This window comes from Acinetobacter higginsii (assembly GCF_000369525.1).
GTDB lineage: Bacteria > Pseudomonadota > Gammaproteobacteria > Pseudomonadales > Moraxellaceae > Acinetobacter > Acinetobacter higginsii.
Genome location: NZ_KB850070.1, coordinates 230,686 through 288,356 on the forward strand (window position 1 = coordinate 230,686; position 57,671 = coordinate 288,356).

The following is a 57,671-nucleotide window of genomic DNA, read 5'->3' on the forward strand; positions in this document are numbered from 1 at the left end:
CGTTTGACCTGTACGTGAGATGTCTGCTAATTCAAGTAAGTCTTTGATCTGGCTTTCTTCAGCACCATCAAATACAGGTGTTGCTAATGGAACACCAGCACGTAAGTTACCTGAAAGCGCCAAGATTTCGGCATCAGTTAAGCTATCAAGCTCTTCTTGCTCACCACCGACCTTGTTATAAATCTTGTCTAAGAAGTCACGTAGTTCTAACACTGTACGTTGTTCTTTCAACATTTTTTCAAGTTTATCGCCAAGACCTTTGGCCGCCATACCTAAGTGAGTCTCAAGAATCTGACCCACGTTCATACGTGACGGTACACCCAATGGGTTCAATACGATATCGACTGGTACACCATTCGCATCGTGTGGCATGTCTTCAACAGGCAAGATGTTTGACACAACACCTTTGTTACCGTGACGACCCGCCATTTTATCACCAGGCTGGATACGACGTTTAACCGCAAGGTAAACCTTAACAACTTTCAATACGCCAGTGGTTAATTCATCACCTGTAGAAAGTTTACGCTTCTTCTCTGCAAACTTCTCATCAATTTCATAGCTCTTCTCTTTCAAGAACACTTGAATTTGAGTTAGACGCTCTGCAATTGCCTCATCAGTCGGTTGGATTTCAAGTAAATCAACAAGCTCTAAACCAGACAATACGTCTTCAGCAAGTTTATCACCGCGTTTAGTTGAACCGCCACCGTTAGACTCTTGACCTTTCAACAAACGAACAATACGTTCACGTGCTGCTTCTTCGAAGATTTTGTACTCTTCTTTCAAGTCTTTACGGTATGCATCAAGCTGAGCTTTCTCAATTGCTTGAGCACGTTCATCTTTTTCCAAACCATCACGTGTGAAGACTTGAACGTCAATCACAGTACCTTTAGTGCCAGATGGAACACGTAAAGAAGAGTCTTTAACATCAGCAGCTTTTTCACCAAAGATTGCGCGAAGTAGTTTTTCTTCAGGTGTTAACTGAGTTTCACCTTTAGGCGTTACCTTACCAACAAGGATGTCACCAGCAGTTACTTCAGCACCGATATAAACAATACCAGACTCATCCAACTTAGACAGTGCAGCCTCACCAACGTTAGGAATATCGGCAGTAATTTCTTCTGCACCTAACTTAGTATCACGCGCTACACATGACAATTCTTGAATGTGAATCGAGGTTAAACGGTCTTCTTGAAGTACACGCTCAGAAAGTAAGATCGAGTCTTCGTAGTTATAACCGTTCCATGTCATGAACGCGACGCGCATGTTTTGACCAAGCGCAAGTTCACCCATATCAGTCGATGGACCATCAGCCAAGATATCGCCACGAGCAACTTTGTCACCCAAGTTTACGATAACGTTTTGGTTGATACATGTATTTTGGTTTGAACGTGTGTATTTGATCAGGTTGTAGATATCTACACCCGCTTCACCCGCGATCATTTCATCTTCGTTTACACGAATCACGATACGAGATGCATCTACATATTCAATCGCACCACCACGGTCAGCAATCACACACACGCCAGAGTCACGTGCTACGTTTGCTTCCATACCCGTACCAACAAGCGGCTTGTCAGCACGTAAGGTAGGAACAGCCTGACGTTGCATGTTCGAACCCATCAATGCACGGTTCGCATCATCGTGTTCAAGGAATGGAATCAATGATGCTGCAACAGAAACAACCTGCTGTGCAGAAACGTCCATATGTGTTACGCGCTCAGGCGACATACGTACGAATTCACCTTGATGACGTACAGAAACCATTTCTTCAGTCAGGTGACCATCTTTATCAACAGCAGAATCGGCCTGTGCAATGACAGTCCCTACTTCTTCAATTGCAGATAAATATTCAACATCATCAGTTACACGGCCATCAACAACTTTACGGTAAGGTGTTTCCAAGAAACCGAAATCGTTTGCTTTTGCATAAACAGAAAGCGAGTTGATCAAACCAATGTTTGGACCTTCAGGCGTTTCAATTGGACAAACACGACCATAGTGAGTTTGATGTACGTCACGTACTTCAAAGCCCGCACGTTCACGTGTCAAACCACCAGGACCAAGCGCAGATACACGACGTTTATGTGTAATCTCAGACAATGGGTTGTTTTGATCCATGAACTGAGACAACTGGCTTGAACCAAAGAATTCTTTGATTGCAGCAGCAACTGGTTTTGCATTGATCAAATCTTGCGGAGACAAGTTATCTGTTTCTGCTTGGCTTAAACGCTCTTTAACAGCACGTTCAACACGGACTAAACCAACACGGAATTGGTTTTCTGTCATTTCACCAACAGAACGTACACGACGGTTACCCAAGTGATCGATATCATCGACTTCACCTTTACCGTTACGGATTTCAACCAATGTACGCAGTACATCAATAATATCTTCGTGCGATAAAATACCTTCAACTTCACGCGACTTCTGATCTGTACCCACTTCGTAAGGACGACCCAAACGACGGTTGAACTTCATACGACCCACTGGAGAAAGGTCATAACGCTCAGAAGAGAAGAACAAGTTGTTGAATAAGTTTTCAGCAGCTTCTTTTGTTGGTGGCTCGCCTGGACGCATTACTTTATAGATTTCAACAAGCGCTTCTTCACGGCCTGTTGTCGTATCTGCACGTAATGTATCTGCAACGAAAGAACCACGGTCGATGTCATTGGTGAACAGGATGTTAAATTGTTTAACACCACCTTCAGCCAATTTCACCAAGATTTCATGGCTAAGCACTGTATTCGCAGCAATCACATCGCCATTTTTCAATGGAATGTCTTCAGCTGTAATACGCTCATATAAATATTCATCAGGTACAGAAAGCTTCGCTAAGTTAGCAGCTTCCATTTGACGTACGTGACGTGCATTAATACGCTTACCTTGTTCAACGATCGCTTTACCATCATTGTCCAAGATATCAAATTGCGCCATTTCACCACGTAAGCGATCTGGAACAAGGTCAATCTGATAGCTACCCATATCAAGATATACAGGCACTTTTTCGTAGAACAAATTCAAGATCTGTTCATTGCTGTAATTTAAGGCACGTAAAACCACCGTTGCCAATAATTTACGACGACGGTCAATACGTACAAAGACTAAATCTTTAGCATCAAATTCAAAGTCTAACCATGAACCACGGTAAGGAATAATACGTGCTGAATACAACACTTTACCGCTTGAGTGGGTTTTACCCTTATCATGGTCAAAGAATACGCCTGGTGAACGGTGTAATTGAGATACGATTACACGCTCTGTACCGTTGATAACGAAAGTACCGTTATCGGTCATGAGTGGCATTTCACCCATGTAAACTTCTTGTTCACGAACGTCTTTAATTGATTTCGTTTCACGATCTTTAATGATCAAACGAATTTTTACGCGCATTGGTGCTGCATAAGTTGAACCACGTAAAATACATTCACGTACGTCAAACTCAGGCTTACCAAGACTATACTCAACAAATTCTAAAGCAGCATTGCCAGAATAACTTTCAATAGGAAAAACTGAACGAAATGCGGCTTGGAGACCGATATCTTCGCGATTTTTTGGAGTTTTACCGCCTTGTAAGAATGTACGGTACGAATCGACCTGAATCGAAAGTAAGTACGGTGCTTCCATTACGTGGGGCAATTTACCAAAATTCTTACGGATCCGTTTCTTTTCGGTATATGAGTATGCCATCTGGAGTCCTCGGAAAGTAAACTAAACCCGCCTGCAGAACGGGTCTAGAAGGAATTACGCAGGCCGATATGGCCACCACTGTTTACAAATGCTGCAATTTTTAGTGGTATTAAAACGCTTAACAATATTTTTATAAGCAAAAAAATATTGGTAAGCGTTTGATTTCATGTATTTTGTTCAAATAATACGCACGCTAAACGTAAAACTAACAAAAAGCGAGCCGATTATTGTAACGCAAAAAGGCTGATGACCCAAGAGCCATCAGCCATTTTTTGGAGCCGATTTTCAAAAAATCGACTCCCTACAGCATTACTTAAGTGTAACTGTAGCACCAGCTTCTTCAAGCTTCTTCTTAAGTTCTTCGCCTTCTTCTTTAGAAACGCCTTCTTTAAGAACTGCAGGAGCGCCTTCAACAAGATCTTTAGCTTCTTTAAGACCAAGACCAGTAGCTTCACGAACTGCTTTAATTACAGCAACTTTGTTAGCACCGAAAGAAGTCAACTCAACGTTGAATTCAGTTTGTTCTTCAGCAGCAGCAGCAGCGCCTGGAGCAGCAGCTACAGCAACAGCAGCAGCAGATACGTTAAATTTCTCTTCGAAAGCAGAGATTAATTCAACAAGTTCAAGAACAGTTTTTTCAGCAACTGCGTTTAAGATTTCTTCGTTTGTTAAAGCCATGAGAATAACTCCAAATGGATATTGAATGGTGTGAAAGTAGGATTAAGCCGCTTCTGACTCGTTTTTCTCTTTGAGTGCCGTAATAAGGCGACCCAATTTCGAAATAGGAGCTTGAAGGACAGAGGCAAGCATAGTAAGCGCTTTTTCTTGGTTCGGAAGATTTGCAATTACACTAACTTCAGCACCTTGATAAACTTTGCCATCAAATGCAGCAGCTTTAAGTTCAAAAGCTTTGTTAGTTTTCGCAAATTCTTCGAACAAGCGTGCAGCTGCACCCATGTCATCTTCAGAAGTTGAGAAACCGAGAATGGTTGGGCCAACAAGGTCGTCATTCAAGATATCAAATTGAGTACCTTCAAATGAACGCTTAGCTAATGTATTACGCACGATACGTGTAGTAACACCTAGCTTACGAGCTTCAACACGAAGTTGTGTTAATTGCTCTACGCTTGAACCTTGATAGTTAGCCACAACAACAGAAAACGCTTTAGAAGCAACTTCGCTTACTTCTGCAACGATCTGTTTTTTGTCTTCAATAAGAAGAGCCATTGTAAAACCTCCTAACGGTGATTTATGCACCCATAGAGATGCACTCCCAATTCGTAAGCCTTTTCAGACTTACACGCGGAGGAGGAATAAATCACACCACCGCGTCTACTCAGACTGGATGATTAAGAAAAATATTCGAAAATATTTCTCGCCTGAGGTCTTTGACGCTGATAAATATTCATTTATCAATTCAAAGTTTGCCTAAAAACCCCTTCTCCCTCAGGGAGAAGGTAAGGATGAGGGTATAAAACCTCTCCCAACCCTCTCCTATAAAGAGAGGGAGCTTTTCAGGGCTTTAAAATTCTTACTAATTACTTAGAAACGTTGCTTACGTCAACGATCAAACCAGGACCCATAGTTGAGCTCAAAGTGATCTTTTTAACGTATACGCCTTTAGAAGTTGCAGGCTTTAATTTTTTCAAGTCTGCAATTAAAGTTTCAACGTTTTGACGCACAGCTTCTTCGCTAAAGCCAAGTTGACCGATAGCAGCGTGGATGATACCCGCTTTGTCTACACGGTAACGTGCTTGACCAGATTTAGCATTCTTAACCGCGTTAGCAACGTCAGGCGTTACTGTACCCACTTTAGGGTTTGGCATTAAGCCACGTGGACCAAGAATCGTACCCAACTTACCAACAACGCGCATTGCATCAGGAGCAGCAATAACGACGTCGAAATCAAGGTTTCCACCTTGAATGCTTTCAGCAAGGTCATCAAAACCAACGACATCAGCACCAGCAGCTTTCGCAGCTTCAGCAGCAGCACCTTGAGCAAATACTGCAACACGTACAGTTTTACCAGTACCCGCAGGTAAAGTTGTAGCACCACGAACAACCTGATCAGATTTACGTGGATCTACACCAAGGTTTACAGCGATATCTAAAGATTCTTTGAACTTCGCAGCTGGAAGGCTGTTAAGAACTTGTACTGCTTCTTCCAAAGTGTAAACTTTGTTTGCTTCTACAGCAGCAGCAATGGCTTTTTGACGTTTAGTTAACTTTGCCATGTCTTATAGCTCCACTTCCAAGCCCATAGAACGTGCAGAACCAGCAATGGTACGCACACGAGCGTCTAAATCAGCACCAGTTAAATCTGGTTCTTTAGTAGTCGCGATTTCTTCTAACTGAGCACGAGTCAACTTACCAACTTTAGTTTTGTTAGGTACAGAAGAACCCTTTTGAATACCAGCAGCTTTCTTAAGAAGAATAGATGCAGGTGGAGTTTTCATGATGAAAGTGAACGACTTATCGTTGTACACAGTAATCACGACAGGAATTGGCAAACCAACTTCAAGTTTTTGTGTAGCAGCATTGAATTCTTTACAGAATGCCATGATGTTTACACCACGTTGACCTAAAGCAGGACCAATTGGTGGAGATGGATTCGCTTTACCAGCTGGAACTTGCAGCTTGATATAGCCGTCAATCTTCTTAGCCATTGAAAATTACCTCTGGGTACAGACGCCGTTAGGCTCCCCAAAAAATTAAACAACACCGAAGTGTTAGAACAACAATGCCCGATCAGATCGGGCGCTTCTCAACCGACGCAGATTAAATCGTTTTTTCGACTTGACGAAACTCGAGTTCAACCTGAGTTGGTCGATTAAATACATTAATCGTCAACGTTAAACGTGACTTTTCGTATTGAACTTCCTCCACGACCCCTTTAAAGTCAGTGAACGGACCGTCAACAACGAGCAATTCTTCACCAGGTTCAAACATCGTCTTAGGACGAGGTGCTTCACCTGTATTACGCACACGAGCAAGGATCGCATCAGCTTCACGTTGTGAAATCGGCGCTGGTTTCTCTGGTGTACCACCAATAAAACCAAGAACTTTTGGACACTCTTTAACAATGTGCCAAGTATCATCATTCATTTCCATTTCGACCAATACATAGCCAGGAAAGAATTTACGCTCAGACTTACGCTTCTTACCATCCTTCATTTCCACTACTTCTTCAGTAGGGACAAGGACTTCACCAAAGCTTTCAGCAACAGTACTACGCTGAATTCGATCATTAAGCGAACGCATCACTTGTTTTTCAAAGCCTGAATAGGCATGAATAATATACCAACGTTTCATCGCGTTCTTACCCAATAATTAACTTAATAAACCAACCTAACCCGTAGTCGAAACACCATAAAACCAATGATGCAACAAGTACAACTAAGAGAACTTGCCACGATGTCGTGATCGTCTCTTGTTTTGTTGGCCAGGTCACTCGACGCAGTTCAATTCGCGCATCTTGCAATAAACGCACAAAGCCTTTGCCTTGATGGGTGGCGTATAATAAACCTAAAGCGACTACGACACAAGCCAAAATCACCCCAACACGCACCCAAATATCATTTGCTGGTGCCCAATAGGCAGGTAAATGCTGATTTACCAATGCTGAACCGACTAATAAAGCTATAGCAATCAACCACAAGACAACATCTAACGGTGAGCCAGAACTTACAACTTCTGCAACATTATTTCTTTGAGGGATTGGCGCGTCGCTTAATGCGTCACGCGATTTATCATTCGACATTTTTTTACTCGTCGTAGAATTCGCGACTTATTATATGACAACTCAGCCAGAATTAAGCTTTTTTATTTAAAAAAAGTGGCAGGCCAGGAGGGACTCGAACCCCCAACATTCGGTTTTGGAGACCGACGCTCTACCAATTGAACTACTGACCTAACGTGCAAATCGAAAGCCGGAGCTTTCGATTTGAGTGTAACACATGGTATTGGGCTTATGCAGTTACTTTAGCAACAACACCCGCGCCTACAGTACGACCACCTTCACGGATCGCAAAACGTAGACCTGGGTCCATTGCGATCGGGTGGATTAACTCTACTGACATCTCAACGTTGTCACCAGGCATTACCATTTCTACGCCATCTTGTAATTTGATCGCGCCAGTTACATCAGTTGTACGGAAGTAGAACTGTGGACGGTAACCATTAAGGAATGGAGTATGACGACCACCTTCTTCTTTAGAAAGTACGTATACTTCTGCATCGAATTTAGTGTGCGGCTTGATTGTACCTGGCTTAGCAAGTACTTGACCACGTTGTACGTCTTCACGCTTAGTACCACGAAGAAGAACACCACAGTTCTCGCCTGCACGACCTTCGTCAAGCAATTTACGGAACATTTCTACGCCAGTTACAGTAGTCTTAACCGTATCTTTGATACCTACGATTTCAACTTCTTCACCAACTTTTACGATACCAGCTTCTACACGACCAGTTACAACTGTACCACGGCCTGAGATAGAGAATACGTCTTCAATTGGCATCAAGAATGCTTTATCGATCGCACGTTCTGGCTCTGGGATGTAAGAGTCAAGTGCAGCAACTAAGTCGATTACAGCTTTCTCGCCATAAGGACCATCGTTACCGTTTAATGCTTGAAGCGCTGAACCACGGATGATTGGAGTGTCATCACCTGGGAAGTCATAAGTAGAAAGAAGTTCACGAACTTCCATTTCTACTAATTCAAGTAATTCTTCATCATCAACAAGGTCACACTTGTTCAAGAATACGATGATGTAAGGTACACCAACCTGACGTGAAAGAAGGATGTGTTCACGAGTTTGTGGCATTGGACCATCAGTCGCAGCACATACAAGGATCGCGCCGTCCATCTGAGCAGCACCAGTAATCATGTTTTTAACATAATCGGCGTGGCCCGGGCAGTCTACGTGAGCGTAGTGACGGATTGGAGAATCGTATTCTACGTGTGAAGTATTAATTGTAATACCACGTGCTTTTTCTTCAGGAGCTGAGTCGATTTGTGAGTAATCTTTCGCTTCACCGCCGTAAGTTTTTGCACAGATAGTTGCAATCGCAGCAGTTAAAGTTGTTTTACCATGGTCAACGTGACCAATTGTACCCACGTTTACGTGTGGTTTATTACGTTCAAACTTAGCCTTAGCCATTTTGATTTTCCTCGTTTACGTCGACACCAGTTTAGAGAAAAACAACCCTGAAAAACCTTCTTTATCGACATTCGCCTAAAAAACTAGACACCTAATACTTGAAAAGCAGACTATAATAGCCTGCTTCTTTAAAAACTTGTGGAATAACCACTAAACTGTATATCTGGAGCTCTTATCGAGATTTGAACTCGAGACCTCTCCCTTACCAAGGGAGTGCTCTACCACTGAGCTATAAGAGCGACATCTTCGATGGAGCGGGAGACGAGGATCGAACTCGCGACATGCAGCTTGGAAGGCTGCCACTCTACCAACTGAGTTACTCCCGCATGTTGGTACTGACCACTTCAATCGAAGTTAGATGGTGGTGAGAGAAGGATTCGAACCTTCGAAACTTTCGTAGCAGAGTTACAGTCTGCCCCCTTTGGCCGCTCGGGAATCTCACCATATCACACTTACACAGTGCTGTTCTTTCACTTTATACTACCACACTTTTAAGATGGTGCCGGCACACGGATTCGAACTGTGGACCTACTGATTACAAGTCAGTTGCTCTACCAACTGAGCTATGCCGGCTCTTTCTTAGTGTTTCGTACGTTTCGTATCGGAACGGTGTGCAGTTTAGCAAAACTCTGAATCGATGCAAGTGCTTTTTTCAAAAAAATCGCTAAAAACTCATAAAATCAATCCGTTTGACGATAATTCAACCGCTTTGATCACTGCGCGAGCTTTTATTTGGGTTTCATTCCATTCAGATTCAGGATTTGAGTCCGCAACCAGCCCTGCTCCTGCTTGCACATAGACCTTTTTATCACGAATGACACAAGTACGAATCGCAATCGACATGTCCATTTCACCATGCCAGCCTAAATATCCAACAGCGCCGCCAAATACACCACGTTTCACAGGCTCAACTTCGTCAATGATTTCCATGGCACGAATTTTTGGCGCACCTGAAAGTGTCCCCGCTGGAAATGTTGCTTTAAACACATCCAAAGCATCTACATCATCACGGACTTCACCCTGTACATTAGAGACAATATGCATAACATGTGAATAACGTTCGATCACCATACGATCCGTGACTTGCACTTTCCCAATTTTAGAAACACGTCCCACATCATTACGACCCAGGTCAATCAACATCAGATGTTCTGCAATTTCTTTTTCATCCGCCAATAGATCTTGCTCCAAAGCAAGATCCTCTTCTTTGGTTTTACCTCGCGGGCGTGTGCCCGCCAAAGGGCGTACGGTTGCGATGCCATTTTCTAAGCGAGAAAGAATTTCCGGTGACGAACCCACAATATGGAACGGCTTTTGATCCGTTAAGGTTTGTCCTTGTACCAAGAATAAATACGGCGATGGATTTAAATGGCGTAATGCACGATACACCTGCAAGGCTTCACCATCAAAATCAGACACCATACGTTGTCCAGGCACTACCTGCATCACATCTCCAGCACGAATATATTCTTTGACCTTTTCAACCGTCTCAAGGAATTTTGCTTTGCCTGTGATCGATTCAAAATGCGGTGCAGTATGTGGTTTTGCCTGCAAGCTGACGGGTATTGCGAGTAACTGCTCAAGCTGATCCAGCTTTTGCTGAGCTTGAGCATAAGCATCAGGCTGATTCACATCGGCATGATGAATTAAAAATAGGGTATCTTTTAAATTATCAAACACAATCACGGTTTGGGAGAGCATCAACCAAAGGTCGGGTAGTGTTACAGGATCAGCAGCAGGTACGTTTTTCAGTTTTGGTTCAATATAACGTACAGCGTCATAGCCTAAATAGCCCACCAATCCTCCAGTAAAGCTTGGTAGATCAGGTAATTCAACTTGAGTCGGAACTTTAAACTGGCTTTGAAACTCACGTATATAGTCAAAGGGATCAACACAAGCTTGCTGTTTAACCGTACCATCTGCCTGTTGAATGGTGAGTACACCTGCATTGCATGAAAAAACAGTCGACTCACCTAGGCCGATCATCGAATATCGCGCCCAGTTTTCCCCACCTTCGACAGACTCAAATAGATAAGCTTGTTTTTGTTGTTTAAAACGTGCAAAAACAGAAAGTGGCGTTTCAGTATCCGCTAAACGTTGGCGGTAAACAGGAATGGTGTTATAGCCGGCTGCTTTTAATTGTTCAAATTGTACGAATGTGGTCATGAATCTTCTCTATGGTTTTAATTTCTGTGCGTTGTTTCTTTAGTGCTATCTCAAGCCCGCCATCGAAAAACCATAACCATCTTCACCTATCTCCTTATTCAATCTGCTTAAACCAATTCCACCAAACGATCGACCACTTGTTGTGGCTGGCAGTCATAGATACTCTCTCCATGATTATAGCCATAGCTGACCACAATACAATCAATACCTGCACGTCTTGCCGCTTCAACATCATTACTTGAATCACCAATCATCAATGTCGCTGACGTTGTCGTATTCTGAGCTTGCACGCAATGCAACAATGGCAAGGGATGTGGTTTACGTTCAGCTAAACTATCACCACCAACAACCATTTTAAAATAAGGACTCAATTGCAGAATATCCAAAATGCCTTTCGCTAAATGTTCAGGCTTATTGGTGACACATGCCATGGCAATATCATGATTTTGACAATAGTCTAAAAAAGGCAGAACCCCTTCATAGACTTGAGTATTTACACAGAGTTCCTGAGCATAGACGTCAACAAATGTACTGAGGAGTTGTTCTTGCTGTTGCGCACTAACGTGTCCAAACAAATGCTCCAACACAGCCTCACACAGTTTAGCTGCACCCTTTCCGACCCAAACACGAACTTGCGCTTCAGTCACTGTCGCGAAGCCCAGTTTTTCTAAACTCAAATTCATCGCTCGATATAGATCAGCGGCGGAATCTACCAGTGTCCCATCCAGATCAAATAAAACTAAATTACGGCTTTGTAACTGAGCAACAGACATATATTTCGACCCAAGAAATGAAAAAGGCATACCAACGTGGGCATGCCTTGATTGTAGAAGCTTCGCCCGATTATTTAAAGAACAGCCAAGCAATCACTGCTAAAATGATCAGTACAACAATCGAAATCAAACCTACCGAAGCATTTTTTTGTTGCTCTTTTTCCTGAGCAACGCGTGAAACAGGCTCATCGATTACAACAGGCTGTGGCTCAGGAACCGCCTGAACACTCACACCTTCTGGAATTGGAGCAGGTTTTGGAATACCAACCTGTTGTGGCATACCATCACGACTGATCGGTGTTTCAACTGCTCGCTCAGCAATGCTTGGCATACCTTGATCATGTGATGCAGCCGTTACAGGCTCAATCTCAATTTCAGGTAATTCAATTTCAGCTGTCGCTGGCGCAAGTACAGAGAATACAAAGCTGGCAAATTGCACGATATCGCCATCATGTAATTCGGTTTCCTGCTCAACACGCACATCGTTGATAAATGTACCATTTGACGAATTGAGATCTTGTACCCAAAGCTGCTTATCTTTTAACACTAAAGCTGCATGACGACGCGAGATATCCGCTGATTGCAACAAAATATCGGCATCTTGGTGTCGCCCCACCAACATGTCACGTTCGACATTCAGTTCTTGCCCCGTAAATTCACCTGTAATGGCTTGCAATTTCCAAGTCATAGATGCATATCCTTATATAATTTCTTGCAATCATAACATTGTGACATAAGCGCTTCTGTGCATCTACTGTGAAGACGCTGGACGGATTGTCGTAGTGGTCACTGTGTTTTTACTACGCTCTGTTTCCTTGACTGGAAGTTGCACCGTTTTCTGCTGTACTGAAGGTTCTTCAATCGCAACTGGTGTTGTCACTACCACTGTTTTTTTAGCTTGAGTCGCGGTTGGAACTTTTTGATAAGGTGAATTCACTATTGCGGGTTGCGGATTATAAATATCCGTAACATTTTCTGGCAACTTAGCAAAATTACCATTCTTATCCATTGCTAATTGCAAACTATACAATTGATTATAGCGCTGTTGAGATAAACGTCTCACATCATCCGAATCTCCAACAATGGTTGGATGGATAAAGACCAGCAGGTTACGTTTTTCTTTACTCTTTGAATCCGCGCGAAATAAACGCCCGACATAAGGAATATCACTGAGGATCGGTAAACCTTGGCGTCCCATCGTTGCATTATCAACGACCAAGCCACCCAATACCACTGTCTGCCCATGATCTGCCAATACGGAGGTCTTAATTGCCCGCTTGTTGGTAATTAAATCCGCGGCCTGACCTTTCCCTTCCACATTGGAAACTTCCTGTTCGACTTCCAAACGGACTGAACCACCCTCGCCAATATGCGGAACAACTTTCAGGGTTACACCAACATCTTTACGCTCAACCGTTGTATATGGGTTCACAGTACTATTGCCAGTCGTTGCCACAGAGCCCGTGACAAAAGGAACGTTTTGCCCCACAACAATATAAGCTTCTTCATTATCCATCGTTACGATGGATGGTGTAGAAAGAAGATTCGATTGGGTATTTTCTTTTAATGCTTGAATCAGTGCACCATAGAGTTGACGAGAACCATTGCTGCCTTCTTTATACTTGCCTAAACCAATTGCAGCACCAGTACCCAGAGCAGCACCAGCACCAGCTGCGCCACCCGTTAAATAACCAGCCGCAATTTTAGATAAACTTGATCCAACATTGGAAAAGTTGATTAGCCCAACACCACTATTTAAATCACCCATTGCCCATTGCACACCCAATTGGTCTGCATCAGTTCCAACCACTTCAATAATCGCAGCCTCAATTAACACCTGCTGACGACGTGTATCCAATTGCTGAATCGCTGCATCAATTTCACGCATCAACTGAGGATCAGCTTTCACCACCAACGCGTTTTGTGTTGGATCGGCAATAATACTGACACCGCCCTGATTAAAACTGGTGATACCTGAGTTCTGACTATTATTCGAATTGCTATTTAAATTAATTGAAGGTGTCGAAACAGAAGAACCTGTTGATGAACTTGAGTTCTGATTGTTCGAGATCAGGTTATTAATCGAGTTAGATCGGTTATTACTATTTGACGAGGACGATGATGATGACGCAGATTGCCCTGTTACCAGACCCTGTAAAATCTCAGCCAAGTTCTTGGCGCTGGCATATTTCAAACGAAAGACCTTAAGCCCCCCCAAACGATCTGCTGACGGTACATCCAACATTTCAATCATCTGACGTAAGCGTTTACGTGAATCTGGATCACCCTTAATCAAAATCCGATTGGTGCGATTATCCGCAATAATACGTACACGTGAACCAATAAAGTCCTTCGATGCACCTGTTGCACTCATTGTCTCCAACAAGCCAATGATTTCTTCAGCTTGGCTTGATTGTAAGCTAATCGCCTCAATATCATTTTGCCCTGTACCATCCAAATTACGCACAATATTTTCGAGCTGATAAATATTGGTTGCACGATCAGAAACAATTAAAGCATTGGTGCCAGCAACTGCCGCCAAATGTGCGAATTGTGGCATTAACGGGCGTAATGCAGGAATCAAATCATTCGGATTGGTATTTTGCAACCAAATCACACGCGTTACAATCTGATCACCCCCTGCGCGACTACGTGCGTCATAAGGAATCCCAGAGTTTTTCGCATTGCTATCTGGTACAAGCTTAACCGTATTCCCAGATGGAAGTGCCACAACACCATTAACGTTGAGTACACCTAAAAATAGGTCATATACTTCATCTTTATTGAGAGGCTTATTGGAAATAACCGTCACATTACCGCGCACACGAGGATCAACAGCAAAGTTCTTCCCAGTAATATCTGCAACTTCATTAATAAATGCGGTTAAGTCTGCATCACGTAGATTAATCTTCCATGTTTGTGCTTGCACATTGGTACTGATTGTCGCAACCAAAGGTGCTGCGGCAAGTAATGCCCAAAGTGGACGTTGATGATTTAAAAAAGCCATAACCTGCACTTATTCCTAACTGATGTGTGACGTGTGATCACTAAAAACTTTGTTGTATGGTCATCACTTGATCACCACGTTTTATTTCTATTTTGGCATGCCCTTCACGACGTACTTGCTCTAATAATTGTACTTCGTTGAGTCCCTGCCCGACGCTTTGACCATTGATCGATAGAATACGATCACCAGAACGCAAACCCAAGGTATTTTTTAAATTCGATGGCGTCTTATCCGATATTTCATAACCATCTGTGCCACCCCCGCTCACTCCCATATTTTTCAGATATTGATCGCGATTGTCCTGCATTTGTTGAATTGCCTGACCTAAAGCGGATTGTGGTGTGTTCTGTGTCGGTGCAACAGTTGGAGGCTGAACATTATTGGCACTATTAAGTACGGGTGCAATGGGTTGATATAAACCTTTATCCAATCCCTTAAATTTAACTTCTCGGGTAGCACCATTGCCTTGTTTCAAGATCACATGATCCCAATACACTTCTGCCAGTTGATATGACGTTGATCCCACCGTTTCACCAACACGATAACGTTCAGCAGTATCATTCAATTTAATCACAGCAGAAGACAAGTAATTGGGTTGACCTAACAATACACCTTGCAATTCCAAATTAACATTATCATCTGCCGAGGTCGCTGCCGGCTCATTAAATAGCGCAAAGGAGCTAATATTAGGGACTTGAGCTTGTTGTGAGCCTAGATCAACCCGATCAAATTGCATCGGTTGTGGCGGCGCAACTACCCACCAAAATAAAGAAGCCAGTTTCCAACATAACCACAAGATGAGTAGTGCTAAAATCAGACCACTGAGCTTGTCCAGCTTTTGCCAACGCAGTTGTTGCATTTTTTGAGTGATTGCTTTCATTAGAAACCACCTTGCAGCAGTGGCTGACGCGAACTGATCACATAAGTATCTAGCCCAGCCTTACCTTGGTAAGATGGAATATTCAACAGCATCCTTTGTGTTAGCTGCACATCCAACATCAAATTTGTATCTAGGCTTAAATTTGCCATTTTCTGCTGACGTTGATCGCGGACATCAATTTTTAACTGCCCATTTTCATCTTTCAGATCAGCCACTAAAGATGGCATATTCATACGGTCCTGACGCTGACCAAAAGTATAGCTCAACGCGCCACCACCCCAATTCAATTGACCTTCTGTCGCACTAAAGCCTTTTTCTTTTTGATAATTCAATTGTACGTCTTTCAGTTGAATTGAATTTTCAGGCCACTGCCAGTTGGCAAAATATTTTAATGTTTCAGGTGAAATTTTACCCTGCAGGTCTTTGATCATCATTTTTTGACCTAAACCATAGGCAAAAATTCCATTGAACTGGGTATTACCACTATGAATATCGAGATCTGCGCCAACGCGTAGTAACAGCAAATCGAGGGGACGGGTTTTCCAATGCACCGATCCACGCAATTGACCGCGCTGCCAATCTGCTTGCCCCTGCCAGATATTGCCACTAACATTGTGTAATAATTGATTATCTTTTGAAAATTTCGCAATTAACCATGTTGCTGGAATTTGTAAAATAATAAAAATTAAAAATGCAAAAATGGCGAAAAGCCACCATCTCCATTGCTTGGTTTTTTTCTTCATTCCACCCTTACCAACATGCAAATATCATCCTTTTTGAGACAATCGCCCCCTGAATGACATTATGCATACTTTTTCAACATCGCCAATTCTCTCATATAAAAAAACCAAGCTTTTTAAGCCTGGCTTTTAATAAAGGATAAAGTCATCGTATGACAGAACGATGACTTTTAAACTTGTTTAGATTAAGAAATCTTCAAGTTTTGCGCCTTTCTCTAACTCAGCAACTAACCAGCGTGGCTGTTTACCACGACCAGTCCAAGTTTCTTCAGCATTGCTTTTATTACGGTAGCGTGGCTCTACTGCTTTACGCGTTGTTTTCTTACGCTTTTGCTCGCCCACTTCCAATAATTCTTCAACACTGAAGCCAATCGCATCTGCAATTGCAATAATTTGATTATATGCATCTTCAATTGCTTGATCTTTTTTACTCGCAATTAAAGCTTCAGCTTCAGCTTGTAAACGTTTTAAATCTTCTACAGATAACTCGCTAATATCTGGTTTCATTAGAACCACTCCGACTTAATAGGGGAAATATATCACTCAAAAAATAAAATGAATTTCAAATTCGATTCAATATTAATTTATAAATGATTAAATAATCAATATAAGATTACCCCACTTAATCATATATCAAGCACTAAATCGCATTTTATTTACAATAAACCCCAAAAAAGCAGCCGTGTTATATAAAAACATATTTTATAAAAGTGAATAGCAGACTAGTAGCAATACGATTTATATTAATTTACTCTTAATTTTATCTAAAAAATTCTAATTTTATTGGGCTTATCAAGGTTCAAATACACCAATTTTTCAGAAGCAGCGTACTTGAACCTTATTATATGAATTTACTATATAATCAAACAAAAATAGACATAATCGTCTTTATAATAATTAATGAGATATTAAAGAGTGATCCACGCTTTGCTCGAGTTGAATTATCTTTTGCCTAATCGTATCTGGGATATTTAATTTTTTTGAAGTTAGCTTATCAACACAGACCATAACCGCCTCACCAGTCGCGACCACTTGATTCTGTGTTGCACTCCATAACACATAATGCATACGAAAAGCGCTATTTCTTAACTCTTCAATCCTCGCACCAATATGTAGCACATCAGGGTAGAATACCGGGCTTAAATATTTACATTGGCTTGATGCAACGACTGTCAATATATCCTGATCAAAGATATTCAACGCCATTAAATAAGCAATGCGTGCACTCTCGATATAACGATAATACTGCACATTATTTACATGACCAAAAGCATCCATATCTCCCCAAGCAACCGTTTGCTTAAGCACAACCGGATAGACAGACAGTTCCTTCATATTTTCACTCATATCTTAAAATTAAGAAAATTCACATCATTTTCAAATATTAAATTTAACTGCCTGATTAAATCAGGATTATCACCCAAAGTAGATTTAATCCTTAAATAGCTCATTAAAATATTATCTGGATATAAAGTTAATAATTGCTCTGCTTCTGCCTGTCGTTGTGTTGCCACATAAATATGCCATTTTGCAAAGCTAAGCATCGGCACACTGGTATAACGCTGTTCAAGCTGCATAATGCGCTGCTCGACATAGGCATAATCTGGAGTCTGCTTCAATAATTGTTGCTGGAACCACAGATAAAATACTTCTGGATCAAACTGATCTTGCAATAAATGCAAAGCCAGATCTTCATGCTGCAAACTCATTTCTGGCATACGTGCCAATAATTTCAACCAGAGGACTTTACTACTGTATGGACGAGTTTGAATCTCATCCTGTAAAACCAGATAACGTTGCTGTAATGCAGCAAGATCATCCACAGAAGCCTGATCAAATCGTATAAGTAACTGCTGTAACCATAAGTCACGATGTTCTGCATCTAACAAACCGTATTGGGTTGTTTGCAAGAATAACCACGGCTCTTGTAAGGCAAGCTTCCCCCATAATGCAGTAATACGTTGCTGATAAGCTGTTTCAATCTCATTCAACCACGGAGAAAGCTGATGTTGAGCAAGAAACTCTAGATGGGTCAGCGCTTTCTGTGTTTCCTGCCGCTCAAGATAAATATCTATGCGTTGTAATTCAGCTAGCTCAAATGCCATCGGTGCAGATTTTTCCAAACTCTGCAAGGCAGTTTCATAATCACCATTCTTATAATCAAATTGCGCATCAATAATATGATTAAGCAATCCTGACTGAGTATAAACCCGCTCAATAAACACTTGCTGATCTTTCGCCGCTTCCAACAACCAAACAATGCCAAGCTGCTCATAAGGATGCAAATCTTTAAAGTGAAGGATCGTTTCTTTTTTTCGCTGCTCGCGGGCAAGATAACGTTTACCGAATAACCAAGTTAATTGTGCCAATAAACTGATCAGAATAAATAGTCCAATGAGTCCTAAAACACCCGTTTGAAATTGCCAATCTCGCCAATAGATATAGACATAGCCATTTCCATAGCCATAACTCAATACAGAAAACAGTGCGAATAGCACCAAACTTGCAAGCACATAAATCAACAGTAAACGTTTCATAATGCCTTATCCCAACAAACCCAGTGTGGTTAATTTCGGTGTTGGTACTACAGGTAGATTTGAAATTTTCTCTAAGCGTAATTTCATTTGTTGGCTATTTTGATCTGGAAATTCAGCAAGTAATTGCATCACTTCCAGAATAGATTTTCGATATTCTGTTCGTTGCCCTTGTTTTAAGGCTTGAGAAGCGAGTAACAAACGTAATTGTGCTTCTTTCAAGCTAATATTACGATTCATCAAGTCAGGTGAGTTGCGCTGTACTTTTTCTAATTTGAACCACTGCCACCACGATGCCGTTTCATTTTTGGTCATAGACACTTTCGGATTTCGGAGTTCGTGTTGAATCTTTTGATCTAGTTGCTGCAACAAATTATCCAGTTGTTGTTGCTGCTGTGTCTGACTCAATACATATTGTTGAATGGCTTGTTTATCCTGCTCAATCGACTTAACCAAGCTATGTTGTAACGCAGGAGATACTGCATATTGCACAACATGCTGTTGCACTTGATTGAGTTGATCCAACGCATAGATAAACTGTTGTTGATCCAATGCAAATTGAACCAATTGCATTTGCTGCTTAATCAAAATAACTGGTGCAATCCCTGTCACCGTAGTCGGGATGGAGACACTATCTGTAGGCTCTACCGAGCTGGTATTTTGCAACTGGCGTTGTACTGCAACAAATTGATCATTCAATAAAGCATAACGCTGCTCGGTTTGATCTAATTGCTGTTGTAACTGCGGTACAGTTTGAGAATATTGCGCAACATCGTAACTGAGTTTAGCTAACCACAATAAACTCAATCCTAATATTAGATAACCAATTTTTCTCATACATGTCCTTGCCAATCACTCATGCGTTGAATGATCTCTGATGCAGATAAATTTTCAAGCTGAATAATGTTAAATCCTTGAGCCGTCTGGTCCCGTACCTGTCTCAGAATCTGAGCCAGACGTGAGCCTAAAACCAAATAAACCCACGCTGCCGCACATGCATGCTGAGCACATAGCTGCTGCCAATAATTCCAGCTTGCTTCACTACTAATCAATACCGCAACAGGCTGATTTAAACTTATTGTTTTTACAATTTCAGGAAATTTGGTAAAACTTTGTTCTGGGCATTGGCGGCGATAGAGCACAAAATTCAGAATCTCAACACCTTGTTGCTGCAATTGCTGCATCATAAACTGCCGCCCTCCCAAACCACGCCAAAATGCAATTTTGTTTAAATGCATCTGCTGTTTTAGGAGGGGAAGCTCCAGCATTCCCTCGGAAGTTTCTACCTCAGGAACAACACTTGCTATTTTAAATTGGGCTAAAGCCTTTGCTGTAGCTTGCCCCACTGCGACCCATTGGATATGTTTAAGCTGATCAAGGTGTAATCCCGCTTGCTGCAAATAGCGCACCCCAATCTCAACAGCAGTCGGACTAACCACCACAATCACTTGAGTCTCAGCCAAGGCGAAGTAAAGTTGTTGCAAAGCTTCAGAAAAAGGCTCTGCAACCAATTCAAGCAAAGGTAATGCTTCAACCTGATAACCCGCCTCGCTCAATGCTTGAGTTAAAACAGAAGCACGGTCATCAGGACGTGTATTAATAAACAGCATTAATACAACGCTTTGAGCAATTCACCCGCACCCTGCGCTAGCAATCGCTGAGCGAGCTGTTCCCCCAGTTGCTCAGCATCGACTGTTGCACCAACCAATTGCTCTTTCAGCAAAGTCTTGCCGTCGACACTACCAACACGCCCTTCAATGTGTAATTGATCATTGGCCAAGATTGCATAACCTGCAATCGGCACTTGGCAACCGCCTTCAAGATAGGCATTAAAGGCACGTTCTGCACGCACACAAATCGAGGTTTCTTCATGCTGCAAGGGTTGGATCAATTTTAATAATTCCACATCATCCGTGCGACACTCTAAACCAAGTGCACCTTGACCCACCGCAGGCAAACTTACAACTGGTGTTAAGCAATGACGAATTCGATCCGCGAGACCTAAACGTTTTAAACCAGCGCTGGCCAAGATGATCGCATCATACAAACCATCATCCAGCTTAGCTAAACGTGTCCCCACATTTCCACGTAAATCGATAATCTCTAAATCAGGGCGGAGCTGTAAAATTTGACACTTACGGCGTAGGCTCGATGTACCTACCTTCGCACCTTGTGGCAACTCCTCAAAATGTGAGTATTGGTTTGAGACAAATGCATCTAAAGGATCTTCACGTTCACAGATCACCGCCAAGCTTAAACCTTCTGGTAAATGCATCGGTACATCTTTCATTGAATGTACAGCCAAATCCGCACGACCATCCAGCAATGCCGCTTCCAGCTCTTTTACGAATAAACCTTTACCACCAATTTTAGCTAACGGTGTATCTAAAATCTTGTCGCCTTGGGTGACAAACTTAACCAATTCAACCGTTAAATCCGGATAAAGCGCATTTAAACGAGAACGAATATGTTCCGCCTGCCAAAGTGCAAGAGGGCTTTGTCGAGTCGCAATTTTTAAGGTTTTCATAAATTCAAGTTAAGTATTGATCAAAGCAATTGTTCCAAACTTAACTTGATCACCTGAAATTGCAAGTAAAAATTCATAAAGTGATCAATCATTCAGCTGAAAAGTGGGGTTTTATAATTGATGCATACACTCTCTTAAACTCGGCAAGTGGCGACGGCTGACCGACAATCGCTCCTCCAACTCACGCAAACGCACCTGATATTGCCCAGCGGCCACCAACTCCAGCCCTTCGAGATAGTCGAGCGAAACTAAGGCATTACGATGAATGCGGATAAAGCGGTCTGCAAATTCTAATTCCAAGTCTTTCAATGTTTCATCAATCAGCACACTGCCATTTTTATGGCGAACAGTGACATATTTCTGATCTGCTAAAAAATAATAAACATTTTCCAATGGAATCAGTTCTACCCCGCGATAGGTTTTCGCAGCAATTTGATGGCGTTGTGTTTTGGTATCGTACATATCGTCTTGTTGTTTTAAACCAGTCATTTGTGCTTGTGTAAGGTGAGTTAAATGATTAAACACCTGTTGTAAATCTTGTTGTGCAACAGGTTTAAGTAAATATCCTTGTGCTTGAAATTTAAATGCTTCCAATGCATGTTGATCATATGCCGTACAAAAAATAATCGCAGGTCTAGGATTGAGCTGATTGAGTTGTTCAGCACATTCCAAACCATTCATTCCTGGCATTTGAATATCTAATAAAACGACATCAGGTGAGTCGTTTTCAATATGATTTAACACATCCTGACCATGATGCGCCGTCGCAATGACTTCGTGCCCCATCTGGGTCACTAAACGTGACAAACGCTCTACTGCGAGAGGCTCATCATCAGCAATCAGAACTCTCATCCTCTCCTCCTTGTCACCGTTAACTTCATCCATATTTTTTATGGTTAACTTGACTTATTATTTTACTCGATAGTGGTAGCTCACCACCGTCGTATATAACGACGTTCCCCCATAAATCTGAAACTTAACCGTTTGCCCATAATAAGCTTTCAGGCGCTGCTTCACATTGTCTATCGCAATACCATTTCCCTTTCTCGATTTTATTGTATCGTGAGAATAAGGGTTAGTAATGACTATACTGACTTGATTTTGCAATATTTCAACCAATACGCTAACGGTCGAAGGTTGCAAAACTTTCTCCACCCCATGAAAAATACTATTCTCAAGCAAAGGTTGCAACGTTAATAACGGAATCGTCACTCGTTTTAATTCAATGGGTGTCGCCTGTATGTTCCATTCTACATTCAAACGGGCACCTAAACGCATCTTTTCTATACTTAAATATTGCTGACATAAGTCAATTTCCTCAGCCAAGCTCACCAACTTCAGTTCTTGAAAACTCGCTCGAAATAAACGCGACAAATTAATCAACATATTTTCAGCTTTTTCAGGGTCAATCGCAATTAAGCTCACCACACTATTCATACTATTAAATAAGAAATGAGGGTGAATGCGTGCCTGCATCGCCTGAATTCGTGCATTCAATTCACTATATTGCTGATTCATCCATTGCTCACGCATATACAAGTAACGCAAACAGAAAGCGCCTAACAAAACCCCATAGCTTAAATGTAAACTGCTCCCATGAAATAAGATCTCCTCTGAAAATGAACCTGAACGTGCAGCCCAATATTGAATAATATTGATCGCACAGGTGGTCAACAGTACAATCAGTTGCAACAGTACAAAGCCCATTATCAAGGCGACTTTCTGACTAAACTTAGCAAAAAAATCCTTAAAATAATCAACTAGTGTTGCGAAAGACAAAATCACCCAATTAATAAAAACCATATATTGCAGTACACGGAAGCCCTCTAAGGCTTGCCATGAGCGAGCTTCAGCCAAAGCCAACACCATCGCCAAGACATTACTTGCAACAATTAATTCTAATAAGTATTGCCATTGCCCAATTTTCGTAAAAAAATAGGAGCCTGATGGATTCCCCTGACGAGTTTGCGATAACTTCTTACGTCGAGTTTCGGCAACTGTGTTTGGATTTGCTATACTCTTTTTTATTTTGCTGAGCCGCCATGACCACATATTCTCAATCCTCTTCTGCAGCAAGCCCAAATCAAACCTCTGGAATGTGGGGTGGTCGCTTCTCTGAAGCAACTGATGCTTTTGTTGCAGAATTTACCGCATCTGTGCAATTTGACCAACGTTTTTATAAACAAGATATTGCAGGTTCAATCGCACATGCAACCATGCTTGCCAAAGTTGGCGTCCTCACTGAAGCTGAACGTGATGACATTATCCAAGGCTTAAGCACTATTCAAGCTGAAATCGAAGCTGGCAACTTTGAATGGCGTATTGATTTAGAAGATGTACATATGAACATTGAGTCTCGTTTGACTCAACGTATCGGCATTACAGGTAAAAAATTACATACAGGCCGTAGCCGTAATGACCAAGTTGCAACTGACATCCGCTTATATTTGCGTGATGAAATTGATGACATCTTAGGTTTATTACTGCGTTTACAAAAAGGCTTACTCAGTCTGGCAAGTAAAAATACCAACACGATTATGCCAGGTTTCACTCATCTACAAACGGCTCAACCAGTGACCTTTGGTCATCACCTATTAGCATGGTTTGAGATGCTAGTCCGTGATACAGAGCGTCTACAAGACTGTCGTAAACGTGTGAATCGTATGCCACTTGGTTCAGCAGCGTTAGCTGGAACAACCTATCCGATTGATCGTGCTTACACAGCTGAACTTCTTGGCTTTGAAGCAGTTTCAGAAAACTCATTAGATGCAGTTTCTGATCGTGACTTTGCCATTGAATTTAATGCAGCCGCATCTTTGATCATGATGCATTTATCACGTATGTCTGAAGAACTTATTTTATGGACTTCGGCACAATTCAAGTTCGTGAATATTCCTGATCGCTTCTGCACAGGCTCATCCATCATGCCACAGAAGAAAAACCCAGATGTACCTGAACTAGTACGTGGTAAGTCAGGTCGTGTTTTTGGTGACTTAATTAGCCTATTAACTTTAATGAAAGGCCAACCATTGGCTTATAACAAAGACAACCAAGAAGACAAAGAACCATTGTTTGATGCAATTGATACCGTGCGTGGTTCATTGATGGCATTTGCCGATATGGTTCCAGCCTTAGTGCCAAATATCGAAATTATGCGTGAAGCCGCTTTACGTGGTTTCTCAACTGCAACCGATCTTGCAGACTACCTCGTTAAAAAAGGTGTTGCTTTCCGTGATGCCCATGAAATTGTTGGTAAAGCCGTGGCTTTAGGCGTTGCAGAAGAAAAAGATTTATCTGAATTGACACTGGAACAACTGCAACAGTTCTCTGATTTGATCACAGCAGATGTATTTGACAAAGCATTGACGCTAGAAGCTTCTGTGAATGCACGTGATCACATTGGTGGAACGTCTCCAAAACAAGTTGAAGCTGCGATTGCCCGTGCGCACACTCGCCTAGAACAGTTATACGCTTAAGGATTTATGATGACTAGACAAGTACTTTGCCGCAAATACAAACAAGAGCTTGAAGGTTTAGACTTTGCGCCATTTCCAGGCGCCAAAGGCCAAGAGTTCTTTGAAACAGTTTCAAAACAGGCATGGCAAGAATGGTTAAAACATCAAACCACGCTGATTAATGAAAAACGTTTGAATGTATTTGAACCCGATGCCAAAAAGTTCCTCGAAGAACAACGTGAGAAGTTCTTTAATAACGATGAAAGCGTAGAAAAAGCGGAAGGTTGGACTGAACAAAAATAAGTCGTTTTGTCTCATCCTACTGTAAAAAGAGAGCTGTATTTCAGCTCTCTTTTACATGATATTTACATAAGTAATAAAGCCTTACAGAGTATACACACTTGTCTACATGACTCTTTCGGGTAGCGTGTTTATAGTTATATTCAGAAGGACAAAGAGATACATTGATATCTCACGTAACGCATGATATTTCTCTCCCAGACTTTCCCCCGAAGTCTGGGATTTTTTTATTACACCTCTCTCAAAATTAAAAAACCGCTCTAGTTAGAGCGGTCAGTGATTATTTTACTTTTACCATTATTTTTGATGCACTTTCTGTTCAATTTCTTCAATACTGGTATGACGTACATCAGTACCTTTCGCCATATAAATGACTTGTTCTGAAATATTACGTGCGTGATCACCGATGCGCTCTAATGATCGCAGTACCCACATCACATTAATGACACGTGAAATATGACGCGGATCTTCAATCATATAGGTCATTAAGGTACGAGTTGCAGATTGATATTCACGGTCAATATCGACATCCGCCATCACCACTTTCAAGGCTTGTTCTACATCTAAACGCGCAAAAGCATCCAATGCATCATGAATCATGACACGTACTTGGTTTCCAATATGACGTGTTTCCATATAACCACGAGGAGACTCACCTTCTTCACACAGGTTTTGCGCAATGCGTGCAATTTTTGCAGCTTCATCACCAATACGCTCTAAATCGGTATTAGCTTTACTCATTGCAATCACCATACGCAAATCAATTGCTGCAGGGTGACGACGTGCGAGAATTAAGGTTAAGCCTTCATCAATATCACGTTCAAATTGGTTCACTGCATTGTCTTTAAACTGCACATCAATGGCTAAGTTCGCATCTGTGTCTAATAAAGCATGAATTGAGTTAGCAACTTGTTGCTCCACTAATCCACCCATGGTCATAAACTTGGTGTGAACATCTTGCAAGTCTTCATTAAATTGTGAAGAAATATGATGACTTAACACAGGATTGCTTGGGCTCACAGTATGCCTCCACTAGACACATGGAAAAAATGATTGGTGATTAAAACATAGAAATGATGAAACTTTTATGACAATAGCACGGATTCGGCCCCAGTTGATTGGTGTGAATTGATACAACAAAAATAAAAAATCTGTTAGTCTAAATGCCTAGCTTGACGGAGCGCAGTTAACAAACTGCTGAGATTATCTTAATTACGCAATTTAAAGATAAGTACCGTTGAACCTGATCAGGTTAACACCTGCGTAGGAATCAAGCCCAACAAAAACTTCGCCTGCATTTATCTCATTCACGAGGTGAATCCGCCATGGTTTTTGGTCGTGCTTGATTCGTTAATGCCATACATAAGGATCATGCCATGAACCAATTAACGAATCTTTCCCCTGCTGATATTTCTGCTCAACATGAGCAAGCTGCAAAAGATTTAACCCGAATATTACCTGCATCTCGAAAAGTCTATGTTGAAGGTTCTCGCCCTGATATCCAAGTTCCCTTCCGCGAAATTAGCTTAACCGAAACGCCGACTGGCTTAGGTGGTGAACACAATCCACCCGTCATGGTCTATGACACTTCAGGCGTATATACCGATCCAAATGTACAAATCGACCTGAACAAAGGCTTACCTTTAGTGCGTCAAACATGGATTGAAGAACGCCAAGATACCGATGTACTTTCTGGTCTTAGCTCTGAGTTTGGTCAAGCACGTTTAAAAGATATTCGTACAGCTGAAATCCGTTTTGCCCACATTCAAAACCCACGTCGCGCACAATCAGGCAAAAATGTCACGCAAATGCACTATGCAAAGCAAGGTGTTATTACCCCTGAAATGGAATATATCGCCATTCGTGAGAACCAGCGCCAACGTGAAAATGTGGATATGCGTCAGCATCCAGGGCAAAACTTTGGTGCACAAAACTTAAGAGAGATTACACCTGAGTTTGTCCGTCAGGAAATTGCTGCAGGTCGTGCCATTATTCCAGCCAATATTAATCACCCAGAATGCGAACCGATGATCATTGGTCGTAACTTTTTGGTGAAGATTAATGCCAATATTGGGAACTCTGCACTTGGTTCATCTATTGATGAAGAAGTCGCGAAGATGACGTGGGCAACCCGCTGGGGTGCCGACACCATCATGGATTTATCGACAGGTAAAAATATTCATGAAACCCGTGAGTGGATTATCCGTAACTCACCTGTTCCAATCGGAACTGTACCGATCTATCAAGCACTCGAAAAAGTCGATGGTGTAGCTGAAGACCTAACCTGGGAAATCTTTAAAGACACCTTGATTGAACAAGCCGAACAAGGCGTTGACTACTTCACCATTCACGCAGGCGTATTACTGCGGTATGTACCCATGACTGCAAATCGTCTCACGGGCATAGTGTCTCGTGGTGGTTCGATTATGGCGCAATGGTGCTTAGCCCATCATGAAGAAAACTTCTTGTACACGCATTTTGATGAAATCTGCGAAATCATGAAGGCCTATGATGTGTCCTTCAGTTTAGGTGATGGTCTACGTCCAGGCTGTATTCAGGATGCCAATGATGAAGCACAGTTTAGTGAACTAAAAACACTGGGTGAATTGACCCATCGTGCTTGGGAACATGATGTACAAGTCATGATCGAAGGGCCTGGTCATGTGCCAATGCATATGATTAAAGAAAATATGGATCTTCAACTCGAAGTCTGTAAAGAAGCGCCTTTCTACACCCTTGGCCCACTCACCACGGATATCGCACCGGGTTATGACCATATTACCTCGGCGATTGGTGCTGCGATGATTGGTTGGTACGGTACGGCGATGCTGTGCTATGTCACACCAAAAGAACACTTAGGTTTACCGAACAAGAAAGATGTCAAAGACGGTATTATCACCTACAAAATTGCAGCACATGCGGCTGACTTGGCCAAAGGCCATCCAGGCGCACAAGTCCGCGATAATGCCTTATCTAAAGCACGCTTTGAATTCCGTTGGGATGACCAATTCAATTTAAGCTTAGATCCAGACACAGCACGCAGCATGCATGATGAAACGCTTCCCAAAGAAGCGCATAAATCTGCACACTTCTGTTCGATGTGTGGACCAAAATTCTGTTCGATGAAAATCACCCAGAATGTGCGAGATTACGCGCAAAATCAACACAATGCCAAGCAGTCAAATGATGCCGAAACAGAAGTTGAAGCAGGTCTCAATGCGATGAAAACCGCTTATCAGGAACATGGTCAAAAATTGTACCACAAGGTGTAAATCAACTAAAAAAAGATTTTCCTGCGAATCATTCTCGGTTAGGATGAGATATGTACAATCTCATCCTGATTGAAGATGACTATTCTTGACCACGCCAGCTATTCAGCAACCGACGTTACGATAGAATCTCGAGAGCCTTTGTTTCGAGGATTCATTCAAGTTGAGAAAGTGAGTTTAAAACATCGGTTATTTCACCGAGAAGATTTTTCACCTTTAATTCAACGTGAATTGGTTCATCGTCCAGAAGCCGCTGGCGTTTTACTATATAATGACCAACAACAACGCTTTGCACTGATTGAACAATTTCGTGTCGGTGCATTGAGTGATCCAGTGTCGCCATGGCAACTCGAAGTCATCGCGGGGGTACTTGATGGAGATGAATCGCCTGAAAGCTGTATCCGCCGTGAAAGCCTAGAGGAATCTGGCTGTGAGATCACCACATTAAAACATTTATTTAGCTTCTACCCTTCTGCTGGCGCATGTTCTGAATTTTTTCATTTATATGTAGCAGAAGTTGATTTGCCAAAGGACGGGGGCATTTTTGGGATGCCAGATGAAGGGGAAAATATTCAACTTCATCTATTTGATTATTCCGCATTAGAAGCATTATTAAATAACGGGCGGTTGAGAAACGCACCTGTAATCATGGCATTGCAGTGGCTGTCTCAACATATACAACTACAACAAAGATAAAAATCTGAAGGGGCTAACGACGGTGACTTTCCAAGTCTCATCATTATCGCAACAAGATTTTGTGATGATACAGATTACTGATACACATTTATTAGAGTATCCACATTTAGAATTTGTCGGGATGCAGCCCGAACAAAGTTTTCATGCTGTAATCGACTTGATGCGCCAGCAACATCCTCATATTGACCTCATTGTGCACACCGGTGATTTGGCACAATCGCCAACACCATTGACATATAAACGCTATGTACAACATATGCAAAGCGTGGGAATTCCCTTTTTCCATACGCCGGGCAACCATGACGATGTGGCGCATTTTCCATTTCATGAAACAGATCCAACTCAGCCAACGGTGATTGAGCTGGGTCAATGGTGCATTATTTTATTAAATAGCGCACAACCAAAACGTATTGATGGAAAAATTGCTGACGCACAATTGCAGCAACTTACCCAATTACTTGCAAAACACCATGATCGTCATGTGCTGATTGCTTGTCATCATCATCCTTTTGCGATGCAATCGGCATGGATTGACCAACATAAGCTCAAAAACTCCTCAGACCTGTTGGAAACAATCCAACCATTCTCCAATGTCAAAGCCATTGTCTGTGGTCATGTGCATCAAGATTCGATCAATACATGGCAAGGTGTTGAATTTTTATCTACCCCTTCAACTTGTATCCAATTCAAACCAAGAAGCGATAAATTTGCACTCGATGAAGAGCATCCTGGTTACCGCTATATCTGCCTTAAAGCGAACGGTGAACTGGAAACTCAGGTCTATCGTTTACCGACATCGCAACGAATGAGTAGTTCTGAAGTTTTAGGATATGATTAAACTTTTGATTACAAATTACATTGTCAATTTCAGACAAAATCTGGACGGGAATGACTACCATCTTGCTCAAAAACTCTATATGATGTCGACCCTTGATGGGAAAAACCATCTCAGGTTTCTATAAAAACACTTGCATATCACCATATTTTTTGCGTATAGATAGTACGTGTAAGATGAGGAATGCCCTATATGGCGAATGACAACCAAAATCAAGTCTTGGACGAACAAACAGACGTGATCGACGATCAAAAATTGGCTGTGAAACGTACACGTAAAACCAAACCTAAAGCTTCAGAAGGTGGTACGACTGCAAGCTTATTTGGAATTGCGCCTTATCAGCCAAAGAAAAATGAAGAATATATGTCTGAAGGACAACTTGAGCATTTCCGCCAAATTTTAAATGCATGGAAAGCAGAGTTAATGTCTGAAGTTGATCGTACTTTAAATACGATGCAAGACGAATCTAGTGCACTTCCTGACGTCAATGACCGCGCGACGCAAGAAGAAGAATTTGCGATTGAATTACGCACACGTGATCGTGAACGCAAACTCATTCGCAAAATCGAACAATCGATTGAAGCGATTCAAAACGAAGACTACGGTTTCTGTGAAACTTGTGGTATCGAGATTGGCTTACGTCGTTTAGAAGCTCGCCCAACTGCGACTTTATGTATCGATTGCAAAACTTTGGCTGAAATCAAAGAAAAGCAAAATAACGGTTAATTTTGAAAACCGTGTTGAGCCATGAAGTTAAGCAAAGTAATGCTTTGCTTGATCTCCGCTCATATGTGGGTCGGTTTGCGCCATCGCCAACCGGCCCATTGCATTTTGGCTCCCTGCTCACCGCAGTTGCCAGTTATTGCGACGCAAAAGCCAATCAAGGCCAATGGCTGGTTCGGATTGAAGATACCGATATCCCTCGCATTTATCCCAATAGTGAAGCACACATTCTCTCTTGCATTGATGCCTTTCAATTTGAACCCGATGCAGAAATTATTTTTCAAAAAGATCGTTTCGAGATCTATGAGCAGGTGCTTGAGCAACTCAAGCAATTCAATGCGATTTATGCCTGCCAATGTACCCGTAAAATGCTGGGTTCCAATCATATCTATGCTGGAACCTGCCGAGATTTAAATTTAGCGTTTGCTGATCAAGCGATTCGCTTAAAGGTTACGGATCAACAGATTTGTTTTCAAGACCGCTTACAAGGCCAGCAGTGTTCTAACTTACAGCATGATCTGGGTGATTTTGTATTAAAGCGTCGTGATGGCATTATCAGCTATCAATTGGCAGTAGTGGTCGATGATTATCTGCAAGGCATCACGCATGTTGTACGCGGTGCGGACTTACTTGATAACACCGCTCGACAAATCTGGTTAGGTTCTTTACTGGGTTATCCAAGTTTAAGCTATATGCATTTACCACTTGCCATGAACGATCAAGGGCAAAAACTGTCTAAACAGAATCTGGCACAAGCACTGGATATCACTCAAGCCCCCAAACTGTTACAGCAAGCGATCTTGGCTTTAGGCCAACCTGCGGTGGAACTGAATCAACCGCGGATTATGCTACAACAAGCCGTGCAGCAATGGGATGTCAAGCTGATTCCAAAAGGTGAGCATTTAACTGGAATCTATTTATAAAAACAATTAACTAAAATAAAATCAATCACCAAAATAAAAAGCTTTCATCACATTAAAAATTTGAGACAACAAATTAAAGGGGAAACATATGTCTTTAGGTGCAATTTATTTATGGGAACCTGAAATTTTTACAGCCGAGATTCCTTCGCTGAATGATTCTGAGCGTGCAGCTTATGATTTATATCAACAGCACCGAGATACGGTGAGTCAAGGCAAGACACTACAGGCATGGATTAATTATATTGTTATAAAAGTAACCGATCCAAAATATAGCGAGTTCTTTTCTAATGAAATACAGGACTGGGTTATAGGTTTACAGCACGGTCTAACAACGGCACCGTGTGCGATATTAGAATTAGAACATTTCGATATTTTGGCGCAAGGTGATGCGTTATACAGAGTATTTTATGAAGCTGTTCGGGCTTCAGGAGTCGGTTTTTATGAACCACGCTTTGTGGCATGGGGAGTAAGCGTTCTCCAAGTCCCAACCAATGCGGTCTCAGCAATTCTTAAATCTTTTCTTAAACCCTTAAGCACTGAACAACAGGTCTTTGATCTGGACAATATTCAGGCGCCACGAAATATAAAAAAAGCTGAAGAATTGTTTAAGCTATGGTGTTTACATCACCCCGTTTTAAAAAAGCTAGAGTTACATCGGTTTTATCGAAATTATGATTTTATTGACCCCCAATGGAATCGCCCTGACGCTGAAACTAATATGAATAGTGGAATGAGACATTTCATACTTATTAGCGATAGAAAAAGTATTTTTTATCAACTCAAAGTTATCTTGTGGAGTTTAACCCAATCTCCAGACATTGATCTAACTTTGGATTTGACAAATCATTTCTTAACAGAAGAGATGAAAAGTAAATTTACCAAGAAACTTAAAGTTAGAGTCGACATACCAGATATTAGAGATACAACAAAAAGAGTATCTGGAGCTGAACAATTTTATGCATTAAATTTTAATTTAAACTCAAGATGGGAAAGTAACTATGGCATCCAAATTTTTTTCCCAGAGTTTGATCGACTTGTAAATTTTTTGCATCAGCATTTCGCAAACGGCAATCTCAAAAGTCTACAAACATGGGCATATGGAGATGCGATTGATCATATTCTAGTGCAAATGCATTGGTCACAGGAACTCATGATTATTGCGCTTGGGTTAGATAAGGATTATTTAGAAAAACGTTATCAATATCATGCTGAAATTCTTCGTCATGAAAAAAAAGACGCTGAACTTAATTACTTAAATGATAGCTATGCAGAATATAAAATATTAATGAATTTGGTTGAAGAGGCTGGTACCGCATTACCGCCATATCAAAAAATACAATAAATACAGATTCCCCTCTTCCTTTATCTCACATCATATTTGGATAAAGAAAGAGGGAGAGACGTCTATCAGAAATTTGATTCTTCTTTTACAGGATTCAACTCTTGCGTTGACGCATCAATTTTTAGAATCAAGCTAATCATCGCCGCACACATCATGAGTGATGTACCGCCATAACTAATGAAAGGCAGAGTCAAACCTTTGGTTGGCATCAAGCCCATATTCATGCCTGCATTGACCAAAATCTGCATCAGGAAGATGATACTAATCCCGTAGGCCAGATAACCTGCACGTAAGTAATTATGCTGTAAGGCACGGTGACCAATACGGATACAACACGCCAGCATAGTAAACGACAGCACCATCACGATCGACACGCCAAAGAAACCAAACTCCTCACCTAACACCGCCAACATAAAGTCGGTATGTGCTTCAGGTAGATATGAGAGCTTCTGCACACTGTGCCCTAAGCCCGTACCAAACCACTCACCACGACCAAAGGCCATCAAAGCATTGGAGAGCTGATACCCCACACCCAATGGATCTGCCCAAGGGTTAGTAAACGAAATCAAGCGTTGGAAGCGGAATGGTTCGAAAATAATTAATGCACTGACACCTGCAAAGATTGCACCCAGCATAATCAAGAACTGCGTTGCAGGTGCACCCGCCAAGAAGAATACACCCACCATCATTAACACGATAACGACAGTTGCGCCCAAGTCAGGCTCAGCAACAATAAAACCAACCGTTAAAGCCATCACCCCACTTAAACGCAATAAACCTTTCCAGTGGGTACGGACTTCTTTGGCTCGACGCACCACATAATCAGCAGTAAAAATTGCCATCACAATTTTGGCAATCTCGGTTGGCTGCAAAGTAAAACCACCGACCTTAATCCAGCGATGGGCACCATTCACTTCAGAACCCACCACCAGCACCGCCAACAGCAATACGATGGTAATGAGCCATAAAGGAAAGGCATTTTTAAACCACAGATTTAATGACACCCGATAAGTCAGAAACGCCACCAGCGCAGCCACGACAATTGAGATACCATGACGAATCAAGAAATAAAATGGGCTTTCATGGATATATTCTGCATATGGCATCGAAGCAGATGCCACCATAACCGAACCGAAACACAGTAAAGAAATCACACAAAAAATCAGGATATTCCGCGCTGTCATTTCTGCTGGAAGCTTGGGTAAACGATTCAGCAACTGCGAAATCTTTTGCACCGTATTTTGGGCTAAATCAGCCATAGTCTTGTTCCTAGTTCTTCTTTTCGTTCAAGGCATTTACACATGCCACGAATTGATGCCCACGATCATTGTAGCTTTTAAACATATCAAAGCTTGCACAAGCTGGTGAAAGTAAAACGACATCTTCCGCTTGTGTGGCTTTTTGAGCCAGTTCGACCGCTTCTTTTAAGCTATTTGCATGCTGAATAACTGTTGTACCTTTAATCGCCTGTTCAATCACCGCAGCATCTTCACCAATGAGAATCACCGATTTCACATATTTTTGAATCGCATCACGGAGAGGCTTGAAATCCTGCCCCTTGCCTTGCCCACCTAAGATCAAGGCTAACTTCCCTTTGTTCACTTCAATTGCAGCACCAAGGCCATCAATTGCAGCTAGCGTCGCACCGACATTGGTGCCTTTAGAATCATTGTAATAGCGTACACCATCAATCGTTTCGACATACTCACAACGATGTTCCAAGCCCTTAAAATGCTTAAGCGTTTCAAACATCGAATCTGTAGGCAAACCAATCGCCTCACCCAATGCCAAACACGCCAACGCATTAGCAACGTTGTGCATGCCTTGAATGTACATCTCAGAGGTTCTCAGCAAACGCTCTCTTCCACGTGCTAACCACATGCTGCCATCGGCATCACGCAACACACCATATTGATTTAAATCAGGTGCATTCAGACCAAAACTTTGCATTGGGGTAACATCTGGAACCAATGGACGGCTTAGATTGTCATCACGGTTATAAACGACTTTTTTCACACCCTGAAAAATACGATGTTTGGCTTTGTGATAACCCAGCATATCACCATGACGATCTAAATGATCTTCACTCATATTCAACACCACAGCAACTTCTGCATTTAAATGTGATGTGGTTTCAAGTTGAAAGCTCGATAACTCTAAAATAATCAAATCAGGTTTATCTTTTAATAAATCTAATGCAGGGCGACCTAAATTGCCACCGACAGCCACATTTTTGCCAGCATCTTGTGCCATCAAGCCGATTAATGTGGTCACGGTACTTTTTGCATTTGATCCTGTAATCGCAATAATTGGCACCTCAGTCGCACGGCGTAATAATTGAATATCACCAACCACTGGGATACCTTTTTCAACGGCCTGTTGAATTTCTGGAAGTTGAGGTGCAAGCCCTGGACTAAGAATAATTTCTTCTGCTTGTAATAAAAGCTCGGTATCGAGTTGACCAAAACTGGTACGAACACCTGCTGGAATCTGATCATGTCCAGGTGGGGTTGCTCGTGAGTCTGTTACTGCAACTTGGTAGCCCTGTTCATGTAGAAAGTTGACTGCTGACACACCCGAAATACCCAAGCCAGCCACAACTTTTAATCCACCACGTTGTATTAACATTTTCGCCCCATTTTTTGCAGATTACAGAATGGCAAAAATGTTAGCACTTTACTGTTTTAAATGCTTTTTCAGTTTTGGTTTTATTCAATCTTTTTTGTGTCAGTGCGTAAAAGCTTAGGCAGGTATAAAAAAGCCAATCCCCAATAAAACTAGGATCACAACCCCCAGCCAATCTACAGATTTAAATACATAGTGCTTGAATTTAAGTTCAATCAATTCGGGTTTTAACCATAGATACGTCAAGATGGAACATGAAAGTAGCCATAAAACTGTTTCTTTATAAATATTCAGATTTTTTGACAAAGCAGAGAGATAAAGCAAAGTCATCAATAGCACAAAACCCAATAAAATCCATTTATGTTTTAAGCTTAACGATGTCTTCTCACTCATATCCGTATGATTCATTTTTTCTTTTCCAAAAAAAATTGCCCATCTTAAGATGGGCAATTTTAAGATTGCGCTTAACGCCATTTCACTGTTTGAACAGGCTCTGCTTTTTTGTTCTCCGCTTCATCCGTAGAACAACCACAATTTCCGCCACAACCAGCTGCCATTTTCGGTTTTAACCATGTCGCCAAACGTTGCCAACCTAGTCGCTGACAAAGATTTGACAGACTCAGAAATGCTGAACTTGCTGTTTGAGGAAGCACCTTCTTAAACACTACAACAGCACTCCACAGCACCAATACAGCAACAATCAAGTACTCAAACATAAGCGTCTCTCCAATGATTCCCTCCCTTTTTAAAGGGAGGCGAGGTGGGATTTCTTAACCCCAAATGCGTGATGCAATTTGGTAGGTGAAGAACGACATTAAATAAGCTAAACCAAATAGATAAACCGTCATGACCGCTACATGTTTCCATGAGCCTGTTTCACGGCGTACCGTTGCTAAAGTGGCTAAACAATGTGGTGCATAGATAAACCAGACCAATAATGACAAGCCAGTTGCTAATGACCAACCCGAACCATCAGCACTGATCAGATGAGTCAAACCTTGTGCAACTGCATCATCATCTGCCCCAGATAAGGCATACACGGTACCCAAAGCAGCAACCACAACTTCACGTGCCGCCATAGCTGGAATAAGTGCAACGACAATCTGCCAGTTAAAACCTAAAGGCGCAAAAATTGGATGTAATAAATGCCCAAGCATACCCGCCAAGCTATAATCAATCGCAGGTTGCGTCGCACCTTCAGGAGCTTGTGGGAAAGTACACAAGAACCAAAGAATTACGGTCAAGGCAACAATGATTCCACCAACACGACGCAAGAAGATTTTTGCACGCTCTAGTAAACCGATTGCCACACTTCTCATATCAGGAAAACGATAGCTTGGTAATTCCATCAACAACGCATGCTGGGTTTTGTCCTTTTGCAAAAATTTCATCACAAATGCAACACAGAGCGCACTTACAATGCCACCCATATATAAACCGAACAGCACCAGACCTTGCAAATTAAAGATCCCCAATACCGTTTCACTTGGAATAAATGCACCAATCAACAAGGCATAAACAGGCAAGCGTGCAGAACAGGTCATTAACGGCGCAACCATGATCGTGGTAAAACGATCACGTGGATCACTAATACTGCGGGTTGCCATAATGCCTGGAATTGCACAAGCAAAACTCGATAACAACGGGATAAAAGAGCGCCCACTCAAACCCGCTTTGAACATCAATTTGTCAAGCAAAAATGCGGCACGTGGTAGATAACCCGACTCTTCCAATACAAGAATGAAGAAGAATAGGATTAAAATTTGCGGTAAGAATGCAACCACAGTCCCCGCACCAGCAAGCACACCATCAACCAACAAGCTTTGCAGCACAGGATGACTAATTGTTTCCGTCAACCACTCTCCCAACCATGGCACTACACCATCTTCGATTGCGCCCTTAAATGGTTCAGCCCATGAAAAAACAGCTTGGAAAACGATGAACATCATGATTGCAAGGCTCAGTAGGCCAAGCACTGGATGTAAGAAAATCTTATCTAGAAAATCAGTACGCTTATCTTCCTGATCAACAAAGTTCACCACATCTTTGAAAATCACTTCAATTTTTTGATGTGGCGTGCCTGCCAGACCACTGAGCTCAGTCTGAGGAACAGAGTACTTTCCTTGATCCAATGCGTGCAATAAGTTTTCAATGCCCGAGCTACGTACTGCAACCGTTTCAACCACAGGTACACCGAGACGCTCAGAAAGTTTTTGTGTATTGATCTGGATACCGCGACGACGCGCTTCATCCATCATATTCAACACCACAAGGATAGGACGACCCAACTCAATAATTTCTAACACCAAACCAAGATGTAGCTTTAAGTTGGTTGCATCCACCACACACAAGAAGGCATCTTGTTGCCCTTCTTCCGCAATTTTACCTTGGCAGACATCACGGGTAATTTCTTCATCTGGGCTGGTCGCCTGTAAACTATAGGTTCCTGGCAAATCCAGAACACGCACCGCTTTCCCCGAAGGAAGCTGAAAGTGCCCGACTTTACGTTCAACCGTCACACCCGCATAGTTGGCAACTTTTTGGCGTGTACCAGTCAAATGGTTAAATAAAGATGTCTTACCACAGTTTGGATTTCCCACAAGGGCAACACGTAACGCATCACTCATGCAGGTGCTCCTTCAAGTTGAATTTCAATTTTATCCGCTTCCGCTTTTCGTAACGCAAAACGCGTAAAACCGAGCTGGATTAGAATCGGATCCCCACCAAAGATGCCTTTGGTAATCACCTGTACTTGTGTACCTGGCACAAAGCCTAAACTTTCTAAACGAACTGCAACTAAATCTGGCTGTTCTGTCTCATCGACCACGCGATTTACTTTCGTAATCATCGCTGTTTGCTTGACTTTTAATGCTGACAATCGCACCGCTTCTAACCCTTAACCCTTTTTTGCTAGTATACAAGCAAATGAGAATAATTACCAAAACCAATCTCAGTGGCATTTGCTTCTGTGACAGATCGACAACAATTCATTTTTCTTTTACAGTGCAATTCAACTAAACATAAATCAGGGCAGCGTTCTCCCTAAAATACCCGCCCCTCTTTCACTGAGAAATATCTTCAACGCCTTATGTTAAATAAAAAGCCTCGTATTCCCGCTGCAGTTAACATCCCCGAAAATTTGAGTTTTTTACAGGGTTTTCGGGATTATCTAGTGGCTCAAACCGTGAGCCCACATACCCGTAACGCCTATTTATCCGACCTGATTCAATGTGCTGAATTACATCAAACCGCCGCATTACCACAATGGTCTAGTGATGACATTGCGGATGTTCTGATCGCCCTCACCAAAGCAGGGAAAAGCCCTCGTTCGATTGCACGTTGTCTCTCTGCTTTAAGGCAGTTTTATAAGTTTTTAAGAGAACAAAAATTACTGGACGATAATCCTGTTGCCACCCACCATTCCCCTAAAATTGGTCGTGCCTTGCCCAAGGATTTATCTGAACAAAATGTAGAAGCATTAATCAATGCACCTGACATCAATACAGCATTAGGCCTACGTGATCGTGCCATGTTCGAAGTCCTGTACGCCTGTGGTCTACGTGTTTCAGAATTACTAAATTTACGTTTAGAACTGATCAACTTAAAACAGGGCTTTGTTCGAATCACAGGTAAGGGCAATAAAGAACGTCTCGTTCCGCTGGGTCAATTTGCCTGTGATTGGATCGAAAGATATTTGGCTGAGTCACGTCCACAGCTGTATAAAAGCAGCACGGACTATCTGTTTCTCACTCAACATGGCGGTATCATGAGTCGACAGAATTTTTGGTATGCGATTAAGCGTTATGCCGTACAAGCTAATATTCAAGCGGAATTGTCTCCCCATACCTTACGCCATGCTTTCGCAACTCATCTACTCAATCACGGCGCAGATTTACGTGTGGTACAAATGCTACTTGGACATAGTGACCTATCTACTACGCAAATTTACACCCATGTCGCGCAACAGCGAATGCAAGAATTACATGGTAAATACCATCCACGGGGCTAAAACCACCATTTATCTAGGATTCAAGCAAAACTTGATGCTGTTCACAGAGCCTATGCAAGATTTAACGAAGTGATTCATTTTTTTTGTTATGCTAGGCCCCTTATACAAATGAATTCGTACAAAAAAGGTTCTATATGTTGTTTACTCGGTCTCAGCTTGTAATTGCTTGTACATTAGCATCAACATTATTAGTCAGTGCTTGCTCAAAAGAAAACTCAGCACAAAAACAAGATGCGCTCACAGCAAGTGCACCAGCGACAGGTGAAGCATCAACATTAAACGAACGCAATGCACAACAGCGTTTGGTCTCGACCTTAGAAAAAAACTTTAAAACAGCCAATATCAACGCGAAAATCCTGAGCATCAAAAAAACTGAAGTTCCAAACCTTTATTGGGTGAGTCTGGAAGGGATGGGTTCAGTCTATGCCACTGCTGATGGTCAATACATTATTCAAGGTGATGTGGTGCGTTTAGGTGATAAACAACTGCACAATGTCAGCGATGCCTTACAAGCAACCGAAAATAAAAAACATTTAGCCTCACTCAAAACTGAAGACTTAATCGTTTATCCTGCACAAGGTGGCAAAGCTAAACATGTGATTTATGTGTTTACAGATTCAAGCTGCCCTTATTGCCATAAACTGCATGAACACTTAGCAGAGATTAATGCCAAAGGAATCGAAGTTCGTTACATCGCCTGGCCACGTGGCGAACAGTTCATGCCAACCATGCAAGCGATCTGGTGTAGTGAAGACCGTAAGGCTGCCTTCGATCAAGCTGCCAAAGGCTTACCAGTTTCGGCTGCTGAATGTAAGAACCCTGTTCGTGACCAGTATCAACTGGGTTTAAATATGGGCGTGAATGGTACACCAGCCATTTATAACGTCGATGGCGAATATTTAGGGGGTTATATGACGCCTGAAGAAATCGTACAACGCTTAAACAAATAAGTTCAAACTACACCACACATTCACAAAGACTCGGGCGACAGATTAAAGATGATCTTAGCCCTAGTGTCTGCGCATTTTTTTAGCTATGATCAAGCTTCATTAAAATGATTGAATATAATGGAGTGTAACGTGAAACCAGTTCGTCTGGCGATACTCGGTCTTGGTACTGTAGGTGGTGGAGCCCTTAAATTACTACAAGAAAATGCTGCGGAAATTAAACGCCGTACCGGTCGAGAAATTCAAATTACACACGTAGGCACACGCCGTCCACGTCCAGATTTACAACTCGAAGGCATTAAACAAAGCGATGACTTGATGGAGATCGTCCGTCAACCAGATGTTGATATGGTGGTCGAAGTCATGGGTGGCATTCATCCTGCTTATGAAGTCATCATGGAAGCCATTAAACATGGCAAACAGGTTGTGACTGCAAACAAAGCTTTACTGGCTGAACATGGTAATGAACTGTTTAAAGCAGCAGAAGACAATGCTGTTCAGATTGCCTATGAAGCAGCTGTTGCGGGTGGTATCCCAATCATTAAAGTGATCCGTGAAGGTCTCGCAGCGAACCATATCGAATGGCTTGCAGGCATCATTAATGGTACAGGCAACTTCATTCTGACTGAAATGCGTGAAAAAGGCCGTGCCTTTGAAGACGTTTTAAAAGAAGCGCAAGAACTTGGCTACGCTGAAGCTGACCCAACCTTTGATGTTGAAGGCATTGATGCTGCACATAAGCTCACGATTTTGGCGTCATGTGCTTTTGGTATCCCATTGCAATTTAATAAGGTCTATACCGAAGGCATCAGCAAAATCACTGCGCAAGATGTGAAATATGCAGAGGAACTTGGTTTCCGTATCAAGCACTTAGGTATCGCACGTCGTGCAGATAAAGGCATTGAGTTACGTGTACATCCAACTTTAATTCCTGCTGAAGAATTGATTGCTAACGTCAATGGCGTTAAAAATGCAGTCTTGGTACAGGCCAATGCAGTTGGTCCTACTTTGTATTACGGTGCTGGTGCAGGCGCAGGTCCAACCGCTTCTGCTGTGGTTGCTGACGTGATTGATATCGTTCGTGATATTTCATATACCGAAGACGGTGCAGGTACCATTCCTCAACTTGCTTTTGAAGCATTGACTAACGTGCCAATCTTGAGCCGTGAAGAAATGACCACTGGTTATTACATCCGTCTCAATGCTGAAGACCAAACTGGCGTATTGGCTGATGTCACGACGATTCTCAGCCGTGCAGGCATTAGTATTGATGCCATCATGCAGCAATCACGCTTAAAAGACTTGATTCCTATTGTGATTTTAACGGATCCGATCGTTGAATCAAAAATGGATGAAGCACTAGCACAAATTCAAGCATTACCTGCAATTCGTGGCGAAATCGTAAGAATTCGTTTAGAATCGCTCGATAGTTAATCAGGTTGAGGGAAAATGACTTCCCTCACCCCGCTCTACCTCATATTGGAACACCATCATGTCGAATGCCAATCGTTATACTGGTCTTGTAGATCGTTATCGTGACCGTTTACCTGTGTCTGCAACTACACGCGCAATTTCTTTAGGTGAAGGGAATACCCCACTGATTAAACTAGAGAACATTCCACGTATTATTGGCAAAAACGTAGAAATCTATGTGAAATACGAAGGTCTGAACCCGACCGGTTCATTTAAAGACCGTGGTATGACCATGGCGGTGACCAAAGCAGTTGAAGAAGGCTCGAAAGCGATTATCTGTGCATCTACAGGTAATACTTCAGCAGCCGCAGCAGCGTATGCAGCACGTGCAGGTATTAAAGCGTTCGTATTAATCCCAGAAGGCAAAATTGCCATGGGTAAAATGGCGCAGGCAATGATGTACGGCGCGATCACTATGCAAATCCGTGGTAACTTCGATGACGGCATGCGTCTGGTCAAAGAAGTTGCAGATCAAGCACCTGTAACGATTGTAAACTCAATCAACCCATACCGTCTGCAAGGTCAAAAAACCATTGCTTATGAAATCGTAGAAGCATTGGGCCGTGCTCCTGATTATCACTGCTTACCAGTCGGTAATGCTGGTAACATCACAGCACACTGGATGGGTTATACCGAAGCGGTTGCAAACCAACCTGCAGATCAGTTTGAGCAAGTGATTTACGATGCTGCAACAGATCAATTCACTGGTCCTAAACCAGAAGGCTTACCAACAATGGTTGGTTATCAAGCTTCTGGTGCTGCCCCATTCTTACGTGGTGCACCTGTAGAGAACCCAGAAACGGTTGCAACAGCAATTCGTATCGGTAATCCACAAAGCTGGAACCATGCTAAAGCAGTGGTACGTGATTCTAAAGGTTGGTTTGATGAACTGACTGATGCTGAAATTCTAGAAGCACAACGTTTGCTTTCAATGTATGAAGGTGTGTTTGTTGAACCTGCTTCAGCAGCATCTATCGGTGGTGCGATCCGTGACCTGAAAGCAGGTAAAATTGCTGAAGGTTCTGTGATTGTATGTACTGTTACAGGCAATGGCTTAAAAGATCCTGACACTGCAATCAAACAATGTGCTGATGCCGTGATGTTGTCAATTGACGCGACGATGGATCAAGTGAAAGATTCAATTCTTTCAAATATGTAAGCATACATACTGAAATAAAAAAACCAGTTGCCTGCAACTGGTTTTTTTATGGGCTAAAGATAAGCCTTATTCTTCTTCGTATTCATAATCTTCATCGTAACTATATTGCTTAGCCAATTCTTTTTCGATCCTTTGAATTTCTTCAAGCTCAATTTCTTTGATTTCAAATAATGGTTGTTTGAGTAAAGGATTAACCGCATACAAAGCTTCTTCTTCCCAACCCTGCATAATTGTTAAAATTTGGCTTTTCTGGTCGTATTTCAAACCCGATTGCGTTGTGATCATTGCCTGTAAGAGTACAGGCTGATCAGACAAATCATCAAGTGAGCCTTTAAGCTGAATATCACCATAGTCATAATCTGCAAAAATAGTTCCAACATTGGTTTTTAATTGCTCAGGTTGATCTGCATAAGCCAAACTGGCAAAAAACTCATCATGCTCTTCCACCCATTTCTGTTTTTTGACTGACCAAAGCGCATAAAACCGAGCCTCATGTTCAAACTGTACCAGTTGAAATTTTTGCATTCCTGCCAATTGAATAAATTCAAAGGTATCTTCATCGCTTAAGCTTTCAGGTAATACATCATCTGAAATATCCCCATCTTCACAGACATGCTCACCACAACGTGAAAACACAAAATCATCCAGTTGTTTTAGCAATACTTCATCTGCATCAAACAGGGATTCCACTTCATACAGGGCAAAATCTCTCGCCCCATCAATTTCAAGCTTTTTATATGCAGCTTCGGCTTGGGCTTTATCCTCAAAAACATTGGCAATACGATTGCCTGCCACATAAAACACTTCATCGTTATAACCAAAGTATTTGGCACGAATTACGTAAGTCGTCATGGTGTTCCCCTTAATTCATTTATGATTGAGTTGTTTGTTTTATTTGATGTAATGCTTGAGCACTTGCAGGGATTGCCATGCCATTATCCATCCATAATTCAAAATGCATGGCATTAAAAAAATCAGCGGGGCTATACACAATATTGTCCAGTTTCAGCTGTTGCCCAATCCTTGGCAAAATATCGTAGATAAACCAACTATTATGAGTGAGCAACAGCGAATATAATTTTCCTGTTAGTGCTAAAGGCGATAACATTAATTGTGAAAGTGTTTTGTCCTGCACATAATCATGATGTAATTGTTCTAAATGCTGTTCAAAGTTCTTAGGCAATTGTCTTGCGTCTATCGCATTTACAAAATCATTGAGTGTCGGAATAAAACGTTGTTGGTAATCCACCAATAAATGATCACGTTCGCACAAATCTTTAATATCAATTGATTTGCCTGCACTATTTTGAAGGCTATGCCCAAACACAGGAACCACAACCGAATTTACGCCCCACAAGGTATGCAAAATTCGATGTCGTGCATCACTACATAGGCTTTTGGTACTGTCTATAAACGCATGTAATTCATAGTAGTCTTCGGGTTCCCCACCCCAGCGTTTTGCAGAAATCCGTGCGTGTTGCATCGCATTCATAATGGTGTGTCATCATTTTTTGTTGTATGCACACATTAGCCGATTCTGGCCCAAAAAACGAACATAATTTATTGAAATAAGACAAGTTGTGTCGCATTATTCAGGCATAAAAAAACTCCCCATAAAGAGGAGTTTTTTGACTTAAGAGAACTAAACGCGTTTTGGCAAAGTGCTTAACCAGCTTAATAAATTCGTTGCATCGCTATTACGTGCTTGCGAACTTGGCGCACCTAATAACACCACAACCGCTGGACGTGAATTCACAGTGGTATGCATCACTACACAACGACCTGCTTCATTGATATAACCTGTTTTTGACAAATTAATGTTCCAACCGCCATTACGTACCAACGCATTGGTATTATTGGATTTCAGCACACGATAACCTAAATTAAAGTCGTAGGTCGGTGTGGTAGAGAATTGACGAATCAAGCCGTATTGTGAAGCGGTACTCACCAGAATACCCAAATCACGTGCTGAAGAAACATTATGTGGATCTAAACCTGTAGATTCAGCATAACGCGTAGATGTCATACCCAATTGCCTCGCTTTTGCATTCATTGCCGCAATAAATGCAGAACGACCACCTGGATAGGTACGTGCTAATGCAGCTGCAGCTGGATTCTCAGACTTCATTAATGCAAACAAAAGTGCTTCTGCGCGATTCATGGTATCGCCTGCACGTAGGGTTGAACTTGAGTTCTTACCGCCTGCACCAGCAAAATCGATTGACTCTAGCGTAATTTCTTCTGACATGTTTAAACGTGCATCTGCCGTGACGACAGCCGTCATCAACTTAGTAATCGATGCAATGGGTACCGACATATTACTGTTTTTACTGTACAGTACTTCACCCGTTTGCGCGTCCATCACCAAAGCAGCACGTGCATTGACTGAAGGCTGACTGCTATACCCAAAGGTATCGCGAATCTGTGTCGACGACTGTGGCGCCGTTGAAGATGTAATTGTTGCTGAACCGCCATTACGCAATGTCGTGGTAACAGAGGTTGAACCTTGTGGGCTAATTTCTACTGGATCATCATCTTCCATCAACTGACTTGCATCAGTTGCAGACCAATTCATCGAAGCTGAACCGCTCACACGCGAAGAAGCTGGATTGTTATTCACAACTAGTTCAGCAAAACTTGTTGAACTCCAGGCCAACAAGATAGACATGCTTAAAACATGCATGATAGATTTTTTAGAATTTTTCACGACACAATACTCAACTCAGGACGCTGCACATTTGCGCTTAATACCATTATGCCTTACATTTAAACAAATCGGGTAAAGCTTTTATAGACACAATTGTGTACAACTATTCGCTAAAAACGAAGAATAGGATTGCTAATTTTGTCGTTTCATTGCAAGCTAATTTTGCTTTATGTAACAAAAAACCAGTTTTTTTGAAAAAAGGAGGTCTTCTTGATCACTGTTCTCGTTGTTGATGATCATGAACTCGTACGTACAGGAATTTGTCGTATGTTGGAAGACCACCCTGATGTAGAGGTCATTGGGCAAGCTGAATCAGGTGAAGAAGCCATTGCCTTAGTCCGTCAGAAACACCCGCAAGTGGTGTTGTTAGATGTGAATATGCCAGGTATTGGTGGAGTGGAAACTACTCGGCGCTTATTACAAAGCGCACCTGAAACCAAAGTGATTGCCGTCAGCGGTCTTGCTGAAGAACCCTATCCATCCCTGTTATTAAAAGCAGGAGCGAAAGGCTATATCACCAAAGGTGCACCGATTTCTGAAATGGTTCGTGCTATCAACAAAGTCATGCAAGGCGGAAAATACTTTAGTGCAGATATTGCTGAACAATTGGCCAGCTCCTATCTTTCAGATACACAACAATCTCCTTTTGATGCACTATCAGAACGTGAGATGCAAGTTGCCATGATGGTGGTGAATTGTATTAGTGCTCAAGAAATCGCTGACAAATTATTCGTAAGCGTCAAAACTGTAAATACCTATCGTTATCGTATTTTTGAAAAATTGAGCATTGATAGTGATGTCAAACTCACCCATCTTGCGATTCGTTATGGACTCATTAAACCTTAAAATAACAGTAAGCGCCTATGTTAGGGAAAATTGCGTCGTCAGTCTCACAAACTGTCTATCGGCTTGGGGTTTGGTATAGTGGCTATCGGCTAATCATTTCGATTAGCCTGCTGTTAATTTATTTACTCACTGCTGAACAACTTTCCAGCAACTATGTTTATCCCTTCTTATATTTTTATACCTTGATTTGCTATATCGCATTCAATATTTTTCAACTGTTTTTACTACATCTTGTCCCGATACAGACCTCAAAGCAGTTGATTTTTATCTTTCTGATTGATGTCATTTGCCTAAGCTTAATCACATTCTCTGCAGGTGGTCCAAATCTGCAACTCAGCTTGCTTTACGTCATTATTATTTTTTCTTCTGCGATATTATTAAACGCTCACCTGTCGCTGATTATTACTTTATTTGCCGTCATTATGGTGGTTTACCAACGTTTTTTAGGTGACTTTTTTGAGGCCAATAATTTAAATCACCTCGGAAATAGCGTTTTTCTGGCGTTTTTATTTTTTGTAGTTCATGCCATTGGTCGTATTGCAGTACAGCGTTTTAAAATTCTAGAAACCTTAACCTTTCATCAATCCATTGAAATCCATCAACTACAGAATATTAACCGCTATATCTTAGAACAAATCGAAGATGGCTATTTAGTACTGGATGAAAGTAACCATATCGTATTAACCAATCCTGCAGCCAATGCGCTATTAGGTATCCATTTACCGATTTCCTTAGAAAAAACGCCACTGATCAAATTACAACCCGACTTATTTGAACTGGTTCAGTTTAGTGACTTAGAAGATGGCGAAGAATTCAGTTTTGAATCACAGCAAAGTTCATACACCATCAACGTTCGGGTTAAGCATCTAATTGTTCCTGAACAAGCCTTAGTGTTATTGATCTTAAAAGATGCACAGAAACTGACTCAGCAAGTTCAGCAATTGAAACTCGCCGCACTTGGTCAGCTGTCAGCCAGTATTGCCCATGAAATTCGCAATCCTTTGGCTGCTATTGTGCAAGCCAATGAATTATTCAAAGACAGTGATACCCACCAACAAGAAATGCTGTCGCGCATGATTAGCAAACAAGCCAAACGGATTGATAGCATCGTGCAAGACACCTTAGCAATGGCACGAAATAAACCGACAGAAGCACAAGAAATTGATCTGAGCTCCTTCTTTGAAAGTTTACTCAATGAAGATCTTGCAGATGCTAAACAACAAATTCAAATTAAACTCACAGAGCAAACCAACATCTTATTTGATGAAAAACAATTACGCCAAGTGCTGATTAATTTAATTAGAAATGCGTTAAGACATAATGCAACTGACGCGCCTTATATTGAAGTCGAGGTGCACGAAAAAGACGGACGAACTTGCATTGATGTCATCGATTTTGGGACGGGTGTCTCAAAACGGGATATTTCTCAACTGTTCAAACCATTTTTTAGTACCGAAATTAAAGGAACTGGTTTAGGATTGTATTTGTCTCATACTTTTTGTGAGGCAAATCATGCAAAGCTCACTTATATAGAGCGACAACAAGGAGCATGCTTCAGGATTGAATGCTCAAAAACTCATTGATTTATAGATTAGGTTTCTCGGGGAAATGGCAACAAAACAACCACTCGTCTTATTGGTAGACGACGAAGAAGATTTATGTCTTTTAATGCAGATGACGCTGGCGCGTATGGGCATCAAGACACATCTCGCCTATCGGGTCGAACAGGCAAAAAAGTTCTTTACTGAATTCCAGTACGATGCTTGCTTAACAGATTTAAATCTTCCAGATGGCAATGGTTTGGATCTGGTCAAACACGTGACACAGAACTATCCCAATACACCTATTGCGGTACTGACTGCCTACGGCAATATGGATATTGCCATTTCAGCCTTAAAAGCAGGTGCATTTGACTTTGTCAGTAAACCTGTCAACCAGATGCATTTGGATCAATTGATTCAGAAAGCATTGAACCGTCCACAGCCTGAACAAGAGGCAGCCGAAACAGCTTTAGAGAATAAGCTATTAATTGGACGTTCTGCACCCATTCAACAGCTCCGCATTGCCTTAAAGAAAATTGCACGTTCCCAGGCCCCAGTATTCATTACAGGTGAATCAGGAACAGGCAAAGAAGTGGTTGCGAATCTGGTCCACCGTTTAAGTAATCGCAGCGAAGGCCCTTTTATTGCGATTAACTGTGGGGCGATTCCAACTGAATTGATGGAAAGTGAACTATTCGGGCATAAAAAAGGCAGTTTTACTGGCGCAACTCAGGACAAGCAAGGCTTAATTCTGTCTGCACACGGCGGGAGTTTGTTCTTGGATGAAATTGCCGAACTACCTTTAAATATGCAGGTCAAATTGCTGCGTGCCGTACAGGAAAAGAAAATTCGTCCCGTTGGTTCAGATCAAGAGATTGATGTGGATTTTCGTGTGATTAGTGCCAGTCACCAAGATTTGGAACTGTTGGTACAGCAAGGTCGTTTCCGTCAGGATTTGTTCTTCCGTATTCATGTGATGGATATCGTACTGCCACCTTTACGTGAACGTGGACAGGATATTTTGTTATTGGCCAATCACTTTATTCAAAAGATTAGTCAAGAATGGGACCTCACTGCAAAATCGTTATCTTCACGTGCAGAGCAGTTCTTATTACAGCAATATTTCCCAGGTAATGTGCGCGAATTACGCAATATTATTGAACGTGCGATTACGCTGAGTGACGATGACAATATTGATTTGGCACATCTCCAAACTGCACCTTTACGTAGTTCATTGGCAAACCCAGCACCCTCATTTTCCAATACGACAACTGAAGAAGTTGAAACACCGCAATATTCTGCAAGTCCAAACATGAGTTCAAAGAAGCTTCCACCCGAAGGTTTGGAGCGCTATTTGGAGAATATTGAAAAAGAAATTCTTCTGAATGCATTAAATCTCACCCATTGGAATCGAACCTTAGCCGCGAAGAAGTTGGGAATGACTTTCCGTTCGTTACGCTACCGTTTGAAAAAATTCGGTTTAGATACTGAAGATGATGAATAATCAATATTAAAAAAAGCCCCTCAACTGAGGGGCTTTTTTTAATATCTACTTTTTAAAACCAGATCTGTGACATGCTCAAGATAATTATCTTCTTTCATCTCGGCAGACAAAGCATAGGTCTGATTTGGCTGAATACCTTGACCTTCAATCATATTGCCATTGGGAGTGTAATAATGCGATACCGTCATCTGCAATGCAGCGCCACTTGGTAAGGGGAATAACTTTTGTACCACACCTTTGCCATAACTATTTTCGCCAACCACCCATGCACGCTTATGCTCTTTTAATGCCGCTGTAAAAACTTCAGCAGCAGAAGCAGAACGGCGGTTGATTAAAATGCCTAATTTCATATTTTGAAATTCATTAGAAGGAAGTGCTTGGAATTGCTGATCACCTTCAGAACGGCTTTTAGTCGTGACAATTAAACCCTGATTTAGAAATAGATCAGCCGCTTCGACTGAGGCCGAAAGCAAGCCCCCTGGATTATTACGTAAATCGAATACCACGGCCTTAAGTTTGGTCGAACTATATTCTTCTATCAAACGTTTAATCTCATTCGCCGTATCTTGCTGAAAAACACGTATTTTCAGCACCAATACCTGATTGTGCAATAAAACGGGTTCAATATCAGTTTCGACTTTCTTGTTTCTCACCAAAATGGTCGTACTATTATTCTCTGTTTGTATCTGGACAGTACTTCCAATCGAGCCATAGAGCAGACCTTGTACTTGGTCTTGATTTAAGCTTTTCAGTTCTTGGTTATCCACTTTTAGGATAACTTGTCCATTGCGTAAACCGAGCTTACTCGAATCCGAACCGGACTTAAGATCCTGAATCTGCCACGTTTTCGAATGTGCATCATAATTTAAATTGAAATCGACAGAAGCTAAATCACCCTCTGTATATTGAATCAGTTGACGATATTCTTCCGCAGATAAATAACGGGAGTAACGATCTAGACCACTGACCAAGCCCTTAATCGACTGTTGGAATAAAGCATCATCCGACTTTTTATCGACATAGTTATCTTTGACGATGCCGTAAATCTGTACAAATTGTTGAATAGATTCAATCGGGACTTCAGCATTACCAGACTTGGAGTCTTCATTCGACCACCCAGAAGAATGGGTGATTGGTGCGGCTGAGAGACTATGTCCCCAACACATCAACACACTTGCACATAACGCTCGGTAAATGTTGTTGTGCTGGGTCATTGATTCACCTTATTTTAAAGTAATTAAGTTCTTGCCTTGCATTTCAGGCGGCACAGGAATGTCCATCAAATGCAAGAGTGTTGGTGCTACATCCGCCAGTACGCCATCTTCAGCAATCGTTGCTTGTGTTGGACCAACATAAATAAATGGAACCAACTCTGTGGTATGTTGGGTATGAACCTGTCCACTATCATAGTCTTGCATTTGCTCTACATTACCATGATCCGCTGTAATTAACATATGCCCTTTGTTTGCCATCACTGCATCGTAAACACGGCCTAGACAGCTATCGACGGTTTCAACGGCTTTCACCGCAGCATCAAACACACCCGTATGCCCAACCATATCACCATTGGCATAGTTCACGACTAAAAGGTCAAACTCACCAGAATTGATTGCATTGACTAACTCATCAGTTACTTCATAAGCACTCATTTCTGGTTTTAAATCGTAGGTTGCAACATTCGGCGAAGGAATGAGAATACGTTTTTCACCTTCATATTCATCTTCACGACCACCACTGAAGAAGAAAGTGACGTGTGCATACTTCTCAGTTTCAGCAATACGCAATTGGGTCTTACCCAAACTTGACAGATATTCACCAATCGAGTTTTTAAGTCCTTCTGGCATATACGCCACAGGTGCATCAATACTCGCTTGATAACGAGTCAACATGACAAACTTAGACAGGTTTGGAACGACTTTACGGGTAAATCCAGCAAAATCTTTTTCAACAAAAGCACGCGTAATCTCACGCGCACGATCGGCACGGAAGTTCATAAAAACAACACTATCACCATCTTGCACTTTGGCAATTTCACCAATACGTGTTGCTTTAACAAACTCATCATTTTCATTCGCAGCATAAGCAAGCTCTAAGCCTTCAACTGCTGAGTTGGCGACACGTACTGCCTCACCTTCAGTCATAAGGCGATAGGCTTGTTCAACACGATCCCAACGATTATCACGGTCCATCGCAAAGTAACGACCAATCATCGAAACGATACGACCCTGATTTGGATATTGTGCAAATAAAGCATCTAGTTTTTCTAATGACGGCTTTGCACTTCGTGGTGGAGTGTCACGTCCATCTAGGAAGGCATGTAGATATACTGTCGCACCACGTTTTAATGCCAGCTCACACATTGCCACAATATGGTCTTCATGTGAATGAACACCACCTTGAGACAGCAGGCCCATCACATGCACAGCACCCTTTGCTAGTTTGGCTTTTTCTACAGCATCAACTAAAACTTCATGCTCAAAAAAAGCACCAGTGCGGATATCTTTAGTAATTCGAGTGAAATCTTGGTACAGCACACGACCTGCACCTAAATTCATATGACCGACTTCAGAGTTGCCCATTTGACCATCAGGCAAGCCGACATCTTCGCCTGAACCTGAGATTAAACTATTTGGATGCTTGGCCTTCATCGCAGTGAGGTTTGGCGTTTTTGCCGCTAAAAAAGCATTATCTTCAACTGCTTCACGATGTCCTACGCCATCCATAATCACCAGAACGTGAGGAATTTTGCCAGCATTTGCATCCGTCATAATGGACTCTCTGTTTGTCATTTGATCGGTCTATTTTACCGAAATTTAATCGAATTCTCCATGACCTGACTGATGGCTTTCATCAATCCTGATCATAGAACCTCGCCATCAAGCTTAGCGTGCTCGATAGAGCAGATAGCTTCCCACCATAAAGATCAGCACCACTGGCATCAGCACAAACCATGCAGGTGAAGGTGCATACACTAAGCTTGCATAGCCCAAGAAATCTTGAAGATAGAAGAAACCTAAGCCTGTGAACAGTGAAATCACCAAACGGAAACCCATTGACTGTTGACGTAATGGTCCAAAAATGAAGGAACAAGCAATCAACACCAAGGTAATTAAAGAAAATGGTGAGGTCACTTTCTGCCAGAAGGCCAATTCATAGGTCTTCGGAACCTGGCTATATTCATCCATATAGCGCATGAAACTAATCAATTGGCTTGGAGATAAATCTTCAGGGTCCAAGGTCACCATATGTACATATTTCGGCTGTAATGCTAAACCAAGCGATTGCTGCTCATGATCCGTTTTAATGGCATTGCCTTGCGCCAGTAAATCCACTTGATGTGATTGGGACAACTGCCATTCACCATCTTTAATAAACTGTCCTTTTTCAGCGGTCACAAAAGACTGCAAGCGATGGTCCTGATCAAAATCAATGGTTTGAATATTGCGTAACTGACCTTGTGAGTTGGCATAATCAATATAGATAAAGCGCTGCCCTTCACGTGACCAATAGCCTTTGACTTCGCCCAAAGCTGCTACACTGCGTTGTTTTTTAATACTTTGAGCTTGTTCGTTGGTATAAGGAATCACCCATTCACTCAACACAAAAGACAGTACGATCAATAACAGCGCTGAACGCATGACCCAACCAACAATTCGCCATAAACTGATACCAACAGAACGCATTACGATCAGTTCACTATTCGAAGCAAGTGCGCCCAGTCCTAAAACAGAGCCAATCAATGCAGCAACAGGCAGGATTTCATATAAATAACGCGGCGCACCCCACATCACAAACAGAAAAGCCTGCCACGCATTATAGTTAGGTTTCAGCGAACCCAATTCACCAAGGTACGTAAATAATACTTGTAGGAAAGATAACACCAGCGTTGTTCCGAGCATGGCTAGAACCGTGGTTTTTGTCACATGTTTGGCGACTATTCGACGTGCTAACATCACAACCCCACTCGCTGCATACTTTTCTTAATTTTAGGCGCTAATTTTTGTTTACGTGCAAAAATTGCGGCTGCAATGCCATAAACCAAAATCACAGCTGGATAAGCCCAAATGTCCAACTCATCTTTACTGATTCGAGTCTTAATCGCGATCAATACCACAATTAAGCTGGCAAAAATAAAGATCGCAGGAATCAAACGATAATAACGCCCTTGACGCGGACTCACTTCAGACAATGCGACAGCAAGCATCAAACCCACAATAATGATAAATGGCCCAAAGATACGCCAGCCCAACTCACTCCGCACCACGGAGTCATCCCGTTTCTGCCAAAGTTTGGACATTGACAATGCTTCTACATCATCACTTTCAAATTTCACATCTTTATCATTTTCTAAACGTAAGCGGTAAGATTGAAATTCTGCCTGAAGATAACGTGGCTGATTAGGATAAATCTCGTAACGGCGGCCTTGAACCAAGTCCACGACATTCGCCGTATCATTAGCAACTTCGACACGAGTGGCTTCTTTCGCTAAAATCATGATGTCTGGTTTATCTTCTTGGTTGGATTTTTGATAGAAGAAAATCTCTTTTAAATTCTTACGATCTTCAGATAATGAGTCTGCATAAATCGTAAAAGGCCCTGAAGAAATAAACTCCTTGGGACGAACCAAGTCAAAGCCCGTGCGTACCGCTTGTGTGCTGGTCAGTTTTTCAAACTCACGTAAGCCCCATGGTCCCATCCAAATCATTAAACAGGTTTGCACCACCAGATAGACCAACGTCATCGGTAACAACATACGTGCCAACTGGTTACGACTCACACCACTGCCATTTAACACCGCCATTTCATGGTCAACATAAAGACGACCAAACACCAGCATCAAGGCAATGAAGAAACCCAAAGGAAGAATCAGCGTTAAAAACTCGGGCAAACGATAGCCGATGATGCTAAATAAAATGCCTGCATCTAAACGGCCTTGAGCTGCCACGCCAAAATATTTGATTAAACGACCACCCATCATAATCAGGGTTAATAAACCTATGACGACGAGAGATGTCGAAACCACTTGTTTGACGAGATAACGCCGAATAATCAAAGTAATACTTCCAAAAAGCCCAATTGAAGGTAACGCTAGTTTACCCGAATGTTAAAAATATAAAACCTATCGCTTGTTGCGGATTGCAACCTCATATCTGAAAGTGTTTAATGGACTTATCTTTATTTTTCACTCATCAGGTTCCATACAAACAATGAAATTTACCCTTCATAACGCATTCCCAACTCAGGCGTCTAGCGAATCTTTGTGGATTTTGGTTGATTCAGAACAATTACAACAGAACTTAAATACATATCAAATCAATCACCTAGAAGAAGTGCTTAACGCAACACAATTCAAAGCAGGTTTTAACGAAAGCTTAGCCTTAATTGCCAATATTTCCGCACAAGCCAATGCTCACCTGCTCGGACTCGGAAAAAGTGCCGAGTTAAAAGCCACAAAATTAGCAAAACTCGCACAAACTATTATCAAATCATCACAAAATAAATTTAAACAAATTAGTGTCGACCTGTCAGCGCTTCCAACCGATTTACATTCACTATTTGTCTTGAGCCTGACTCAAGCAGCCTATGGTTATGATGAATTTAAATCGAAAAAAAATGAATTTGTATTAGAAACAATCCATCTTGTTGCCAACCAAACTACTTTAGATGATGCACAACTGAATCTAATTCATGCAGTGCAATCAGGTCAAAACTACGCACGTGATCTCGGCAACCGTCCAGGTAATATTTGCTTCCCTGAATATTTGGCAGATCAAGCAATTGCACTTGCAGCACAATATCCAGCGCTTTTAAAAGTCACAGTGCTTGATGAGCAGCAAATGGCGGACTTGGGGATGTATGCCTTCCTTGCAGTCAGCAAAGGCTCTGACCGCCCGGGTCGCATTATTACACTCGAATACAATGCCAAAGTAGATCAAGCCCCTGTCGTGCTTGTCGGTAAAGGTGTGACCTTTGATACAGGTGGTATTTCATTAAAACCAGGCCTAGGCATGGATGAAATGAAATTTGATATGTGCGGTGCAGCTTCTGTGCTTGGAACCATTCAAGCACTATGCGAAGCACAATTGCCAATTCATGTGGTCGGTGCGATTGCAGCAGCAGAAAATATGCCTTCTGGCCATGCCACTCGTCCGGGTGATATTGTGACCAGCATGAGCGGTCAGACTATTGAAATCCTGAATACCGATGCAGAAGGCCGTCTGGTTCTCTGTGATACCTTAACGTATATCAAGCGCTTTAACCCTGTGCTGGTGATTGATATTGCAACCCTCACAGGTGCCTGTGTGGTTGCGCTAGGTAAAGTGGTAAGTGGCTTATTTACGCCAGATGATGAACTTGCCCAAGACCTACAACAGGCAGGCGAACAGTCACTAGACCGAGTATGGCGTATGCCAGTGATGGAAGAGTATCAAGAATTACTCGACTCTCCTTTTGCTGATATTGCCAACATCGGCGGTCCATATGGTGGCGCAATTACTGCTGCGTGTTTCCTCGAACGTTTCACTCGTGATTATCGTTGGGCACATCTTGATGTCGCAGGTACAGCGTGGTTATCGGGTGCAGCTAAAGGTGCTACAGGTCGTCCAGTGCCATTACTGATGCAGTTTTTAGCAAATCGTGTTGCAACGAAAAACTAAAACATGCCACAAATCAGCTTTTATCTATTTGAAAATAGTAAAGAACGGCAAGTCGAAAGTGCTTGCCGTTTATGCCGTAAGATTCTGAATCAGCATCCACACATCTGGTGGTATTGCGCTGATTCAGAGCAGCAAACGGAGTTAGATGAGAAACTTTGGAACTTTGATCCACTCAGCTTTATTCCACATGGCATTGATCAGCCGCATAGTCCTGTGTGTATTTCAGCGGAATTACCCCCGTCGAATGATTGGATCGTGTTTAATTTTAACAATCATGCACTTGAACAAACTCAAGATTTTCGCCACATTATCGAAATTATTGAAAATAATGAAACGGCAAAACAGATCGGGCGGGAAAAATTTAAAATGTATCGTCGTTTAGGTATTGAACCTCGAACCTTTAAATTATAAATCGGCAATAAACAGCATCATTTGAGGAGTGTCTTGTGGCATTAAATGTAGGTCAGGACTTTAAAAAACGTTGGTTAAATGCACCTGAGGCTGTCCGCCAGACCTATCAGGATGATTTAGCACGTATTTGTGATCTACTGTTACCACAAACACTGACTCAGACATGGACACAACATGAGGAAAATGCGCAGCAACTTTCTCAGCAGCGCATTGATCAAGCCTATGCCGACTTAAAAGCAGACTTGATTGAACAAGCACGTATTCGTAAACAACTGGCTTTGGAAAAGGCATTGGAAGAAAAGCGTGCAGCTGAAGCCGCCTATGCCGCACAACTGCAAGCCGATGAAGCCCGTCAATTTGAACAACAGACTGAAAGCCTGCTTGCCTTACGTGGTCATATTGATCAGGAAATTGCACAGCAAACTGAACGCTATCAAAGTAATCCTGAACAGCCAAGTATCGATTATTCAAAGGCTCAACGTGTGGTGATCGATGATCAGCAAATTCTGTCAGAGTTAGAAAGTGTCCGTGTACGACTTGAATTAGAAGCCGAAGGTTTAATTGAGCAAGCGGTAACTGTATTCCGCGCTAAGTTACATGCCCTCGCGCAAGATGAAATTGACTATATCTTGAAAAATAGTGAATTTTCAGACGAAAAATAATAAAAAAGCCCAGTTTGAACTGGGCTTTTTTATACTTCATCTTTTATTTTAAAAAACCGTTTTCAGCTAAAAAAGCCATACTGATATTCGATTCAGTTTTCTGTTCCGCAGCCTT

The 57,671-nt window shown here is 41.9% G+C and carries 55 protein-coding genes, 5 tRNA genes and 1 riboswitch (2 of these 61 only partly in view); of the genes, 18 read left to right on the top strand and 42 right to left on the bottom strand.

Features of this window, described 5'->3' with window-relative positions; all coding sequences use genetic code 11:
• From rpoB to F902_RS01740, 27 genes are all read right to left on the bottom strand, one after another.
• Window positions 1-3,687, bottom strand: partial view of a DNA-directed RNA polymerase subunit beta gene (gene rpoB, locus F902_RS01610; protein ID WP_004802234.1) — the 5' portion only. 402 nt of this gene lie to the left of the window's left edge; the window shows 3,687 of its 4,089 coding nt (coding positions 1-3,687); the start codon lies at window positions 3,685-3,687; its stop codon lies beyond the left edge, outside the window.
• 309 nt (window positions 3,688-3,996) lie between these two features.
• Window positions 3,997-4,365, bottom strand: coding sequence for a 50S ribosomal protein L7/L12 (rplL, locus tag F902_RS01615; RefSeq protein WP_004656287.1), 369 nt, complete (start codon window positions 4,363-4,365; stop codon window positions 3,997-3,999).
• A 42-nt stretch (window positions 4,366-4,407) separates the two neighbouring features.
• Window positions 4,408-4,914 carry a 50S ribosomal protein L10 gene (gene rplJ / locus F902_RS01620; RefSeq protein ID WP_004656288.1) on the bottom strand — a complete coding sequence of 169 codons (507 nt, stop codon included), beginning with the start codon at window positions 4,912-4,914 and terminating at the stop codon, window positions 4,408-4,410.
• Window positions 4,915-5,225: 311 nt separating this feature from the next.
• The gene (rplA, locus tag F902_RS01625) at window positions 5,226-5,921 is read right to left on the bottom strand and encodes a 50S ribosomal protein L1 (protein WP_005200547.1); all 696 of its coding nucleotides are present in this window, start codon (window positions 5,919-5,921) and stop codon (window positions 5,226-5,228) included.
• Window positions 5,922-5,924: 3 nt separating this feature from the next.
• Complete coding sequence (rplK, locus tag F902_RS01630) at window positions 5,925-6,353, bottom strand: 50S ribosomal protein L11 (RefSeq protein WP_004637639.1); 429 nt, start codon at window positions 6,351-6,353, stop codon at window positions 5,925-5,927.
• 112 nt (window positions 6,354-6,465) lie between these two features.
• Window positions 6,466-6,999, bottom strand: coding sequence for a transcription termination/antitermination protein NusG (nusG, locus tag F902_RS01635; protein WP_004802226.1), 534 nt, complete (start codon window positions 6,997-6,999; stop codon window positions 6,466-6,468).
• 7 nt (window positions 7,000-7,006) lie between these two features.
• A complete protein-coding gene (gene secE / locus F902_RS01640) occupies window positions 7,007-7,447 on the bottom strand; it encodes a preprotein translocase subunit SecE (RefSeq protein WP_004802225.1) in 441 nt (146 codons plus the stop codon).
• Between the two features lie 76 nt (window positions 7,448-7,523).
• A tRNA-Trp gene (locus tag F902_RS01645) sits at window positions 7,524-7,599 on the bottom strand.
• Between the two features lie 56 nt (window positions 7,600-7,655).
• On the bottom strand, window positions 7,656-8,846 hold the full coding sequence (tuf, locus tag F902_RS01650; protein ID WP_004802222.1) for an elongation factor Tu: 1,191 nt from the start codon (window positions 8,844-8,846) through the stop codon (window positions 7,656-7,658).
• A gap of 164 nt (window positions 8,847-9,010) precedes the next feature.
• Window positions 9,011-9,085: transfer RNA gene (locus F902_RS01655), tRNA-Thr, on the bottom strand.
• A gap of 11 nt (window positions 9,086-9,096) precedes the next feature.
• A tRNA-Gly gene (locus F902_RS01660) sits at window positions 9,097-9,172 on the bottom strand.
• A 33-nt stretch (window positions 9,173-9,205) separates the two neighbouring features.
• Window positions 9,206-9,289, bottom strand: a tRNA-Tyr gene (locus tag F902_RS01665).
• A gap of 54 nt (window positions 9,290-9,343) precedes the next feature.
• A tRNA-Thr gene (locus tag F902_RS01670) sits at window positions 9,344-9,419 on the bottom strand.
• A 99-nt stretch (window positions 9,420-9,518) separates the two neighbouring features.
• Window positions 9,519-11,012, bottom strand: a complete 1,494-nt coding sequence (gene trpE, locus F902_RS01675) for an anthranilate synthase component I (RefSeq protein WP_005200555.1) — start codon at window positions 11,010-11,012, stop codon at window positions 9,519-9,521.
• Between the two features lie 107 nt (window positions 11,013-11,119).
• Window positions 11,120-11,785, bottom strand: a complete 666-nt coding sequence (locus F902_RS01680) for a phosphoglycolate phosphatase (protein ID WP_004802217.1) — start codon at window positions 11,783-11,785, stop codon at window positions 11,120-11,122.
• 70 nt (window positions 11,786-11,855) lie between these two features.
• Window positions 11,856-12,473 carry an FHA domain-containing protein gene (locus F902_RS01685; protein ID WP_005200557.1) on the bottom strand — a complete coding sequence of 206 codons (618 nt, stop codon included), beginning with the start codon at window positions 12,471-12,473 and terminating at the stop codon, window positions 11,856-11,858.
• Between the two features lie 63 nt (window positions 12,474-12,536).
• Window positions 12,537-14,792: a type II secretion system secretin GspD gene (gene gspD, locus F902_RS01690; protein ID WP_005200558.1), complete on the bottom strand. Its 2,256-nt coding sequence runs from the start codon at window positions 14,790-14,792 to the stop codon at window positions 12,537-12,539.
• A 40-nt stretch (window positions 14,793-14,832) separates the two neighbouring features.
• Window positions 14,833-15,672 (bottom strand): type II secretion system protein N, encoded by an 840-nt coding sequence (locus F902_RS01695; protein WP_004802210.1) that lies wholly within the window; start codon window positions 15,670-15,672, stop codon window positions 14,833-14,835.
• Window positions 15,672-16,415 carry a type II secretion system protein N gene (gene gspN / locus F902_RS01700; protein WP_005200559.1) on the bottom strand — a complete coding sequence of 248 codons (744 nt, stop codon included), beginning with the start codon at window positions 16,413-16,415 and terminating at the stop codon, window positions 15,672-15,674. The genes F902_RS01695 and gspN overlap by 1 nt, the downstream gene beginning before the upstream one ends.
• A 177-nt stretch (window positions 16,416-16,592) precedes the next feature.
• The gene (locus F902_RS01705; RefSeq protein ID WP_004802206.1) at window positions 16,593-16,919 is read right to left on the bottom strand and encodes an H-NS histone family protein; all 327 of its coding nucleotides are present in this window, start codon (window positions 16,917-16,919) and stop codon (window positions 16,593-16,595) included.
• A gap of 390 nt (window positions 16,920-17,309) precedes the next feature.
• Window positions 17,310-17,747 carry an acyl-CoA thioesterase gene (locus F902_RS01710; protein ID WP_005200560.1) on the bottom strand — a complete coding sequence of 146 codons (438 nt, stop codon included), beginning with the start codon at window positions 17,745-17,747 and terminating at the stop codon, window positions 17,310-17,312.
• 8 nt (window positions 17,748-17,755) lie between these two features.
• The gene (locus F902_RS01715; RefSeq protein WP_005200561.1) at window positions 17,756-18,949 is read right to left on the bottom strand and encodes a hypothetical protein; all 1,194 of its coding nucleotides are present in this window, start codon (window positions 18,947-18,949) and stop codon (window positions 17,756-17,758) included.
• Window positions 18,950-18,955: 6 nt separating this feature from the next.
• Window positions 18,956-19,783: a hypothetical protein gene (locus F902_RS01720; RefSeq protein ID WP_005200563.1), complete on the bottom strand. Its 828-nt coding sequence runs from the start codon at window positions 19,781-19,783 to the stop codon at window positions 18,956-18,958.
• The gene (locus F902_RS01725) at window positions 19,780-20,556 is read right to left on the bottom strand and encodes a uroporphyrinogen-III synthase (RefSeq protein WP_005200564.1); all 777 of its coding nucleotides are present in this window, start codon (window positions 20,554-20,556) and stop codon (window positions 19,780-19,782) included. Before F902_RS01725 ends, F902_RS01720 begins: the two co-directional genes overlap by 4 nt.
• The gene (gene hemC, locus F902_RS01730; RefSeq protein ID WP_005200565.1) at window positions 20,556-21,473 is read right to left on the bottom strand and encodes a hydroxymethylbilane synthase; all 918 of its coding nucleotides are present in this window, start codon (window positions 21,471-21,473) and stop codon (window positions 20,556-20,558) included. Before hemC ends, F902_RS01725 begins: the two co-directional genes overlap by 1 nt.
• 111 nt (window positions 21,474-21,584) lie before the next feature.
• Window positions 21,585-22,325: a LytR/AlgR family response regulator transcription factor gene (locus tag F902_RS01735; protein ID WP_004802194.1), complete on the bottom strand. Its 741-nt coding sequence runs from the start codon at window positions 22,323-22,325 to the stop codon at window positions 21,585-21,587.
• Window positions 22,326-22,382: 57 nt separating this feature from the next.
• Complete coding sequence (locus tag F902_RS01740; RefSeq protein ID WP_005200566.1) at window positions 22,383-23,525, bottom strand: sensor histidine kinase; 1,143 nt, start codon at window positions 23,523-23,525, stop codon at window positions 22,383-22,385.
• Here F902_RS01740 and argH point away from each other — a divergent pair.
• Complete coding sequence (argH, locus tag F902_RS01745) at window positions 23,516-24,949, top strand: argininosuccinate lyase (RefSeq protein WP_026057471.1); 1,434 nt, start codon at window positions 23,516-23,518, stop codon at window positions 24,947-24,949. The two genes, F902_RS01740 and argH, sit on opposite strands and share 10 nt — an antisense overlap.
• 9 nt (window positions 24,950-24,958) lie before the next feature.
• Window positions 24,959-25,231: an oxidative damage protection protein gene (locus F902_RS01750; protein ID WP_005154766.1), complete on the top strand. Its 273-nt coding sequence runs from the start codon at window positions 24,959-24,961 to the stop codon at window positions 25,229-25,231.
• Between the two features lie 294 nt (window positions 25,232-25,525).
• On the opposite strand, the gene phoU is transcribed toward F902_RS01750, so the two are convergent.
• Window positions 25,526-26,248, bottom strand: a complete 723-nt coding sequence (gene phoU, locus F902_RS01755) for a phosphate signaling complex protein PhoU (RefSeq protein WP_004802187.1) — start codon at window positions 26,246-26,248, stop codon at window positions 25,526-25,528.
• 146 nt (window positions 26,249-26,394) lie between these two features.
• A riboswitch (TPP riboswitch) is annotated at window positions 26,395-26,515 on the top strand.
• 89 nt (window positions 26,516-26,604) lie between these two features.
• Here phoU and thiC point away from each other — a divergent pair.
• The 6 genes from thiC (at window position 26,605) to F902_RS01785 (ending at window position 33,016) form a co-directional block, all read left to right on the top strand.
• The gene (gene thiC / locus F902_RS01760) at window positions 26,605-28,500 is read left to right on the top strand and encodes a phosphomethylpyrimidine synthase ThiC (protein ID WP_005200568.1); all 1,896 of its coding nucleotides are present in this window, start codon (window positions 26,605-26,607) and stop codon (window positions 28,498-28,500) included.
• A 75-nt stretch (window positions 28,501-28,575) separates the two neighbouring features.
• On the top strand, window positions 28,576-29,193 hold the full coding sequence (locus F902_RS01765; protein WP_005200570.1) for an NUDIX domain-containing protein: 618 nt from the start codon (window positions 28,576-28,578) through the stop codon (window positions 29,191-29,193).
• Between the two features lie 22 nt (window positions 29,194-29,215).
• Window positions 29,216-30,031 (top strand): 3',5'-cyclic-AMP phosphodiesterase, encoded by an 816-nt coding sequence (cpdA, locus tag F902_RS01770; RefSeq protein ID WP_005200572.1) that lies wholly within the window; start codon window positions 29,216-29,218, stop codon window positions 30,029-30,031.
• A 189-nt stretch (window positions 30,032-30,220) separates the two neighbouring features.
• On the top strand, window positions 30,221-30,754 hold the full coding sequence (dksA, locus tag F902_RS01775) for an RNA polymerase-binding protein DksA (RefSeq protein WP_005191824.1): 534 nt from the start codon (window positions 30,221-30,223) through the stop codon (window positions 30,752-30,754).
• Between the two features lie 11 nt (window positions 30,755-30,765).
• Entirely contained in the window at window positions 30,766-31,674 is a 909-nt protein-coding gene (gene gluQRS, locus F902_RS01780; RefSeq protein ID WP_005200583.1) for a tRNA glutamyl-Q(34) synthetase GluQRS, read from the top strand.
• A gap of 88 nt (window positions 31,675-31,762) precedes the next feature.
• Window positions 31,763-33,016, top strand: a complete 1,254-nt coding sequence (locus F902_RS01785; protein ID WP_005200584.1) for a hypothetical protein — start codon at window positions 31,763-31,765, stop codon at window positions 33,014-33,016.
• A gap of 65 nt (window positions 33,017-33,081) precedes the next feature.
• Here the strand turns inward: F902_RS01785 and ftsW are convergent, their stop codons facing one another.
• The 6 genes from ftsW to F902_RS01815 all read right to left on the bottom strand — a co-directional run bounded on the left by ftsW (window position 33,082) and on the right by F902_RS01815 (window position 38,525).
• Entirely contained in the window at window positions 33,082-34,275 is a 1,194-nt protein-coding gene (gene ftsW, locus F902_RS01790) for a putative lipid II flippase FtsW (RefSeq protein WP_004802173.1), read from the bottom strand.
• A gap of 10 nt (window positions 34,276-34,285) precedes the next feature.
• Window positions 34,286-35,644 carry a UDP-N-acetylmuramoyl-L-alanine--D-glutamate ligase gene (murD, locus tag F902_RS01795; protein WP_005200585.1) on the bottom strand — a complete coding sequence of 453 codons (1,359 nt, stop codon included), beginning with the start codon at window positions 35,642-35,644 and terminating at the stop codon, window positions 34,286-34,288.
• Window positions 35,645-35,758: 114 nt separating this feature from the next.
• Window positions 35,759-36,049: a hypothetical protein gene (locus F902_RS01800; RefSeq protein WP_005200587.1), complete on the bottom strand. Its 291-nt coding sequence runs from the start codon at window positions 36,047-36,049 to the stop codon at window positions 35,759-35,761.
• Window positions 36,050-36,105: 56 nt separating this feature from the next.
• Entirely contained in the window at window positions 36,106-36,357 is a 252-nt protein-coding gene (locus tag F902_RS01805) for a DUF6587 family protein (RefSeq protein ID WP_005200588.1), read from the bottom strand.
• A gap of 54 nt (window positions 36,358-36,411) precedes the next feature.
• Complete coding sequence (gene feoB, locus F902_RS01810; RefSeq protein WP_004802164.1) at window positions 36,412-38,268, bottom strand: ferrous iron transporter B; 1,857 nt, start codon at window positions 38,266-38,268, stop codon at window positions 36,412-36,414.
• Complete coding sequence (locus F902_RS01815) at window positions 38,265-38,525, bottom strand: FeoA family protein (protein ID WP_004656347.1); 261 nt, start codon at window positions 38,523-38,525, stop codon at window positions 38,265-38,267. Before F902_RS01815 ends, feoB begins: the two co-directional genes overlap by 4 nt.
• Window positions 38,526-38,729: 204 nt before the next feature.
• Between F902_RS01815 and xerD the strand changes: the two genes are divergently transcribed.
• The 4 genes from xerD (at window position 38,730) to thrC (ending at window position 43,229) form a co-directional block, all read left to right on the top strand.
• Window positions 38,730-39,650: a site-specific tyrosine recombinase XerD gene (gene xerD / locus F902_RS01820; RefSeq protein WP_005200590.1), complete on the top strand. Its 921-nt coding sequence runs from the start codon at window positions 38,730-38,732 to the stop codon at window positions 39,648-39,650.
• Between the two features lie 134 nt (window positions 39,651-39,784).
• Window positions 39,785-40,600: a DsbC family protein gene (locus tag F902_RS01825; RefSeq protein ID WP_004802160.1), complete on the top strand. Its 816-nt coding sequence runs from the start codon at window positions 39,785-39,787 to the stop codon at window positions 40,598-40,600.
• A 129-nt stretch (window positions 40,601-40,729) separates the two neighbouring features.
• Complete coding sequence (locus tag F902_RS01830; RefSeq protein WP_004802159.1) at window positions 40,730-42,031, top strand: homoserine dehydrogenase; 1,302 nt, start codon at window positions 40,730-40,732, stop codon at window positions 42,029-42,031.
• Window positions 42,032-42,089: 58 nt separating this feature from the next.
• Entirely contained in the window at window positions 42,090-43,229 is a 1,140-nt protein-coding gene (gene thrC / locus F902_RS01835) for a threonine synthase (protein ID WP_004802157.1), read from the top strand.
• A 66-nt stretch (window positions 43,230-43,295) separates the two neighbouring features.
• Here thrC and F902_RS01840 read toward each other — a convergent pair whose 3' ends face one another.
• The 3 genes from F902_RS01840 to pbpG all read right to left on the bottom strand — a co-directional run bounded on the left by F902_RS01840 (window position 43,296) and on the right by pbpG (window position 45,936).
• Window positions 43,296-44,081 carry a hypothetical protein gene (locus F902_RS01840; protein ID WP_005200592.1) on the bottom strand — a complete coding sequence of 262 codons (786 nt, stop codon included), beginning with the start codon at window positions 44,079-44,081 and terminating at the stop codon, window positions 43,296-43,298.
• Window positions 44,082-44,100: 19 nt separating this feature from the next.
• Window positions 44,101-44,721: a DUF6915 family protein gene (locus tag F902_RS01845; protein WP_005200594.1), complete on the bottom strand. Its 621-nt coding sequence runs from the start codon at window positions 44,719-44,721 to the stop codon at window positions 44,101-44,103.
• Window positions 44,722-44,871: 150 nt separating this feature from the next.
• On the bottom strand, window positions 44,872-45,936 hold the full coding sequence (gene pbpG, locus F902_RS01850) for a D-alanyl-D-alanine endopeptidase PBP7/8 (protein ID WP_157188068.1): 1,065 nt from the start codon (window positions 45,934-45,936) through the stop codon (window positions 44,872-44,874).
• Window positions 45,937-46,146: 210 nt separating this feature from the next.
• Between pbpG and gacA the strand changes: the two genes are divergently transcribed.
• From gacA to F902_RS01865, 3 genes are read left to right on the top strand one after another with little or no spacing between them, the layout of a single operon-like run.
• A complete protein-coding gene (gene gacA, locus F902_RS01855; RefSeq protein WP_004802154.1) occupies window positions 46,147-46,782 on the top strand; it encodes a response regulator transcription factor GacA in 636 nt (211 codons plus the stop codon).
• Window positions 46,783-46,799: 17 nt separating this feature from the next.
• Window positions 46,800-48,365, top strand: a complete 1,566-nt coding sequence (locus F902_RS01860) for a sensor histidine kinase (protein ID WP_004802151.1) — start codon at window positions 46,800-46,802, stop codon at window positions 48,363-48,365.
• Window positions 48,366-48,390: 25 nt separating this feature from the next.
• Window positions 48,391-49,827 carry a sigma-54-dependent transcriptional regulator gene (locus tag F902_RS01865; RefSeq protein ID WP_004802148.1) on the top strand — a complete coding sequence of 479 codons (1,437 nt, stop codon included), beginning with the start codon at window positions 48,391-48,393 and terminating at the stop codon, window positions 49,825-49,827.
• A 38-nt stretch (window positions 49,828-49,865) separates the two neighbouring features.
• Here F902_RS01865 and F902_RS01870 read toward each other — a convergent pair whose 3' ends face one another.
• From F902_RS01870 to lptF, 4 genes are all read right to left on the bottom strand, one after another.
• Window positions 49,866-51,041, bottom strand: coding sequence for a S41 family peptidase (locus F902_RS01870; RefSeq protein ID WP_004802146.1), 1,176 nt, complete (start codon window positions 51,039-51,041; stop codon window positions 49,866-49,868).
• A gap of 9 nt (window positions 51,042-51,050) precedes the next feature.
• On the bottom strand, window positions 51,051-52,595 hold the full coding sequence (gene gpmI / locus F902_RS01875) for a 2,3-bisphosphoglycerate-independent phosphoglycerate mutase (RefSeq protein ID WP_005200599.1): 1,545 nt from the start codon (window positions 52,593-52,595) through the stop codon (window positions 51,051-51,053).
• 114 nt (window positions 52,596-52,709) lie between these two features.
• A complete protein-coding gene (gene lptG / locus F902_RS01880) occupies window positions 52,710-53,780 on the bottom strand; it encodes an LPS export ABC transporter permease LptG (protein ID WP_004802141.1) in 1,071 nt (356 codons plus the stop codon).
• Window positions 53,780-54,880: an LPS export ABC transporter permease LptF gene (gene lptF, locus F902_RS01885; protein WP_005200601.1), complete on the bottom strand. Its 1,101-nt coding sequence runs from the start codon at window positions 54,878-54,880 to the stop codon at window positions 53,780-53,782. The genes lptG and lptF overlap by 1 nt, the downstream gene beginning before the upstream one ends.
• Before the next feature lie 154 nt (window positions 54,881-55,034).
• Here lptF and F902_RS01890 point away from each other — a divergent pair, with 154 nt between their 5' ends.
• From F902_RS01890 to blhA, 3 genes are read left to right on the top strand one after another with little or no spacing between them, the layout of a single operon-like run.
• Window positions 55,035-56,483: a leucyl aminopeptidase gene (locus F902_RS01890; RefSeq protein ID WP_005200603.1), complete on the top strand. Its 1,449-nt coding sequence runs from the start codon at window positions 55,035-55,037 to the stop codon at window positions 56,481-56,483.
• A 3-nt stretch (window positions 56,484-56,486) separates the two neighbouring features.
• Window positions 56,487-56,894, top strand: coding sequence for a DNA polymerase III subunit chi (locus F902_RS01895; RefSeq protein WP_005191745.1), 408 nt, complete (start codon window positions 56,487-56,489; stop codon window positions 56,892-56,894).
• Between the two features lie 35 nt (window positions 56,895-56,929).
• Window positions 56,930-57,556, top strand: a complete 627-nt coding sequence (gene blhA / locus F902_RS01900) for a cell division protein BlhA (protein WP_005200606.1) — start codon at window positions 56,930-56,932, stop codon at window positions 57,554-57,556.
• 43 nt (window positions 57,557-57,599) lie between these two features.
• Here blhA and F902_RS01905 read toward each other — a convergent pair whose 3' ends face one another.
• Window positions 57,600-57,671, bottom strand: partial view of a riboflavin synthase gene (locus F902_RS01905; RefSeq protein WP_004656373.1) — the final stretch only. The gene runs 588 nt beyond the window's last position; 72 of the gene's 660 nt are visible here — the last part of the coding sequence; its start codon lies off the right edge, out of view; the stop codon is at window positions 57,600-57,602.

Bases quoted from the DNA above. Each gene is read 5' to 3' on its own strand.
- rplL (WP_004656287.1), bottom strand. From the start codon at position 4,365: ATGGCTTTAACAAACGAAGAAATCTTAAACGCAGTTGCTGAAAAAACT.
- rplJ (WP_004656288.1), bottom strand. From the start codon at position 4,914: ATGGCTCTTCTTATTGAAGACAAAAAACAGATCGTTGCAGAAGTAAGC.
- rplA (WP_005200547.1), bottom strand. From the start codon at position 5,921: ATGGCAAAGTTAACTAAACGTCAAAAAGCCATTGCTGCTGCTGTAGAA.
- rplK (WP_004637639.1), bottom strand. From the start codon at position 6,353: ATGGCTAAGAAGATTGACGGCTATATCAAGCTGCAAGTTCCAGCTGGT.
- nusG (WP_004802226.1), bottom strand. From the start codon at position 6,999: ATGAAACGTTGGTATATTATTCATGCCTATTCAGGCTTTGAAAAACAA.
- secE (WP_004802225.1), bottom strand. From the start codon at position 7,447: ATGTCGAATGATAAATCGCGTGACGCATTAAGCGACGCGCCAATCCCT.
- tuf (WP_004802222.1), bottom strand. From the start codon at position 8,846: ATGGCTAAGGCTAAGTTTGAACGTAATAAACCACACGTAAACGTGGGT.
- trpE (WP_005200555.1), bottom strand. From the start codon at position 11,012: ATGACCACATTCGTACAATTTGAACAATTAAAAGCAGCCGGCTATAAC.
- F902_RS01680 (WP_004802217.1), bottom strand. From the start codon at position 11,785: ATGTCTGTTGCTCAGTTACAAAGCCGTAATTTAGTTTTATTTGATCTG.
- F902_RS01685 (WP_005200557.1), bottom strand. From the start codon at position 12,473: ATGACTTGGAAATTGCAAGCCATTACAGGTGAATTTACGGGGCAAGAA.
- gspD (WP_005200558.1), bottom strand. From the start codon at position 14,792: ATGGCTTTTTTAAATCATCAACGTCCACTTTGGGCATTACTTGCCGCA.
- F902_RS01695 (WP_004802210.1), bottom strand. From the start codon at position 15,672: ATGAAAGCAATCACTCAAAAAATGCAACAACTGCGTTGGCAAAAGCTG.
- gspN (WP_005200559.1), bottom strand. From the start codon at position 16,415: ATGAAGAAAAAAACCAAGCAATGGAGATGGTGGCTTTTCGCCATTTTT.
- F902_RS01705 (WP_004802206.1), bottom strand. From the start codon at position 16,919: ATGAAACCAGATATTAGCGAGTTATCTGTAGAAGATTTAAAACGTTTA.
- F902_RS01710 (WP_005200560.1), bottom strand. From the start codon at position 17,747: ATGAAGGAACTGTCTGTCTATCCGGTTGTGCTTAAGCAAACGGTTGCT.
- F902_RS01715 (WP_005200561.1), bottom strand. From the start codon at position 18,949: ATGAAACGTTTACTGTTGATTTATGTGCTTGCAAGTTTGGTGCTATTC.
- F902_RS01720 (WP_005200563.1), bottom strand. From the start codon at position 19,783: ATGAGAAAAATTGGTTATCTAATATTAGGATTGAGTTTATTGTGGTTA.
- F902_RS01725 (WP_005200564.1), bottom strand. From the start codon at position 20,556: ATGCTGTTTATTAATACACGTCCTGATGACCGTGCTTCTGTTTTAACT.
- hemC (WP_005200565.1), bottom strand. From the start codon at position 21,473: ATGAAAACCTTAAAAATTGCGACTCGACAAAGCCCTCTTGCACTTTGG.
- F902_RS01735 (WP_004802194.1), bottom strand. From the start codon at position 22,325: ATGAGAGTTCTGATTGCTGATGATGAGCCTCTCGCAGTAGAGCGTTTG.
- argH (WP_026057471.1), top strand. From the start codon at position 23,516: ATGACCACATATTCTCAATCCTCTTCTGCAGCAAGCCCAAATCAAACC.
- F902_RS01740 (WP_005200566.1), bottom strand. From the start codon at position 23,525: ATGTGGTCATGGCGGCTCAGCAAAATAAAAAAGAGTATAGCAAATCCA.
- F902_RS01750 (WP_005154766.1), top strand. From the start codon at position 24,959: ATGACTAGACAAGTACTTTGCCGCAAATACAAACAAGAGCTTGAAGGT.
- thiC (WP_005200568.1), top strand. From the start codon at position 26,605: ATGAACCAATTAACGAATCTTTCCCCTGCTGATATTTCTGCTCAACAT.
- F902_RS01765 (WP_005200570.1), top strand. From the start codon at position 28,576: ATGACTATTCTTGACCACGCCAGCTATTCAGCAACCGACGTTACGATA.
- dksA (WP_005191824.1), top strand. From the start codon at position 30,221: ATGGCGAATGACAACCAAAATCAAGTCTTGGACGAACAAACAGACGTG.
- F902_RS01785 (WP_005200584.1), top strand. From the start codon at position 31,763: ATGTCTTTAGGTGCAATTTATTTATGGGAACCTGAAATTTTTACAGCC.
- ftsW (WP_004802173.1), bottom strand. From the start codon at position 34,275: ATGGCTGATTTAGCCCAAAATACGGTGCAAAAGATTTCGCAGTTGCTG.
- murD (WP_005200585.1), bottom strand. From the start codon at position 35,644: ATGTTAATACAACGTGGTGGATTAAAAGTTGTGGCTGGCTTGGGTATT.
- F902_RS01800 (WP_005200587.1), bottom strand. From the start codon at position 36,049: ATGAATCATACGGATATGAGTGAGAAGACATCGTTAAGCTTAAAACAT.
- F902_RS01805 (WP_005200588.1), bottom strand. From the start codon at position 36,357: ATGTTTGAGTACTTGATTGTTGCTGTATTGGTGCTGTGGAGTGCTGTT.
- feoB (WP_004802164.1), bottom strand. From the start codon at position 38,268: ATGAGTGATGCGTTACGTGTTGCCCTTGTGGGAAATCCAAACTGTGGT.
- xerD (WP_005200590.1), top strand. From the start codon at position 38,730: ATGTTAAATAAAAAGCCTCGTATTCCCGCTGCAGTTAACATCCCCGAA.
- F902_RS01825 (WP_004802160.1), top strand. From the start codon at position 39,785: ATGTTGTTTACTCGGTCTCAGCTTGTAATTGCTTGTACATTAGCATCA.
- thrC (WP_004802157.1), top strand. From the start codon at position 42,090: ATGTCGAATGCCAATCGTTATACTGGTCTTGTAGATCGTTATCGTGAC.
- F902_RS01840 (WP_005200592.1), bottom strand. From the start codon at position 44,081: ATGACGACTTACGTAATTCGTGCCAAATACTTTGGTTATAACGATGAA.
- F902_RS01845 (WP_005200594.1), bottom strand. From the start codon at position 44,721: ATGAATGCGATGCAACACGCACGGATTTCTGCAAAACGCTGGGGTGGG.
- F902_RS01860 (WP_004802151.1), top strand. From the start codon at position 46,800: ATGTTAGGGAAAATTGCGTCGTCAGTCTCACAAACTGTCTATCGGCTT.
- F902_RS01865 (WP_004802148.1), top strand. From the start codon at position 48,391: ATGGCAACAAAACAACCACTCGTCTTATTGGTAGACGACGAAGAAGAT.
- F902_RS01870 (WP_004802146.1), bottom strand. From the start codon at position 51,041: ATGACCCAGCACAACAACATTTACCGAGCGTTATGTGCAAGTGTGTTG.
- gpmI (WP_005200599.1), bottom strand. From the start codon at position 52,595: ATGACGGATGCAAATGCTGGCAAAATTCCTCACGTTCTGGTGATTATG.
- lptG (WP_004802141.1), bottom strand. From the start codon at position 53,780: ATGTTAGCACGTCGAATAGTCGCCAAACATGTGACAAAAACCACGGTT.
- F902_RS01890 (WP_005200603.1), top strand. From the start codon at position 55,035: ATGAAATTTACCCTTCATAACGCATTCCCAACTCAGGCGTCTAGCGAA.
- F902_RS01895 (WP_005191745.1), top strand. From the start codon at position 56,487: ATGCCACAAATCAGCTTTTATCTATTTGAAAATAGTAAAGAACGGCAA.